A 50,401-nucleotide genomic window follows, 5' to 3' on the forward strand; every position below is an offset into this window, starting at 1 on the left:
GAGACTTGAACTCTCACACCTTGCGGCGCCAGAACCTAAATCTGGTGCGTCTACCAATTCCGCCACTTCCGCAACTTATTCTGTAGTTATCAAGGTAATTGGTAAAAACCTAAATAACGTTGTTCATGGTGGCTACGACGGGATTCGAACCTGTGACCCCATCATTATGAGTGATGTGCTCTAACCAGCTGAGCTACGTAGCCAAAACCATATTTTTTGTTCTCAACGCTTTGTTGCCTTGTCGTTGGGAACGGCGCGCATTATGCGAAGTTGAGTGAGATCCGTCAACAGTTTTTTTTAATAAATTTCGGAAAAAACCTCGTTCGCTTCCTTTTTAAACAAAGAGGCGTGTTTATGATCTAAAACTGGAAATAAATTAGCTTGCAGTTGCGTAATTTATTTTTGTTCATTTACTTAAGGTATTAAAAAAGCCAGCTTAACAGCTGGCTTTTAGTGTAAATGAAGTGTTTAGAATTCATTCATTTAATTAAACATTGAAGCGGAAGTGTACAACATCGCCATCTTTTACGATGTAGTCTTTACCTTCTAGACGCCATTTACCTGCGTCTTTTGCGCCATTTTCACCATTGAATTGGATGAAATCGTCGTAACCAACTACTTCTGCACGAATAAAGCCTTTCTCGAAGTCAGTGTGGATCTTACCTGCCGCCTGAGGCGCAGTTGCACCAACAGGGATTGTCCAAGCACGTACTTCTTTAACACCTGCTGTGAAGTAGGTGTGTAGAGTCAGTAGTTCGTAACCAGAGCGAATTACACGGTTCAGGCCCGGCTCTTCGATCCCCATATCTGCTAGGAATTCTTCGCGATCTTCATCTTCTAGTTCAGATAGTTCAGATTCGATAGCTGCACATACAGGTACAACGACATTGTTTTCTTTTTCTGCGAACTCACGAACCGCATCTAGATATGGGTTATTTTCGAAGCCATCTTCGTTTACGTTTGCAATGTACATAGTTGGCTTCAGTGTTAGGAAGTTTAGGTAGCCGATTGCTGCTAACTCTTCTTTAGATAGCTCAACTGTGCGTGCCATGCCGCCTTCAGTTAGTACTGGTAACAGTTTTTCTAGTACGGTTAGTTCAAATTTTGCGTCTTTATCGCCGCCTTTTGCCTTCTTCGCGTTACGTTGAATCGCTCGCTCACAAGAATCAAGGTCAGCCATTGCAAGTTCAAGGTTGATCACTTCGATATCTTCGATAGGTGAAACTTTACCTGAAACGTGAACAATGTTTTCGTTTTCAAAACAGCGTACAACGTGGCCAATCGCGTCTGTTTCACGGATGTTAGCTAGGAATTTGTTACCTAAACCTTCACCACGTGATGCACCAGCAACAAGACCAGCGATGTCCACGAACTCCATCGTCGTTGGAAGAACTCTCTGTGGGTTAACGATCTTAGCTAGTGCGTCTAGACGTAGATCTGGCACAGGAACCACACCAGTGTTTGGTTCAATGGTACAGAACGGGAAGTTTGCTGCTTCGATACCCGCTTTAGTTAGTGCGTTGAACAGAGTTGATTTACCTACGTTAGGTAGACCAACGATGCCACATTTAAAACCCATGATAGTAACCTTATTCAGCTTTGAACGTGTGGAGGCGATTTTGTGCTTTAGATAGGCCATCCTTAATCAGGATATCTAGACAACGAACAGCCTCATCAGCTGCTGCATCTAAAAGCTCTTGCTCTTTAGCTGGCGCTTTACCTAATACAAAACCCGCCACTTTATCTTTGTGTCCCGGATGACCAATGCCAATACGAAGACGATAAAAATCTTTGTTATTGCCCAGTTTGCTAATGGTGTCACGCAGACCGTTGTGTCCACCGTGACCCCCACCTTTTTTAAACTTAGCGACACCTGGCGGTAAGTCTAGCTCGTCATGAGCAACCATGATCTCTTCAGGTTTAATTTGATAAAATTTCGCAAGCGCTGCGATCGATTTACCTGATAGATTCATGAAGGTGGTTGGGATAAGCAAACGGAGATCCTGGCCATTGACCATAATGCGTCCTGTTAGACCAAAAAACTTTGGTTCGTTCTTCAGTGTAACGTTGTGAACGCGTGCTAATTCTTCTACAACCCAAGCGCCCGCATTGTGACGAGTTCTGGCGTATTCTGGTCCTGGATTAGCAAGACCAACAAGAAGTTTGATTTGTTGACTCAAGGTTAGGATCTCTCTGGAATCTCAAAAAGCGCAGTATGATAGCACAGAAAACTCACGGTGGGCGACCAAGGGATTTTCTAGTTATCAGTACAAATAAAAAAACACCCCAAAGAGGGGTGCTTTTGAAATCAGTGTAACTGAAATGTTCGTATTAGTTGAACATTGCAGAGATTGACTCTTCGTTGCTGATACGACGAATCGCTTCAGCCAGCATGCGAGATAGGCTTAGTGTTGTCACTTTACCTGTTGCAGCCATCTCTTTAGACAGAGAGATAGAGTCAGTCACGATAACTTGGTCAAGAACTGAGTTCTTGATGTTATCCGCAGCGTTGCCTGAGAATACTGCGTGAGTAGCGTAAGCGAATACACGCTTAGCACCGCGCTCTTTTAGTGCTTCAGCTGCTTTACATAGTGTGCCACCTGTGTCGATCATGTCATCAACGATCACACAGTCACGACCTTCAACATCACCGATTAGGTTCATTACTTCAGAAACGTTTGCACGTGGACGACGCTTATCTACGATTGCGATGTCGATGTCGCCTAGTGCTTTTGCTGTTGCACGAGCACGAACAACGCCACCTAGGTCAGGAGATACCACTACAGGGTTATCTAGACCGCGAGCCTGCATATCTTCAAGTAGCACTGGCGTGCCGAAGATGTTGTCTACAGGTACATCGAAGAAGCCTTGAATTTGCTCTGCGTGTAGGTCGATAGTTAGAACGCGGTCAACACCAACGTTAGATAGGAAATCAGCAACAACTTTTGCAGTAATTGGCACACGCGCAGAACGTACACGACGGTCTTGGCGAGCGTAGCCGAAGTAAGGGATAACTGCAGTGATACGGCCTGCTGAAGCACGGCGCATTGCATCAATCATAACAACCAATTCCATTAGGTTGTCGTTAGTCGGTGCACAAGTGGATTGAATGATGAAAACATCGCTACCACGAACATTCTCATTGATTTGAACTGCAACTTCGCCATCAGAAAAGCGAGAAACAGATGCATCACCAAGAGAGATGTAAAGACGATCAGCAATACGTTGGGCTAGTTCAGGTGTTGCGTTACCAGCAAATAGCTTCATATCAGGCACGGTGGAAACCTCGGGTTTGCGTCCAGTTTAAATAGGTCGGTGTGAGGCTGATTGGTATTCAGCCAAAGTCTCTTTTAATGGCGAAATATTGCGCCCTTGAGCGACAAATGCCGAGACTTTATCAGAGAGTTGTGCAAGGATAGTTTCTGCTTCAGATTTGCTCGAAAATTCAGCAAAAACGCAAGATCCTGTCCCCGTCAATCTTGACGGCGCGTATTGTAGCAGCCAAGAAAGTTGCTTATCAACCTCTGGGTAGAGCATTCGTACAATTTTTTCGCAATCGTTTACGCTTGGCGTATTTAAAAGTGTTTCTAGATCTCGTTTTGGGGTGTTTCGCGTCAGATCTGGATGACAAAAAACGTCGACGGTTGCGATAGATACATTCGGTCTGACGACTAAATACCATTTTTCTTCGGGATAAGCAGGAGAGAGTTTTTCACCAACACCTTCAGCAAAAGCTGCAAATCCGCGCACAAATACGGGCACGTCTGCGCCTAGTTTTAAACCTATTTCAGCCAGTTCGTCGTCAGTTAGATTCAGTTGCCATAAGTAATTCAGTGCCACTAATGCTGTAGCTGCATTCGATGAGCCCCCACCAATGCCTCCACCCATAGGCAGCACTTTCTGTAGCTCAATATGCGCGCCAAAAGGGCAGTTTGAGTAAGTTTGAAGCGCGGTTGCTGCTTTCCAAATTAAATTGTCTTGAAGAGGCACACCTTCTATCTCTGGAGAAATCGTAATATCACCAGAATGGTTCGCTTGAATGGTGAGCTCATCGCCGTGATCGACGAATTGGAATAACGTTTGTAACTCGTGGTAGCCATTCTCTGTACGGCCGTTGATATATAGAAAGAGATTCAATTTCGCTGGTGATGGCCAGCGTGTTGAAAGTTCAATCATTGGGTGATGTTCCATTTTGTGATCACTAGATTTATTTTGACATCAGCTGTGGTGAGTTTCAGCTTATTTGGCAGAGGGAGAGACTGTTCATGCCATTGAACGTCGCCATATCGTTGATATGCAATGCTCCAATCATTTAAACCAATTTGTTTGTTTAACGCTTGCAGTGTATTGGTTGGAGACAGTTGGAATTTGTCGGCATCGGTCGGTAGACCTAATAGCCAGTCAGGCATGTGATCGACGGGCATCATCAACCCTGTAAGACGGTAAATCAGCTGGTTAGCACTGCGAGAAGAAAGGACCTGATCGTCGTAAGTTTCTACTGTGGCGCCTTGTGGGGTGATGGTGAGCTTTAATGCCGTTTGTCCGAGAATCGTTGTTAAACGCAACTGGCTTAGTGCTGAAGAATGTTTCCAGTAGAAGTTTAAATTTTGTCTTTGGTCTGGGCCAATATAACCAAGTTTCCCCGTTGCTTGAAAATCTTGGATGGTTTCGAGTCGATGCTCATGAGCTTGCCATTCAACGCTGGTAACACTTTCAGGAACGGACGAACAACCAGCGAGCAGTAAGCTCGACAAGAAAAAAAGAATAAAGGAGCGTAACGTCATGTTTGATGGCTTATTAATCAGTTTCATCGGGAATCGCTCACAACTATAGCATTGAAAAGTCGCACTTAGGAAAACAAATCCGGCTTACCCTTTCAATAAATGCGTGCTTACAGTAAAATTCTGGACCTATTTTATAACCTATCCCAGAGATACCACGTTAGATGTCCTTGCTTGCTATTGGAATTAATCACAATACAGCGTCTGTCGACTTGCGAGAGAAGGTGGCGTTTGGTCCGGATAAACTCGGCCCTGCACTCGAGCAACTTAGAGAGCACGAAGCAGTTAACGGCAGTGTGATTGTTTCAACCTGTAACCGAACTGAGTTGTACTGCGATGTTAAGCAAGGAGCGCGAAACAAGTTGATCGATTGGCTTGCTCAATTTCATCAAGTGAGCCGCGAAGATTTAATGCCGAGTTTGTATGTTCATGAAGAGCAAGCAGCAATAAAGCATTTGATGCGCGTATCGTGCGGTCTTGACTCTCTGGTGTTGGGTGAGCCTCAAATTTTGGGGCAGGTAAAGCAAGCATTTTCTGACTCGCGAGATCATCAAGCCGTCGATGCCTCGATTGATAAACTGTTTCAAAAGACGTTCTCAGTCGCCAAACGGGTAAGAACAGAGACAGATATTGGTGGTAATGCCGTGTCCGTGGCTTATGCGGCATGTACACTGGCAAAACATATTTTTGAGTCGTTATCAGATTCAACCGTGCTTTTGGTTGGTGCGGGTGAGACGATTGAATTGGTCGCGAAGCATTTAGCGTCCAACGGTTGCACAAAAATGATTGTCGCGAACCGCACTAAAGAGCGCGCGCAAGGCTTAGCGGACCAATTTGGCGCAGAAGTGATCAGTTTGAACGAAATTCCTGAACATTTGGCGAAAGCGGATATTGTGATTAGCTCAACGGCGAGCCCATTGCCTATTATTGGCAAAGGTATGGTCGAAACGGCTCTAAAGCAGCGCCGGCATCAACCTATCTTGTTGGTCGATATTGCGGTGCCGCGAGATGTAGAGTCGGAAGTCGGTGAACTGAACGACGCATATCTGTATTCTGTTGATGACTTGCAATCTATCATCGACAGCAACATTGAGCAGCGTAAAGTCGAAGCGATTCAAGCTGAAGCGATTGTTAGTGAAGAAAGCGCTGCATTTATGACATGGTTGCGTTCACTGCAAGCCGTCGATAGTATTCGCGACTATCGCAAATCAGCCAACGAAATTCGTGAAGAGTTACTGAGCAAAAGTTTGCAATCTTTAGCGGCAGGCGCAGATCCGGAGAAAGTGCTGCGCGAGCTGAGTAATAAACTCACCAACAAACTGATTCACGCTCCAACTCGCGCATTGCAAAGTGCAGCAGAGCAAGGCGAACCAGCAAAATTAACGATTATCCGCCAAACACTTGGCTTGGATGATCTATAACTCACGCTTTTTATTAAGAAAACGACACTATGAAAGCCTCTATTCTGACTAAGCTAGAAACGCTAGTAGAACGTTACGAAGAAGTTCAACATCTTCTTGGTGATCCTGATGTAATTGGAAATCAGGACAAATTCCGTGCTCTATCAAGAGAGTACTCTCAGCTAGAAGAAGTAACCAAGTGCTTCCAAGCTTATCAACAAGCACAAGAAGATCTTGTCGCCGCTGAAGAGATGGCAAACGAAGACGACGAAGAAATGCGTGAAATGGCGCAAGAAGAAATCAAAGAAGCGAAAGCGACGATTGAGCGTCTTACTGATGAGTTACAGATTCTTCTTCTGCCAAAAGATCCGAACGATGATCGTAACTGTTTCCTAGAAATTCGTGCAGGTGCGGGTGGCGACGAAGCGGGTATCTTCGCGGGTGATCTATTCCGTATGTATAGCAAGTACGCAGAAAAGCGTGGTTGGCGTATCGAAGTGATGTCTTCTAACGAAGCAGAGCACGGTGGTTACAAAGAGATGATCGCGAAAGTAAGCGGCGACGGTGCATACGGCGTGTTGAAGTTTGAGTCAGGCGGTCACCGTGTACAGCGTGTTCCAGCAACAGAGTCTCAAGGTCGTGTGCATACTTCTGCTTGTACAGTAGCAGTAATGGCGGAAATCCCTGAAGCGGATCTGCCAGAAATCAAAGCAGCAGACCTGAAAATCGATACGTTCCGTGCATCTGGCGCGGGTGGTCAGCACGTTAACACCACGGATTCTGCAATCCGTATTACCCACTTACCAACGGGTACGGTAGTTGAGTGTCAGGATGAGCGTTCACAGCACAAGAACAAAGCGAAAGCAATGGCGGTTCTTGCTGCTCGTATCGTTCAAGCGGAAGAAGAGCGTCGTGCCGCAGAAGTGTCTGATACACGTCGTAACCTTCTAGGTTCTGGTGACCGTAGTGACCGTATTCGTACATACAACTACCCACAAGGTCGTGTGTCTGATCACCGTATCAACCTGACCATCTATCGTTTGAACGAAGTGATGGAAGGTGACCTACAGAGCTTGATTGATCCTGTGATTCAAGAGCACCAAGCAGACCAACTTGCGGCGCTCGCAGAGAACGGCTAATCGATGAGCCAAGTTCAATCGATTGAGCAAGCACTGAAAAGTGCGACGGCGAAACTGGCAGAAGGCGGCAAAGAGTCGCCTTCTCTCGATGCAGCTGTACTCCTTTGCCATGTCCTTGGCAAACCACGAACTTACCTGCTGACCTGGCCAGAAAAAGCGTTAGAAGCAGAGCAAAAATCTCAGTTTGATGCTCTACTTGAACGACGTTTAACTGGTGAACCCGTCGCTTATATTATTGGTGAGCGAGAGTTTTGGTCTTTACCGTTTAAAGTTTCTCCTTCTACCCTGATACCTAGACCGGATACAGAACGTTTGGTCGAAGTTGCACTCGATAAGACCTACGAGCAAACTGGGCCTATTTTAGATCTTGGAACGGGGACGGGAGCTATCGCCATCGCGCTTGCATCTGAAATGCCAAAGCGTCAAGTGATGGGCGTAGACCTTAAGCAAGAAGCGAAAGCACTTGCAGAGTACAATGCTGAGCAGCTAAACATCAAAAATGTGACCTTTGCTCAAGGCAGTTGGTTTGAGCCTATTACAGAAGGTACGAAGTTTGCTTTAATTGTCTCCAACCCGCCATATATTGATGAAAAAGATCCACATTTATCCCAAGGCGATGTGCGCTTTGAGCCAAAATCTGCATTAGTTGCTAAAGAGAATGGCTTAGCTGATATTCGTCATATCTCGGATCTTGCTCGTCAGTATCTTGAAGTGGGCGGTTGGCTGGCATTTGAACATGGTTATGATCAAGGTGAGGCGGTGCGTGAGATAATGCGTGGCTTTGGTTACCAACAGGTCGCTACGGAAAAAGATTATGGCGGTAACGATCGAGTAACACTTGGTTGTCTGGCCAGTTAATCATGGAAGTCAGCAAACACTAACTAAAAAGAGAAGAAAAATGTACGTAGCTCTAAAACACATACACTTAGTGACGATCGCTCTCAGCGCGACGCTACTATCGATCCGATTCGTGTTAATGATGATGAACTCACCGAAGCGAAATAATCGCTTTTTGAAAGTGTTTCCCCACATCGTTGATACTGCATTGCTAGTGTCAGGTATCGCGCTTATTTTCATTACGGGTTTCATCCCGTTTACCGATGCCGCACCGTGGTTAACAAACAAAATCACCTGCGTACTGGCGTACATTGCGCTTGGATTCTTCTCATTGAAACTTGCGAAAAACAACCTACTGAAGATATTTGGCTTTTTCGGCGCATTAGGTTGGTTGGTCATGGCTGCAAACATTGCTGTGTCTAAGAGCCCTACGTTATTTGGATAGACGTCATGTTAGAGTTTTTTGACGAAGATTTTGACAATATACCGTTGGTGGAAGGTGCGCTTGAGCTAAACAAAGCGATTAACCCAGAAACCAAAGTACATTGGGCGAAACAAGAGTTAGAGCGTCTTTACAAAGATGCAGAAGCCACGCTTGTTCATGAAACCGATGAAGAGCAACGATTTGATGCATTCCTACGACTGTTTTTCCACGAGTGGGGGTTCAAAGGCGACGAGCAGGAATACTTTATTTCGGACAACAGCTTCATCGATAAAGTGTTGGAGCGCAGAAAAGGTATTCCTGTGAGCTTAGGTTCGATTTTGTTATACCTAGGCAAAAAGCTGGGGTTCCCGTTGAAGGGAGTTACTTTCCCTACTCAGTTCCTGTTAAAAGTCGATTGGATGCATAAGAAGCCAGACTACATCAACCCATTTAATGGTGAGTATGTAGGTGAAAGGATTCTTCAAGCTTGGCTTATTGGCCAGGAAGGACCGTTAGCTCAGCTAAAGCCTGAACATTTTGAGGAAGCTGACAACCCAACAATTATTGGTCGCTGGTTGGCATTGATTAAAAGTGCGATGTTGCGTGAAGAGCATTATACGCTGGCATTACGTTGTACAAATCTTGCTCTAACGTTTGTGCCAGATGACCCATACGAAATTCGTGACCGTGGTTTTATTTTCCAACAGCTAGAGTGCCCTCAAGTAGCGGTATCAGATTTTCAGTACTTTATTGACCAATGCCCTGACGATCCGGCTTCCGAGCTACTAAAATCACAAGTTAATGTGATGAGTGAAACGCACGTCACACTTCACTAATTTTATCGATGTGCCGAACTGTGGCGTATCGTGGACAGAAAAAGAGAATCAAAATGGAACAGAAAATCGTTAATATCGGCGACATTCAGGTTGCTAACGACAAGCCATTCACCCTATTTGCAGGTATGAACGTTCTTGAGTCTCGTGATCTTGCGATGCAGATCTGTGAGCACTACGTAAAAGTAACGGAAAAACTTGGTATTCCTTACGTATTTAAGGCGTCGTTTGACAAAGCAAACCGCAGTTCTGTTCATTCATACCGTGGTCCAGGTCTGGAAGAAGGTATGAAAATCTTTCAGGAGCTGAAAGACACTTTTGGTGTAAAGATCATCACGGACGTTCACACTGAAGCGCAAGCTCAACCTGTCGCTGACGTGGTAGACGTTATTCAGCTTCCTGCATTCCTAGCTCGTCAAACTGACCTTGTTGAAGCTATGGCCAAAACAGGTGCGGTTATCAACGTGAAGAAACCTCAATTTATGAGCCCAGGTCAAGTGGGTAACATCGTTGAGAAGTTCGCAGAATGCGGTAACGACAAGATCATCCTATGTGAGCGCGGTTCTTGCCACGGCTACGACAACTTAGTGGTTGATATGCTTGGTTTTGGTGTGATGAAAAATGCTTCGAAAGGTAGCCCAATCATCTTTGACGTAACGCACTCACTACAAATGCGTGACCCATCAGGCGCAGCATCTGGCGGCCGTCGTGAGCAGACAGTTGAACTTGCAAAAGCGGGTCTAGCGACAGGCATCGCAGGTCTATTTATCGAAGCGCACCCAAACCCAGACCAAGCGCGTTGTGATGGCCCATCTGCACTGCCTCTAGACAAGTTAGAGCCATTCTTAGCACAAATGAAATCGCTTGATGATCTGATCAAGAGCTTTGCAGATATCGATATCAAGTAAACGCCAGATGACTGGTGGTAACAAATACTATAGCCAACCGAGTGTTGGCTATTTTTTTATCTGAAAAACTGTAAATTCTCAAACTTGTTACTGATGAATTTGTTATTGCTAAACAATGCATCATAATTATTAAATCAATGTGTTAGGGTGCACGTGGTTTTCAAATAGATCCAATGCTTAAAATGTGCATCAGTAATCCCAATAAGAAAAAGGTAAATAAATGAATCAGCGTCTGATGATCAAAACTGTTTTGAGTGCCGCTATCTTGGCCTCGTTAGCTGGGTGTGCTACGCAACCTGCACCAGAATGGAATGCCGATACAACCTATAAATTGACCGTATTGCACACTAACGATCATCATGGTCGCTTTTGGCAAAATCGATACGGTGAATATGGCATGGCGGCGCGTAAAACGTTAATAGATGATTTGCGCGAAGAAATACAGGCTGAGGGGGGCAGCGTGTTACTGCTTTCTGGTGGTGACATCAACACAGGAGTACCTGAGTCTGATTTACAAGATGCCGAGCCGGATTTTAAAGGCATGAGCAAAATTGGTTACGATGCGATGGCTCTAGGTAATCATGAGTTTGATAATCCATTGGACGTGCTATTCAAGCAGCAAGAGTGGGCAAACTTTCCGATGTTGTCTGCCAATATTTACGATAAAAATACTGGCAAGCGTTTATTCCAACCATACGCGATGTTTAAAAAGCAGGGCATTAAAATTGCGGTCATTGGCCTTACAACCGAAGACACAGCGAAACTTGGCAACCCTGAATTCATTGAACAAATTGACTTCCGTGACCCAAAAGAAGAAGCCAAGAAGTTGATTGCAGAACTGAAAGAGACAGAGTATCCAGATCTGATTTTTGCTGTCACGCATATGGGACACTATGAAAATGGTAATAGAGGCATCAATGCTCCTGGCGATGTGGCGTTAGCTCGTTATTTGAATGACGGCGATCTCGACATGATCGTTGGAGGACACTCACAAGAACCTGTATGCATGGAAGGTCCAAACGTTATCAAAAAGAACTTTAAACCAGGTGATGAATGTCAGCCCGATAAACAAAATGGTACCTTTATTGTTCAGGCACATGAGTGGGGGAAATATGTGGGACGCGCCGATTACGAGTTTCGTAATGGCGAACTCTCGATGGTGAGCTACGATCTGATCCCTGTAAACTTGAAAAAGAAAGTTAAAGTTGATGGTCAGTCACAACGAGTCTTTATCCAAGAAGAGATTAAACAAGACGAAATGATGCTTGAGTTTCTTCGTCCTTATCAAGAAAAAGGTCAGGGCAAGCTAAACGTGAAGATTGCAGAATCTAACGGTAAGCTTGAGGGTGACCGCAATGTGGTTCGTTACCAGCAAACAAACTTAGGTCGATTAATTGCAACGGCTCACATGGAACGTGCGAAAGCAGATTTCGCCGTAATGAATTCTGGTGGTGTTCGAGATTCGATTGCTGCGGGTGATATTACTTATAAAGACGTGCTCACTGTTCAGCCATTTGGCAATATGGTTTCTTACGTTGATATGACGGGTAAAGAGGTATTAGATTATCTAAATGTCGTTGCAACTAAGCCTGTTGACTCTGGTGCTTATGCACAGTTTGCCGGCATTGCGATGAGTATCAATAATGGTGAGGTAACCAATGTGTTTATTGGTAATAAGCAACTTCGCTTAGATGGTAATTACCGCTTTACCGTACCAAGCTACAATGCTGCTGGTGGTGATGGTTACCCTAAAATCGACGATCATCCAGGGTATGTAAATACAGGTTTTACCGATGCTGAAGTTTTGAAGGATTATTTAGAAACACACAGCCCTATTGATGTTAATGAGTATGCCCCTTCAGGTGAAATCACGTATTTAGTTGATACGGCGATTGACCAGTAACCCAACAGAGAAAAAGCGATTGACTCAAACTCGCTGATATCATTAACTAAAAGCGCAGATCCAATTCAGTCTGCGCTTTTTGTTTTTATGAGGAGAATCTTGATGACTCCGGCCATTAATCTTGCGAAAAAGAAAAAAATTCCACACACGATTCATCAGTATGAGCATGACCCTAGAGCCGATAGTTATGGCTTGGAGGCTGCTGAAGTACTGGGGCAGGATCCGAAAACAGTATTTAAAACCTTGCTGTTCTGCTTGAACGGGGAGCCAAAGAACCTTGCGGTTGCGATTATCCCTGTTGATCAAAAGCTGAACCTAAAACTGGCGGCGAAAGCAGCGAAGGGCAAAAAGGCCGATATGGCTGATCCGGAAATTGCCCAAAAGACCACAGGTTATGTCGTTGGTGGAATTAGCCCACTAGGGCAGAAGAAAGCCTTACCTACTTTTTTGCACGAAAGCGCAGCAGAGCAAGACAAAATCTGTGTGAGTGCTGGTAAACGTGGTTTAGAAATTGAGTTAGCCCCGAGAGATTTGCTGAGCTTAACTCGTGGTCAGTTTGCACCTCTTTGTTTGTAAACTCATGACAAATAAAAAGGACGCTCATGAGCGTCCTTTTTTGATCTTGCCTGTGTCAGTGAAGTGTTACTTCTTCAGACTCAATGTACCACCAGTGCGTTTAGCTGGTTTGCTTGGTTTCGCGGCATTTGGATTCATGTAATGCTGCTTAGGCTTACTCGGTGATTGAGGCTTGTTTGCTGAATGCGTATTGCTCGATGCATCTGGTTTACGGTGCGATTTACCATGCTCGCCTTGCGGTCTGCTGCGTTCACCTTGTGGTTTCGCTTTGTAATGTTCTTTAGCTGGACGTCCGCCTTCATCATCACGCTGACGACGCTTTTGTTGACCTTTTTTCGAGTTTGGTGCATGACGGAATTCATCAGCATTGTTACCACGGAAAGTTCGTGTCTTCTGGTTACGACGAGCAGTAGAATCTTGGTTTTCTTCACGGCTATCAAACAGCTTCGCGTCGGTCGCTTTACGAATGTTGCGACCTCTAGAGTCTGTTTTTGATGCTTCTTCTGTACCTACCGAGCCTTCACACATTGCTAGGATCTCTGCCACTTCTTCGTCACTTAGGTAACGCCATTTTCCATTCGGAATACCATCAAGAGAGATATTCATGATGCGTACGCGACGCAGCTTGAATACTTCATAGCCTAGCGCTTCACACATGCGACGGATCTGACGGTTAAGTCCTTGAGTGAGCACAATACGGAAAGAGAATTTAGTTTCTTTCGTTACCTTACAAGGTAGGGTGACTGTGTCGAGAATCTTAACGCCACTCGACATCTGTTTGAGAAACTCGCCTGTAATTGGCTTGTCCACGCGTACGACGTACTCTTTTTCGTGGCTGTTGCCTGCGCGAAGGATTTTGTTCACGATGTCGCCATCGTTGGTCAAAAAGATCAGACCATCAGAGGGTTTGTCTAAGCGGCCGATCGGAAAGATACGTTTTTGGTGGCCGATGAAATCAACGATGTTTCCAGGGACGTCTCTCTCAGTTGTACAGGTGATGCCTGTTGGTTTATTGAGAGCGATATAAATCGGCTTCTCTTTTGCTGCCACTGGCTTACCATCCACACAAACATCATCACCAGGTAGCACTTTTGTCCCCATTTCAGGTTTGTTGCCATTAATGGTGACACGGCCTTGCTCAATCAGTCTGTCTGCTTCACGGCGTGAGCAAAACCCCGTTTCACTGATGAATTTATTTAATCGTTTAGCGTTGTCTTGTGACATTTTTGTCTCCTAACGTTTCACAACGGCGAATGAAGCTCCCTTCCTTTAAGGGGAAGGAAGAATAAGGGCGGGCATTCTAGCATTAGGGTGAAATTTAGCCTAACCGTTTTTGGTGACGTTCGCGGGTTTCTAATTTCTTTTCCGCACTTTTTCTAAGTAGGACGTAAACGGCTCCAGTTCCACCGTGAAAGCGTTGCGCACTATGGACGCATTGGACTTCCTTTATTTGTCGTAGCCAACTGCTAACAAAGCTTTTCATCATTGCAGGTGGATTTGAGCGTTCTCCTCGACCATGGACGATAACGACCGTTCTAATGTCCATTGATAGGCATTGCTTTAAAAACGTCACGACTTCATCACGTGCTTCTTTCAATGTTTTACGGTGCAAATCCAAGCGAGCTTGGATTGGATACTTACCAAGGCGAAGTTTGCGGTAAACCCCGTCCTGTACACCATCACGTTTGAACTCAACAAAGTCCTCTGGCTTGAGCATTTCAGCGTGATCAAGTGATAGGTATTCTGGGTCATCTTCCGTTAACCAGATTGCTGCTTCGCGTTTTGCGAGCTGTGCTTCTGTTACTTGGTGTACTTTTTTGTGTTCGGTGGTGTCTTGAGTGATTGGCTTTACATCGCCCATCATCTGTTGAAATAGATCAAAATCGTCGTCGTGAGACATAGCAGTAATCTCATTAAGAACAGGGAAGAATAATAGGATTATATCAATGAGTGGTGCATTGAGATCAAATAAAAAACCGGAGTAGGCAAGTAACCGACTCCGGTGCAAAGCGTTTCTAGAGCTAAGCGAGATCTAGTGAGGAGATTTGTCGTTCATGATCTTGTATATGAAGAAACCGCCGTAAAATAACATCAGACCAATTGCCCCAAAAATTACTATCATTGACGATAGACCCACTGCATTACCAAATAGGAGATCAAGCCAAAAGTCCATATGTTTCCTCCAAGATGTTCCCGACAGGAATAAACTAAATGGCGGTGTCTTGTTGCACACTGATCTGGATCAATTATGTTGCTAAGGTTAATAAACTGTATTTTGTTGTGAGTTATCAGTCACATTTTACGTGCTAGTGTTCAGTTATTCATCAAACGAATTAAGACCTAAGGTTTTTTTGTAAAAAGCACTTGCGCCAAAGTTCAGAATCCGTAATATACGCATTCGTTGACGGGGACAATTCCTCAGTTAAACATCTCGGTGAATAGCGCAGCTTGGTAGCGCATCTGGTTTGGGACCAGAGGGTCGGGGGTTCGAATCCCTCTTCACCGACCACTTTTAGAAAGCCTGCTCAATGAGCAGGCTTTCGTCGTTTTTAGTGCTAGTAATTTTAGACTTCAATAGTATCGAACCAAATGGGGTTCGCTTGAAGTTAGAACATGGCTCTTCATCGACACATATTGAGAGGAAGGCTCTACAGAAATGTAGGGCCTTTTCATTTTTTAGAGCGAGTAAATTTATTACTTGATGTCACACGAGATAGTATTGATAGGAGTTTCAGAAGTAGTGAAACAGACATAAGCGGTCTTTGGGTGATTTGGCCCAATCTTGACGTAACCCGCTTTTAAATCGTCTTCATCAAACGTTACTGAGTGAGATTTGCTTGTATTTCCATCATAGTAAACCGCTTCAAAGCCTTGGTTCATCATATGTGCAACGCGATTTCGAGTGTGGGCTGTTGAAAACGTGATGTTCGCGCAACGCATCATTGGTTTTTCGGTAATAAGAAATTGACCACTCTCTTTATCTAAAACACCGCCTTTTACTTCCGGAGTTATATCAATAGCTTGAAAAGCTTCTACGTTGCATGGCGGTTTAGCATAAGACAGCGAAGAAGTGAGCATAATTCCAATCGTGTATAGGAATAAATATTTAAATTTCATATGAGTTGTTTTGTATCCACTTAGCTTAACGGCGTTTTATAAGAAAGTTTGAATGAATTTTAAATGGTTGTATTTAAATGGCATTTTTCAAACAATCACTAGATATCACAATTTGCTTGGCGCGTCTTACCCAGTGGTTTGATGTTAAATCCCCGATTTTTAAGCAGTTCAATCAGGTTATCTTTACCTACTAAATGCAAGCCACCAACAACAACGGTGTAACGACCCGATTGCTGAGGTAGAACACTGCCAGTGTCGAGTTTTTTAGCCCAATCTCGATTACGCTCGTATAAAAAGGCTTGGTTAAACTCTTCTGTTGTATGATCGGTCAAAGAGGCTTCGACCAACATGCTACCATCACCAGTCTTCCAACTCTCTATCAAGCATTGAACCAACTCTTCTCCGCCATCATATTCTTCAATTGACGAGAGGAGTATCTCTTTACCGCCTTCTGATTGACCTGCGATTAAATCGATTTGGAATTGCACGGACTCCAGTGGAATGACCGGAATTTGCTTTTTATCAGCGAGTCCTATTAAGTGCATGTCGACCCCTTTATCAGAGACATACCCCAGTTTGTTGACTAAAGCGAGTTGGATGGTGAATGCCGCCATCCAAGGTGGGGAATTTAGGAGTTGAGTTTCTGGCAAACCTAAATCTTGGGCAATTTCAATTAAGTGGCGACGTTGAGCTCTGTCTAAAACATCTTTAGAAAGAATGGTTGTTTGTGGGTAAACCAAGCCTTCAGAATTCCTGACGTCTGCTTCAATAATCAACCCTGCGCTTTGGCTTAAATGCTGGATGACCGTTCTAGGGAGTGGGTACATCGTTTTATCCCCCACATGTACCGAGCCAATAATCATAAGTTCGGTTTCCCCTTTTTTCGCTAACCAATGCTGTGGCTCTGCATAAGAGGAAAAAGGAGTCAAAGTAACAAGTAGGGATGATATGAGCGTCAAGAGACGAAACATAGAATGGTCCTCAGATAAGATACCTTTAAACTTTATACGCAAAATAGCGTGAGGTTAAGTGCAATTTCTCCAGTGGGGTATTCGACAAAATCGTCATTTCTAAAAATATTGACGAGTTTTGACGACGAATAAATGAGAGTCACTTCACGAAAGGTAAATAGGTAATTCGCTTACTAATGGTTCACAAAATAATTAGGCGTGATCCAAATCTTACAAAATCAGTCGTAACTCATGAATATAAGTGACCTAGATCGCAGCAAACTCGTCAAAACAAGTTGTTCGATTTTGACGTGTATTGTAACTCCATGAAAATTAGGTTTTTATTGTTTTTGCTGAGTGTCATTTTTTGAGCTGGATCACTTCCTATTTCTATTTATTTTACGCTTAGAAATAACAGGTTGTATGTTGAATGTAACGGTTAGGTACCTCGCATTTGAGGGGCCGAGATTTTTATCATTGTCGTTTTGAACCACTGACTTTTTTGGGGAAGTAAGATGTTTAAACCTAGTCTGATTGCTGTTTCTGTTATCACTACATTAGCAGGTTGCTCTGCGCTGCAAAGCTCTGAACAACAAGTTGTAAATTCGTTGGCTAATAATCTTGATATTCAATACCAAGTGTTGACTAACCACGGTGCAAACGAAGGTCTTGCTTGTCAGGACTTAGGGGCTGAGTGGGCGTCTTGTAACAAGGTAAACATGACGCTGGTTAACCAAGGTGAAGCGGTTGACTCAAGAGATTGGGCTATTTACTTCCATAGCATTCGTCTGATTCTGGATGTTGAAAACGAACAGTTTAAAATCTCTCGCGTAACGGGTGATCTACACAAACTAGAACCAACAGATAAGTTTGATGGTTTTGCTGCGGGTGAAGAGGTTGTGCTTCCTCTTGTTGCTGAATACTGGCAGCTATTTGAAACTGACTTCATGCCAGGCGCTTTCGTTGCTGCACCAAATGCAGAGCCTAAGATGATCGCTTCTCTTAACACAGAAGACGTTGCATCTTTCGTGACTGGCCTTGAGGGTAACAACCTAAAACGTACGCCAGATGACAACAACGTATTTGCGAGCGCTGTGTCTCGTTTCGAGAAGAACGAAGATCTAGCAAAACAAGACGTATCAACCACGTTACTACCAACGCCAATGTCTGTTGAAGCAGGTAAAGGTACGGTAGATATCGCGGCGGGTATTGCGCTGCCTAAAGACGCATTCGATGCGGCTCAATACGCAGCAATTCAAGGTCGTGCAGAAGTGGTAGGTGTGGATGTTCGTGGTGATCTTCCTGTAAGCATCACTGTTGTTCCTGCAGACTTCACCGGTGAATTGGCAAAATCTGGTGCTTACGAAATGAGCATCAAAGGCGACGGTATTGCGATTAAAGCGTTTGACCAAGCAGGTGCTTTCTACGCAGTACAATCTATCTTTGGCCTGGTAGATAGCCAAAATGCTGATTCTCTACCACAACTGTCTATTAAAGATGCGCCGCGTTTTGATTACCGTGGTGTGATGGTGGACGTGGCTCGTAACTTCCACTCTAAAGACGCGATTCTTGCAACGCTTGACCAAATGGCCGCGTACAAGATGAACAAACTACACCTTCACCTAACGGATGATGAAGGCTGGCGTTTAGAAATCCCGGGTCTGCCAGAGCTGACTGAAGTGGGTGCTAACCGTTGTTTCGATTTGGAAGAGAAAAGCTGTTTACTGCCTCAGCTTGGCTCAGGTGCAACGACAGACAACTTTGGTTCTGGCTTCTTCAGCAAAGCAGACTACGTGGACATCTTGAAGTACGCGAAAGCGCGTAACATCGAAGTGATTCCTGAAATCGATATGCCAGCACACGCTCGTGCAGCAGTGGTATCAATGGAAGCACGTTACGACCGTCTAATGGAAGAAGGTAAAGAAGCCGAAGCGAACGAGTACCGCCTGATGGATCCTCAAGATACATCGAACGTAACGACGGTTCAGTTCTACAACAAGCAAAGCTTCATCAACCCATGTATGGAATCTTCAACTCGCTTTGTTGATAAAGTGATTTCAGAAGTAGCAGCAATGCACCAAGAAGCGGGCACGCCGCTAACAACATGGCACTTTGGTGGTGACGAAGCGAAGAACATCAAGCTAGGCGCTGGTCTGCAAGACATCAACGCAGAAGACAAAGTAAGCTGGAAGGGTAACATTGATTTGTCTAAGCAAGACAAGCCATTCGCACAGTCACCACAATGTCAGACGCTAATTGCAGACGGTACGGTAAGCGATTTTGCTCATCTACCAAGCCACTTTGCAGAAGAAGTGTCGAAGATGGTGGCAGAGAAAGGCATTCCAAACTTCCAAGCTTGGCAAGATGGCCTTAAGCACAGTGAAGGTGAGAAAGCGTTCGCAACAGAAAACACACGTGTTAACTTCTGGGACGTTCTTTACTGGGGTGGCACATCATCAGTGTACGAATGGTCTAAGAAAGGTTACGACGTTATCGTTTCTAACCCAGACTACGTATACATGGACATGCCGTACGAAGTTGACCCGAAAGAGCGTGGTTACTACTGGGCGACGCGTGCAACAGATACTCGTAAGATGTTTGGTTTTGCACCAGAGAACATGCCTCAGAACGCAGAAACCTCTGTAGACCGCGATGGTAACGGCTTCACTGGTAAAGGTGAAATCGAAGCGAAACCTTTCTATGGTCTATCAGCACAGCTGTGGTCTGAGACAGTACGTAACGACGAGCAATACGAGTACATGGTATTCCCTCGCGTACTAGCAGCCGCTGAGCGTGCATGGCACCGTGCTGATTGGGAAAACGACTACAAAGTGGGTGTTGAATACTCGCAAAACTCTAACCTAGTAGACAAAGCTGCGCTAAACCAAGACTACAACCGCTTTGCGAACGTACTTGGCCAACGTGAACTGGCTAAGCTAGAAAAATCAGGTATCGACTACCGCCTGCCTGTACCAGGTGCGAAAGTAGAAGATGGCAAGCTAGCAATGAACGTTCAGTTCCCAGGGGTGAAGCTTCAATACTCTCTAGACGGCAAGAACTGGCTAACTTACGCAGATAATGCTCGTCCAAATGTGAAAGGTGAAGTGTTTATCCGTTCTGTGTCAGCAACCGGTGAGAAAGCAAGTCGAGTGACCAGCGTGAAATAACTCAATTCTTGTAAGTTAATTTTTTGGCAAAGCCTCAACCTCATGTTGGGGCTTTCTTTATTTTTTGAGGAAATTAAGCGTGATCGATGTCTAATTATTTTTCATTGATAAATAAGTTTTTGGTTGTAATGGTCAAGGTTATTGTGAACTGGATCGACTTAATCTGCTAAATATCAATAAATTATCTGTTTACGATCACACTTCTATTTTTTGAATAATTTTATAAAAATACGATAAGTGCCTGTATTTCCCATGTTTTTATCAGGGTTGTTGAGCTTCGGTTTGAACAAGATCACTTTTTAAAATGTTTTATTTTTCATCGCGAATTAATTGAAACAATATTGCGAACGCCAAGGAGGCACATTCCAAAGTTTGCGATAAAAGGGAAGAGATGCCCTCTAAAACTATCGCATAACGTGAATAAATAAAGGCAGTAATTATGAAAAACATTTTTGCACTGAGTGCTCTTTCTCTCGCTTTCGCTTCTAGCGCTTTTGCTGGTTCTTCTTACGTAACAGGTAATGTTCAATTCCACGATGATGGTCGAATTCATGGTTCGGACGTTACGTCTACACTGGAAGCTGGTCATACTTTTGATAACCAATTCGGCGGCTTTACGGTTTACACCGAATTTGATGGTATTCAGTTGGGTAAACTGGAAACAGAAAACGGTGGCGCAGGTAACACAACACCAGCAATCACTGTGGGTGGTGAGCAGTCATTTAATATTACCGATCATTTATGGGTTGCCGCGGGTTACCAACACCTGTTCTCTGCTGGCGAGAATGTACAGTACCGTCCATTGGTTAAGATCGGTTACAACTTCGATAACGGCATCTCCTTAAGTAACCGTACTCGTGCGCACATTGATGCGACAGACGCAGATGCGGATACAGATTACCGCATGGACAACCGCATCGGTTACGTGATGAATGAGGATGTGACGCTAAGCTACAACAACGTCTACATGATTGAAGCGGAAACCATGGACCACGAGCTTCGTGCAACGTGGACTCGTAAAGGTGTTCAACCTTACTTTGAGTTCCGTAGTCAAGCACACGGTGCAGAAAACGCGAGTGGTGACAGCCTAGTGAATAATGCTTTTGTATTTGGTGCCTCTTACGGCTTCTAATTTTATATTTGTCTTAACTGTCCATTAAGAAAAAGCCCAGCGGTTTATCTCGCTGGGCTTTGTTTTTATTGGTCGTTGCCTTCGTGGTGGCTATATTTGAACACTTGGCCTTTTTCGTTAAAGGCGTAAACGGTGTAGCTGTCTTTTTTGTCGCCATATTCCATACCAGGGGAGCCCATTGGCATGCCCGGTACTGATAGGCCTTTTGCGTTACGTGGTGGATTTTTCAAAAACGCTTTAATGTCTTCGGCTGGAATGTGACCTTCAAACAGATAGCCGTTGATCTCTGCCGTGTGGCAAGAGTAAAGCTGTTCATTCTTGATGCCTAGATCGCGTTTGATGGCGTTCATGTCATCGTGCAATTTTTCTTCGACCGTAAAGCCGTTCTCTTCCATGTGTTTTGTCCATTCTCCACAACAGCCACAGTATGGTGATTTATGGTTAATGACATCGGCTGCCAATACGTTGGCGGACACGGTCGCAAGCATTGCAAAGGTCAATAGTTTCAACTTCATAATACCCTCAAAAAGAAGTGGTTATTTTACTGAAAACAGTCGTAGTCGATTTGCATTACTAACGACAGTAATTGAAGACAGTGCCATTGCCGCTCCTGCGACAACAGGACTGAGCAAAAATCCAAACTCTGGGTAAAGCACACCAGCGGCAACTGGAATACCCAACGAGTTGTAAACAAAGGCACCAAATAGGTTTTGCTTCATGTTCTTAAGTGTAGCGCGAGAGAGTTCAATCGCATGTACTACCGCCATTGGTGATGTGTTCAGGATGGTCATTTGCGAACTTTCAATGGCGACATCACTGCCGCTACCCATGGCAATACCTAGGTTGGATAACGCGAGAGCAGGGGCGTCGTTAATGCCATCCCCCACCATTGCCACGACATGTCCTTGAGATTGAAGTTGCTCAATGTGCTGAGCTTTCTCATCTGGCATTACTTGGGCAATCACTTCATCAATACCAAGTTCTTGGCCGATAGCATTGGCAACGTGTTGGTTATCGCCCGTCAGCATTACCGTTTTGATGCCTTGCGATTTTAATGCAGAGAGCGCTTGCTTCGCATCTGATTTGATCGGGTCGGCAATGGCGATCAGACCGATCAGTTCGCCGTTCAATGCCACAGCTACCGGAGTCCACGCATTTTTTGCGCATTCATCGATGGCGGGTTTTAGTGCGCTGGTCTCGACGTTCTCTGCTTGCATAAATTGAAGCGAACCAATGAGCAGCGGTTTATCTTGATACGTCGCCCAAATGCCGCGCCCGCGAACGTTCTCAAACTTGTCTAATGAGACACCCTTTGCGTCGTGTCGTTTGGCGTAATCACATACCGCTTTTGCCAGTGGGTGCTCAGACTGACGCTCTGCCGCATACGCTAAAGCCAATAGATCTTCTTGGCTGGTGGCGTGAGTAAACACTTGCTGAACGCTAGGTTTACCTTGGGTAAGCGTGCCAGTTTTGTCGAATACAACCGTGTCGACTTTGCTTGCCAATTGAAGGGCGTCGGCGTCTTTGATCAGAATGCCGAGCTCTGCGGCTTTACCCACTCCCACCGTGACAGAAAGTGGGGTTGCTAAGCCTAGAGCGCAAGGGCAGGCGATGATCAGGACGGTTGTGGTGACCACCAGCATATAACTCGCTTTTGGCTCTGGGCCAACGGCAAACCAAACGAGCGCGGCCAGTATTGCTATGCCAACAACGACAGGGACAAACACCGATGAAATCTGGTCTGCCAGTTTCGCGATGGCTGGCTTACTGCTTTGCGCTGTGCGCACCATGCGGATGATACGAGCCAGCATGGTATTTGCGCCAATGCCCGTTGCCTCAATGACTAATCCACCATCGGTATTTAATGTCCCAGCAGACACTTGAGCCTCTTGCGCTTTTAACACTGGTACTGGTTCACCAGTGAGCATCGACTCATCAATGTATGATTCACCTTGAATCACAACACCATCAACAGGCACTTTCTCGCCTGGTTTGATACGCAGTTTCATGCCTAGCGTGATTTGCTCAACCGTTATTTGTTGATCGCCTTGTTCCGTGATTACCGTAGCTTGCTGAGGTTGCAGGTTAATCAGAGCTTGCAATGAGCGTGTTGTGTTTGCTTTGGCTTTTGCTTCTATATAGTGCCCAAGAGAAATTAAGCCGATGATCATTGCACTCGCTTCAAAGTACACGTGGCGTGAAGCAAGAGGGAACCAGTCTGGGAAAATCACCACAAGCATCGAATAGAACCACGCTGCGCCAGTACCGAGCGCGACTAACGTGTCCATGGTGGCGCGCTTGTGAGTAGCTGCTAACCAAGCGTTACTGAAGAAGTGTTTCCCTGCTGTGGCAAGAAGGAGTAAACATACGATACCGATCGCGCCCCAAGCTAATTGGTCGTTGGTGTTGCGAATCATCATATTGCCGCCAGCAACGCCCCAAATCATTAAAGGGGCACCGACGACAAGGCCAGCAATAGCATCCAGTTTAAAGCGTTTTTGTTGCTGACGTTGTTGCTGTGCTTGCTTTTCTTGCTGGGTTGCGGCGTCTTGTAGGATCTCTGCTTGGTAACCGGCTTGTTTTACCGATTCAACAATTGCGTTAAGGAGGTCATCAGAGTCTTGGCTTGCGAATACTAGTGCGCTTTGTTCTGCAAGGTTGACTTGTGCCTTCTCAACGCCTTCTACGTTAGTAAGTGCTTTCTCTACTGAAGATACGCAACTCGCACACGTCATGCCTTGAATCAGCATTTGCAATTGAATACTCGCTGGTGGCACCTGCGTATCTTTAATATTGCTTTGCTTTTCTACCTGTTCAGTCTCTGGTGAGCTTTCGTTCTCTACTTCAACAGAATCAAGGTTGGCGGTATAGCCGAGTGTTGCTATTAAGTCGATCACTTGTTGCTCGGAGAGGAGGGTACGAATCTCTAAGTGCGTTGTTGAAGCCTCAAAAGAAATAACGTCTTGATTAGATTCTAATAAAGATGAAAGTTTTTTGACGCAACCGCCACAGCTTAAGCCTGAAAGGTTTAGCTCGTAGTGATTTCCTGCTTGGTAACCAAGAGATTCAATCGACGAGACGAGCTCTTTAAGAGAAGACTCGGTTTTGACCTCTACTTGCGTCGGGGACAAATTGAGGATCTCCACATCGTGATTCGCATGTAAAGCATTCTCAACTTTTCTCGCACAGCCCATGCAGTTGAGCCCTGATAAAGGTATAACTAACTGATACATAATCTGCACCTCAATAGTAGTGATGCTATGAGCTTAAACCTTCCTGTAAGGGTAAGGTCAATACCCATTTGCTACTCACAACAATTTCGTCAAAATCTCTCGAATCCCACAAGTGCACGGTCATTTTACTTGCGAGTGATCTCAAGGTTTTTTCTCTTTGAATATAAAGTTCCGTTAAAACACCTAAAAGATGAATGAAGTCGCTCACGTTTTTTAGATGCTCTCAATGTCAGTTCAGTGTCAAAACGTACTTTTAACGTTTTTTATTTTTTATATTTGATGTTAAACAATTGTTTTTTATTGATTTATTTTATTTTTGATTTTCTCATTTTGAAGTCGCTCAGATTGCTGTAGAGAAAGTTTTTTAGTGCGAAAAAAGTTTGTCATATTTGCCCCGTCCAAACACTGTTTCAAGTTCCTGCCATGTCCTAGTTAGTGAATTTGAAAATGGAAAAAACTAAAAATATAGGGGTTTATAATGTCTTACCTAAAGAAAAGCCTACTTGCCACGGCAATTACCGGCATGATGTTCAGTGGTGCTGCATTTGCTGATGGTGCAAACAGTGACGCAGCAAAAGAGTTTCTAACCAAGGATTCATTTTCTTATGAAGTTTACGGGATCATCGCGATGCAGGCCGCGTACCGCGATTACGATTCTGGCAGCAAAGCAACGGACGATGATTTGGGTGGCATGCAGCTAAACAACGAATCTCGTATTGGTTTCCGTGGTAAAAAACAATTTGCTAACTTCGACCCTACTTTTATTTGGCAAATCGAAGGCGGTTATGTAGACCCTAGCTTTGGTGGCGAGGGCGCAGGTCTTGGTGAACGTGACACATTCGTCGGTTTTGAAAGTGCATCTTGGGGGCAAATTCGCCTGGGTCGCGTTTTGACACCTATGTACGAATTGGTTGACTGGCCAGCATCTAACCCTGGCCTGGGCGATGTATACGACTGGGGTGGTGCTATTGGTGGCGCCAAGTACCAAGACCGTCAATCAAACACTATCCGCTGGGACTCTCCAATGTTTGCTGACAAATTCTCCCTAGATATCGCAGCTGGTGCAGGTGATAAAGCAGGTCTAGGTGAAGGGGATGACTACTGGGGTGGTATCGCAGCACACTACAAAATTGGTCCTATCCAGTTAGATGCGGCATATGAAGGTAACCGTAATATCAAGATGGAAAGCCAAACGTGGGAAAACAACACGTACTTGGTAGGGGCACAAGGCTGGTTTGATAACGGGATCTCTTTCTTTGCGCAATACAAATACATGGAAGCGGACGCAAGCAATGGTGTGAGTGAAAAGCAAGATGCAATGTCTGCCGCTATCATGTACACCACGGGTGATTGGCAATACAAACTGGCTTATGCCGCTAACTTTGATCTAGAGCGTGATGGTAAGAAAATTAACGATACAGCGGACGATGTGTTATCAGCACAAGTTATGTATTTCGTAGACCCATCGGCAGTGCTGTACGTACGTGCTCGTACTCTAGACTTTGGCGACGGTGCGTCTCAATTAGATAAACCAACAGAAGCACGTTGGAAGTCTGCTGACTACGACGAGTTCTCTGTAGGTGTTGAATACTACTTCTAACTAAAGAAGCAGCTAAAAGGGCGGAAACGCCCTTTTTATCTTGATACTTATTCAAATAAGCCTTTGAAATGACTGGCCTGTAAGTTTTAGAGGCTTATCTAAATTGGTATAAAGTGAGAAACCATGATGAAAAAAACAACGACACTTCTCGGACTTTGCGCAATGCTTTCGGCGCCAGCTTTTGCTGCTCAACTCACTCTGCAATCTGAATTAGTCCCTCGCGTTCTCAACGGCGAGTTCGTCTACCCTGAGTGGATATCCAAGAATAACAGCATCGAGTTAAAAGATGGGGAAAACCAATTGGCGGTAACGGTTGGACAAATTGTATTTGAAGATGGAAAGCGCCGTAAATTCGATTCGCAGCCACTAGTATTAGAGTTTGATGCAGAAAAAGACACCGAGCTTTCTATGACTTATCAAACATTCCGTACTATTGAAGAGGCGAGAGCCTTCGAACTCGATCCTAAAGTGGTATTGAAAGACAAAAAAGGAAAAGAAGTGGCATTCTCTATGGTTCAACTTCGTAAAGGTGGTTTGCAAGGTTTTCGTGATTACGAACGAGAAGTTGCCGACTATAATAACGCAATGAATAAAGAATCGACTAAGGCAAGCATTGCGTCTTCTCCAGCGGAAACCAAAACAATCAAAGCATCGTTTAATGAATTGAGCCGTGAAGAGCAGCAAGAATTTATGCAATGGGCAATGCGTAACCTGAAGTAATTTCGTCTCGTGCTTTAACAGTAAATAGCAGGGCTGTGCCTTTTTGGTTCTGCCCTGTTTTTATTTCTGTTGTCAAACCGATTGTAGAATTGACTTACGGTGGTAAAATGTCGCCACTTTTATCCTTGACATTACAACGAGAGATCTCTCGTTGCTCATTACCCCTAAGGAACTCAAATGACGGTTAAAACTCGTTTTGCTCCTAGCCCAACTGGCTATCTACACGTTGGTGGTGCGCGTACTGCACTTTACTCTTGGCTATACGCTAAAAACCAAGGTGGTGAATTCGTTCTACGTATCGAAGATACAGACCTTGAGCGTAACTCTCAGGAAGCGGTTGATGCAATTCTTGAAGGCATGGAATGGCTAGGCTTGGAGTGGGATGAAGGTCCTTACTACCAAACTCAACGTTTTGACCGTTACAACGAAATGGTTGATAAGCTTCTTGCTGAAGACAAAGCTTACAAATGTTACGCGTCTAAAGAGCTGCTAGATGAAATCCGTGCAGAGCAAGAAGCAAATAAAGAAATGCCTCGCTACGATGCTAACCATCCAAAAATCAAAGCAGCAAACGAAGCGGCAAAAGATGGCGATCCATGTGTTATCCGTTTCCGTAACCCGAAAGAAGGCAGCGTAGTATTTGATGATCAAATCCGTGGTCGCATTGAAATCCGCAACGATCAAATGGATGACCTAATCATTCGTCGTACTGACGGTTCACCTACTTACAACTTCTGTGTAGTAGTGGATGACTGGGACATGGGTATCACTCACGTTGTTCGTGGCGAAGACCACATCAACAACACGCCTCGTCAAATCAACATCTACGAAGCACTAGGTGCGCCAGTACCAACATTTGCACACTGTGCAATGATCCTGGGTGATGACGGCGCGAAACTGTCTAAACGTCACGGCGCTGTATCAGTCATGCAATACCGCGATATGGGTTACCTGCCTGCGGCACTAAACAACTACCTAGTGCGCCTTGGTTGGTCTCATGGTGACCAAGAAATCTTCTCTCAAGAAGAGATGATCAATCTATTTAGCCTAAACGCAGTATCTAAGTCAGCGTCTGCTTTTAACACTGACAAACTGCAATGGTTGAACAACCACTACATCAAGAACTCAGATCCTGCGTACGTTGCTGAGCATCTACAATGGCATCTAGATCAACAAAAACTAGACGTAACGAATGGTCCTGCTATCACTGACGTGATCAAGCTAGTGGGTGAGCGTTGCAACACACTAGTTGAGCTAGCTGAGCAAATCCGTTACTTCTATGAAGATTTCTCTGAGTTTGAAGCGGGCGCAGCGAAGAAACACCTACGTGGCGTGGCTAAAGAGCCTCTAGAACTTGCATTAGCGAAAGTGGAAGCACTAACTGAGTGGACGACAGCGAACATCAAAGATGGCGTTATCGCAGCAGTATGTGAAGAGTTGGAAATCGGCATGGGCAAAATCGGTATGCCATTACGTGTTGCTGTAACAGGCGGCGGTCAGTCTCCTTCTGTCGATGCAGTAATGGAGCTGGTTGGAAAAGAGCGTTGTATTGCTCGCATTAAGATGGCGCTTGAGTTCATTGCTGAGCGTGAAGCAAACGCATAATTGCTTTGAACTGAACGTTCTTTTGAATAAATAGTCACAAAGCCGCGGTGAGCAACCGCGGCTTTTTTGTATCTTCAATTTAGATAACGAGAAACTTTCTCTCATATTGGTGAATGAAGAGATGGTTTCACCTGTAATTTACCTCAATATGGATAAGATTTTTTAATCCAAATATCGTTGGCATGAATAAAAAACGAGCGATTATATATCAAACATCTGATTGATTTTTATCCATGTTCCTTAAAGTTCCATTTTGTTTGTCTCATTTTTAAGAAAAACCTTTGCTTTAGCTATGTTGTTTCAAAAAATAAAGCAAACGTTTGCGTCGTGATTGCGTGGGGATTTTTTTGCTTAAGATCACATGTTGTCGAGATTTTTGATGACAATAAATTGACAGAATTGGGATTTTTCTCGCGATTTCTTAGCGTTATAGTTCATCCCGTCAGCGATACCGAGATGGCGATATGTATCACTGAACAGGAAATATACGTAAGTTGCTTCCATAAAAAAAATGCATGTGCATAAAAAGAAGCTGACTAAGTATCTCACTCAAGGAATGAATAAAAAGAATTGAAATACAACGTCAGTCAGACGGCGCATTTCGGCATCTAACAAAAGAACTTCTTTAGAGGAATCAATAATGAAAAAATTAGCAGCGGTAATTTCAGCGTCTCTACTTATGGCTTCAGCAGCACAAGCAGAAGTATACGTTGGTGGTAAGATGGGTAAGTCATGGATGGAAGACGCGTGTGTAGCGGGCCAGGCTTGTGACAAAGACGATTCTACTCTTGGCGCTTTTGTTGGTTACGAAATGAATAAATACTTCGCAGTAGAAGCGGGTTTCGACAACATCGGTGATTTTAACCAAACTTCTTTCGGTGGCCACGTAGAAGCGATCACTCTTGCTCCTAAATTTAGCCTACCAATCACTGAAGACATCGCACTTTACGGTAAAGTGGGTGGCGCTTACGTAATGTTTGATGGCAAAGATGATTACTCTTACCTAGGCGCAGCTGGTCTTGAATTCAACCTAAGCCAAAACGTAACAGCTCGTGCGGAATACCAAACACTGACTGACATCAGCAACGATGTAACTCGTGCGACAGGTAACACTGCAACACTAGGTGTTTCTTTCAAATTCGGCGGCAACGATGAGCCAGTAATCGTAGAAGAGCCAGTTGTTGTTGAAGAAGTGGTTGTAGAAGAAGTGGTAGAAGAGCCAGTTGTAGTTACGAAAACATTCGAAACTCAAACAATTGGTACAGGTAGCTTCGATCTAAACAGCACAACTCTAAAACCAGAGAGCGCTGCAAAACTTGATAACCTAGTTGCTTTCCTAAACGAGCACCCACAAGCGAACGTTGAAGTTGTAGGTTACACAGATACGTCTGGCCCAGCAGCTTACAACCTAAAAGTTTCTGAGAAACGCGCTGAGTCTGTTGCTAACGCACTCGTTGAAAAAGGTATTGATTCATCACGTATCCAAGCTCGTGGCGAAGGTGAAAACAACCCAATCGCTTCAAACGACACTCGTGAAGGTCGTCAACAAAACCGTCGCGTAGAAGTCGTTGTTCCAGAATTTGAATACCAAGTTCAGCAATAAGCTCCTATTCGACCGTAGTATAGAAGACTGAAGCAGAAAGCCCCAAAGAGTTCGCTCTTTGGGGCTTTTTATTTCTCTTTAAAAACTGACTGAAATGTTCAAAGTGGCCAGGTATTATTTAAGATCAATGCTGTTTAAACGCCCCATGAATGTCAGGATCTCCAAGTTATCTTTATGTGCTTCTAACAACGCTTTTTTGGTTTGCATGTAGGCGGCAAGTTTGCCGTACTTACTAATAGAGCGAACCACCGTTTTATATTTATACTCACCGTCATCATTGAACTCTCGCCACTTGGCGATGTAACACGTATCTCGGTTGTCAGGGTTTTCAAGAGTAGGGTTAGGCTTGTGAACGATTTTAGGCTCAACGCTATGTGGAAGCCTGGTCATTAGGTAAGGGTCTTTCAAAAGACGTCGCCAGAATTTGCCCCACATTTGCCGGCCTAACTCGTTTCTCAGCTTAATGGCTTTTTGTAAGCCTTTCTTTTCTCCAATACGAACAAATCCTACCGAGCGGTGTAGTACCGTATCCTCGGGGGTATGGATATGTATCTTAAAGGCTGTCTTGCCTTTAGAAATAAAGCGGTGTCCAGTGTTAGTTATTAAATTGCTCTTAGACATAGTGCTAACTAATAATTTTATTAATAGCTAAAAGGGTAAGCAAAACTCATAGATAATTAAAGTAATAAAATACAAAACTGTAAATAGGGCTTGTTGAAATGATTTCAAGGGGAAGAAGTCAGATCAGTAGAAGGTTTTATCTCGTAACCGAAACACCCGATCCGATCATATTGATTACTGGGAAGATTATCTAACACGATGTACTAGGGGGAGCAATGCGAGGCTTGAAATTGAAGATACAAAAAAGCCTTAGCTCAAGTGGGAGCTAAGGCTATGATATGGCGCCCCCAGCAGGATTCGAACCTACGACCTGTCCCTTAGGAGGGGACTGCGCTATCCAGCTGTGCCATGGGGGCGTAATACCAATAGTTGCAGTTCATTGCACTGTTTTACTGAGTTCAAATCTAGCAATCTACCAGATCTGTATCAGCATCACGTTGAACGATTCGCTACGGTCATTGGTATAATCAAATAAGATGCGCTGCCTATGATATTCAAAAGTGAGCATATCTCAAGACTTAATGTTTGCTTTTATAGGATCTTGTTCATTACGTCGCCAATTTGAACGCTAGATGCTAAATTTGGCTGATCAATCGTCAGCTCGGCTTCGTGTTCGTATATGCGTGATACCGTTAATGTAATTTCGCTTTGCGAGACTTTGTTTCTTGGCAATCCATTTTGGTCGATAAACGACGCGGTGTGCCAAAGCTGCAATTTGTCTCCCTCTTTTACGCCGTGCATACGGCCGAGATCCATCGTTACGGTATTACCGAAGACTGCCACAACCTCTGGCAATGTAATTTTGCAAGATAGCTCCGACTCCAGATCCAACATAATATTGCGACTAACGCGAAGCATCATCTCGCCATAGGTCGATGCCCAAAAACGTGCACTACGAGTGTCCACTTGACTCGTCTTAGCAAATGGCCAACGCGCGACCTCACGGTAGGCTTTGTTGAAGATTTCATGGCCAGTTTTACCATCAAATACTTTCATTTCTAACGCAAACTGACGATTGATGATGTCATCTTGCAATAGTTGAGATTCGACCGTTGCAGTGAGATCGGTGATGACCCCTCCAATGATGTATTGTGCGCCATTGTCTTGCGCGATCATTTGAGTGCGAGCAGGATAGTTGCTGCTTATTGAGTAGTCCGTTGTACCAACAGACACAAAGCTGCGTGAGGTTTGATCAAGTTGACGGTTCACTACGTGGCTAAAATCGTCACCAACTTGATAAATTTGTCCCATCACTGCTTGTTGTGGTGATGCGACCTCAATATTGCCGACCAGCATTGTCTTTTTGTATTGATCGGTGTGGCAACCCGTTGCCGATGGATAAATATCAACGCGGATTTTTACCTCGACTTTACCGCGACGTTTGCGTTCAGACTCGACCAAAATGTAACGGACTTCATGATTGGTAAACTGGTATTCGTTGCGGCTTTCTTCTAATAGCGGCATCAAGTTGCTAATACTGCCAATATCTGCGCCCGAAAAATTGACGGCTTTGAACAGCGCGTCTTCCAACGCATGGAGCCTTGCCGTCTCTTCTGAAGAAACGATGGTGGCAACGCCTGTGACTTCATACCAAGATGCCATTACCTTAAAAGGCACAAGCATCACTAAAGTGATTGAAAACAGACTGTTTAATATTTTTTTCATTGGTTACAACCGTTCGGGTATAAATATTGCTTTAACAAATTCAGTGAAGTTTGGTGGGTTTTTCTTCGTTAGGCAAACAAAGAAAAGCAAAGACTGTTCCAATATTCATTTTCTTGGAAAGGAATTAATAAAGAACGGTATCACCTAAGATTATCTGGAGAATCAAACCATGAAAAAGTGGCTTGTCGCCGCATCGATGATGACGCTTCTGACATCGTGCGCGTACTCACCGATTTACAATGGTAAAGAACCGTACTCGGGAAGCCAGTTCATGCTGATGGATAGTCCGCGTCATACGATGGACTTTTTCATTGAGAGCATGACAGAAGACCTGATGGTTTCTAATGTGGCAGTATCAGCGCGGACACCGATTGCGATTACCTCGTTTGTTGATCTACAAAATATGGATGCAACAAACTGGTTAGGTAACTCGGTCTCTGAAGGTTTTATCCATCAGTTTCAGCGCCGAGGGTTTAAAGTGGTTGATTTCAAAACTACGGGCTCTATTCAAGTGACGCAGCAGGGCGATTTTGCTTTAAGTCGTGATTGGCAAGATTTAGCTCAAGAGCAGCAAATTCAGTATGTACTGACCGGAACAATGCTGCGCCAAGAGGGAGGAGTGCTTGTCAATGCACGCGTGGTTGGCATGCAAAGCCGTGTAGTTGTAGCGACAGCGCAAGGTTTCCTTCCGGCTGACCGTATTGGGCGTGACTTAGATACGTTAAATAGCATCCGCACACAAGATGGTGTGTTGATTCGTTCTGACCCTACCATTCGTCAGCCGTACACTGTGATTCTCCGTCCATAGGATAGAAGCATGAAGAAGTTATTATTTATTGTTGCCACACTGATATTGGTGGGGTGTCAGCCATTACAACAGATGCGTCAAGATGAAATCTTAGTGGCGGTGGGTTACGCCAGCGTCAGTGAGCAAACAGGCCGCACAGTAGAAGAAAAGCGTGTACGAGCAATGCGCGCATCAAAAATTGATGCTTATCGTGAGCTAGCAGAGCAAGTTTATGGCATGCGTGTTAGTGGACGAGCAGAGCTGCAAGACCAACGTTTGGGTATTGAAAGCACCACTGGTGCCGTCGATGGTGTAATTCGTGGTGCAGAAGTTGTGCGTAGTTATCTTGTTGAAGACAGTTATGTGACTGAGCTGCGTCTGGATATCCGTAAGATGGATAAGCTACGTGATTATGGAGAAGTTCAGCAGGTGCCTGAGAAGCGTCAGCAAACCTTGTTTTAAACCATTTCACTAGACAGATAATCTTTTTGAGCGGCTGATTGGTAACAATGAGTCGCTTTTTTATATCTACGTGAGCGCGGAAATTGAGGGTAGGAGTGACGTTTAAGCTTTTATATTGGTGCCAAGCGTCGAGATGGTGTGGGTTTTTCCGCCCGCATTGTAGGTCATGCCAACTTTGCCATGAGTTCGCTGAAGCATGTTGTTGAGTTTATTGAAGCTCAGCTGTGCGCGACTAAGCGATTCGCCATTTACTTGGTTAACTTGTTGACAGTCGAGGACGATCGATTGGATCTGAGTAACAACCTGACTTAGGTGCTCATCTTCAGTAAGTTGATTGACGTGCGGGTGAGAGGCGATTCGCTGATCAGTTGTTCTGAGCTGATCAATGAGCGTCATCTTCTGTTTGGCAATGTTCTCAATCTCGGTAGAGACACGCACCGTTATTGCTTGTGTTTCTTGGCGTAAAACAGCGGAAAGTGCCTTAGCATTTTCTAGCTGGAAATTAACGAGATCGACTAATGCTGCCATAAAATACTTACCTTCGGCCTAAGTCAGTTAGCTTTTGCCTTGCAATTCGTTTTCAAACTTAATCATGTTGTCAGCCAATTTTTCAGGATCGACTTTGTATGAACCGTTAGTGATAGCTTCTTTGATTGCTGCAACTTTGGCGCTGTCATATGCCGGAGAAGCTGCCATATCCTTCTGGAGTTTACTGACGGCTTTACTTTGCTGGCTGAGTGACACTGCGTCTTGTTGCGCTGGCGCCTTTTTTGATTCTGTCGTGCTGGTAGCATTGGAATCGTTACGTGCAGGTGCGCGACTTGTTGTCGTCATCATTTGCCCTGAACGTATATTATCTATACCTGCCATGTTTAACCTTTGCCTTGTATCGTAATACTGGTATCCAGACTATCGACCAGCGCAAAAATAACTTTAGTCATTTTTTGCATTTTTATTGATCAGTTTAAACACGCTACCAGTGGGTATTAAAAATTAACAGTGATTTCCGCAATGTCAGTCACTATGCCTTCTATTATACGTTGTGACTTATCATTTTTCACTCTTACTTGATCGCCAGCTGAGCCATCCTGCAATGCTGTGCCTTGCGTTGTGATCGTCATGCCAGAATTCACCGCTTTGATAATGACCTTTTCATTTCGGCATACCACACAAACATCATTTCTCTCTACGACATCGCCTAAACGAACATTACGCTTTAGCTTTGCCCCAACCACTTGATCGTAGCTAGAAAATCCATCTTTACGAAAGCGCTGTAGCTCGATCATGGAAGTGGTAACATCCGATGCGCTGACGATTTCTCCTCTCCCTAATGTTCGTGTCGCGACGATCATTGGTACTGATACCGAGATCCTCACAGGGACATAGACTTTCCAGTCATCCGGTTGGCATTCCACTAACACATTGATGTTACTTCTCGTGCTGCTGGTGGAAGAGGCAGATGTATCTAACGGAACAGGGCAATCCGTTGCTTTTATTCTCGAGTCGATCTCTGCCGCATTAACAGATAGCTCGCCACCATCAGGCTGATCAACCGTAGCAAGAATATGTTGTTCTGCTGCTGTTTTTATTTGCTCGATCTGATTATCTGAAGCTGAATGAACAAAAAAGCTAAACATACTGAGCAAAATGCCGATAGACTTAGCGTACTTTGTAATTAGCGCTCTACATATTGTCATAGTCAATGGTGTCGAAGTGAAAGTGAAATACGCCATACTGTCTCCCTGGTATCGTGCTTGCCAGTGGTAGAGTATCATTTAAAAACAAAAAGTTTGAGATGGAGATGAGCATATGACGGGGATTCTTGACTCGGTGAATCAGCGTACGCAACTCGTCGGTCAGAACCGATTGGAATTATTGACCTTTCGACTGATGGGCCGACAGCGCTACGGCATTAACGTATTCAAAGTGAAAGAAGTACTACAGTGCCCTAAGCTGACTTCAATGCCAAATCTACACCCTCTGGTTAAAGGTATCGCTCATATCCGCGGCCATACCGTGTCCGTTATTGATTTGAGCCTGGCAATTGGTGGCCGCCCAACCACTGATTTAGATAAATGTTTTGTTGTTATTGCAGAATTTAACCGTACGATCCAAGCATTTTTGGTATCATCGGTTGAGCGTATTATCAATATGCATTGGGAAGCGATTTTGCCACCGCCAGACGGCGCAGGTAAAGCGCACTACTTGACTGCCGTGACAAACATTGACAATGAGCTGGTTGAAATCCTTGACGTTGAAAAAATCCTGGCAGAAATTGCGCCAGTTGATGAAACGATGGATTCCGCTATTGGCGAAGAAATCGCACAAGCAGAACAAGAAAAGCCTATTGTACGCCGCATACTGATTGCTGATGACTCGACGGTCGCGCGTAAACAGGTAGAGCGTGCGATTACATCCATCGGTTTTGAGGTCGTATCTGTCAAAGACGGCAAAGAAGCGTACAATAAGTTGATTGAAATGGCTCAAGAAGGCAATATCTACGATCAAATTTCGTTGGTTATTTCCGATATTGAAATGCCAGAAATGGACGGCTATACCTTAACGGCTGAAATTCGCAGACATGCCGATTTGAAAGACCTTTATGTTATCCTCCATTCTTCATTAAGTGGTGTATTCAACCAAGCTATGGTTGAGCGTGTAGGTGCCAACACCTTCATTGCGAAATTTAACCCAGATGAGTTGGGTAACGCGGTTAAATCTGCATTAACACAATAAAAGAGACATTAATGACTGCTATTACAATCAGTGATCAAGAGTATCGTGACTTTAGCCGTTTTCTAGAATCGCAATGTGGCATCGTGTTAGGTGATAGCAAGCAATACCTCGTGCGTAGCCGACTGAGTCCTTTAGTGACGAAGTTTAAGCTCGCATCGTTATCAGATTTGCTACGTGATGTTGTTACAGGGCGTAATCGAGAATTACGAGTCGCCGCTGTGGATGCGATGACGACTAACGAAACCTTGTGGTTTCGAGATACTTATCCGTTCACGGTTTTAGCTGACAAATTATTGCCAGAAGTAGCGGCAAGCAAGCGCCCAATTAAGATCTGGTCTGCTGCCAGTTCATCGGGCCAAGAACCGTATTCTATTGCAATGACGATCCTGGAAACGCAACAGCGCAAGCCGGGCTTGTTACCAAACGTGTCCATTACAGCCACAGATATTTCGGCAAGTATGCTCGAGATGTGTCGTGCAGGGGTGTACGACAACTTGGCTTTGGGTCGCGGGCTTTCACCAGAACGTCGTCGCACCTTCTTTGAAAATGCGGACGGTGGTCGCATGAAAGTCAAAGATAACGTCAAGCGTTTGGTGAACTTTCGTCCACAAAACTTGATGGACAGTTACGCACTGATGGGTAAGTTCGACATCATTTTCTGTCGTAACGTATTGATTTACTTTTCTCCAGAAATGAAGTCTAAAGTGCTTAACCAAATGGCGAGCAGTTTAAACCCTGGTGGCTACTTGCTGTTAGGGGCATCAGAGTCGCTAACTGGTCTGACTGATAAATTTGAAATGGTGCGCTGTAATCCGGGCATCATTTACAAGCTTAAATAGCGGTATCTCTTCATTGATAGAAAAGCCTGACTTCGTGTCAGGCTTTTTTGTTTGTTACCTTTCTGCGCCGAGCGTTTCATGTATCACTCAATTAGTTGAAGCGCGTTTTTGCCTTGTGCCCTCAACACGGTGTATCTTTATTAAGTGAACAAAGTGATACGACATGACATTCCAGTTACTTTGGCTCACTTATTGCTATTTCAATTCACGGTAACCACTAGGTTGGTGTAATGCTTTAGGTTTTGGCATGCTAATTGCTTTTTGGTTATCAATCACGGTCAGTTCTTAATTGTAGAGGCAAACATGGCTATATCTTTTGACAATGCACTAGGCATCCACCAGCACACGGTGGGCGTACGTGAGCGCAATGCAGAGGTGATTTCCACCAATATCGCACAAGCCAACACGCCTGGTTACAAAGCAAGAGGTTTAGACTTTGCGAAGGAATTGCAAGCGGCAACATCTGGGGCAAGCATTGGTCTTAGTCGCACAGATGGTCGGCATATTCCTGCCACTACAACGTTGGTTGGGGACAAGTTATATCGTCTTCCTACGCAACCAGATACGGGAGATGGCAACACGGTAGACTTGGATTTAGAGCGTAACTTGTTTATGCAAAACCAAATCAGACACCAAGCATCACTCGACTTTCTAGGCAGCAAATTCAAGAACTTAACCAAAGCAATCAAAGGGGAATAATTTAGATGAGCTTATTTAACGTTTTCAATGTGACAGGTTCCGCAATGAGCGCTGAATCCGTTCGTCTGAATACTACCTCAAGCAACTTGGCAAACGCCGACAGTGTCAGCAGCTCTGCGAAAGACACTTACAAAGCGCGTCATGCAGTGTTTGGTGCAGAGTTAAGTAACGCCATGCGTGGCGGTGATGCGGTGCCAGTGAAAGTGATGGGTATTGTAGAAAGTGATAAACCGCTGAGTGCGGAGTACAACCCAGACCATCCCCTTGCAAACGAAGAAGGCTACATTTACAAGCCTAACGTCAATGTAATGGAAGAAATGGCAAACATGATTTCAGCTTCTCGTGCATACCAAACTAATGTACAGGTCGCTGATTCTAGTAAACAAATGCTGCTGCGTACGCTGCAGATGGGTCAATAAGGATAAGGGGGTAGCGTATGGCCGGAATTAACAACGTTGGTCAAAGCGGCTTGTCCTATATCGACCAGCTTAAAAGTCTACAAGAGAGTAACAAGAAAGCGGAAGAGAGCACGGGTAAGCAGGACCTAAAACAGGAAGACTTCTTATCATTGCTCACGAAGCAACTGTCTCAGCAAGACCCTTTTAAGCCGGTAAGTAATGACCAGATGATTGCGCAAATGGCTTCATTTGCGACCGTTGATGGCATTGGCAAGATGAACACTCAGTTTGAGAGTTTGAATTCGTCAATGACATCAAATCAAGCGTTACAAGCTTCCTCTTTGGTAGGGCGTGACGTATTGGTCCCAGGAGCAGCAGGTGTGAAGCAGGACGACGCACCAATGGCGGCAATGGTTAAGCTTTCACAATCTATCGATAATCTGTTTGTTCGTGTAGAGGATGAAGCTGGCCAACTGGTTCGTACCTTTGAGGTAGGGGCGAAACCAGCCGGCGACACGCGTGTGCTTTGGGACGGTAAAGATGAAAGCGGAAATCCACTGCCAGCTGGCAAATACAAAGTGAAAGCGTCTGGCTTAGTTGAAGGGGAGTCGCAAGAGTTCCCAGTATCGACGTATGCCAACGTAAACAGCGTATTGCTTGGCAAAGGTGACGGAAACGTATTACTCAATCTGGCTGGTTTTGAATCGCCAGTTCGACTTGCAGAAGTATTGGAAGTCGGCAAAGCGTAGTCATAGCTCGCTAGATTAGGAGATTTTGGAATGTCATATGTATCTTTAAGCGGTTTGTCCGCCGCCCAACTGGATTTGAACACCACCAGTAACAACATTGCGAACGCCAACACTTACGGCTTTAAAGAGTCCCGTGCTGAGTTTGCTGATGTCTACTCTAACTCTTTATTTACTAACGCAAAAACCACACCGGGTGGTGGTGCGCAAGCAAGCCAAGTGGCACAGCAGTTCCATGAAGGCTCTAGCATTTACACCAACAACCCAATGGATTTGCGTGTTTCGGGGACAGGTTTTTTCGCTGTAGCGAAAGAGCGTCTAACTCCACAACAGAATGAACTGACACGTAATGGTGCATTTCACTTAAATAAAGAAAACTACATGGTGACCGCGAACGATGAGTTCTTATTAGGTTACCAAGTGGACCCAAGCTCTGGTGAGGTTTCTTCATACGAGCCACAACCCATCAATATTCCTGCTGAATTTGGTAAGCCAAAACAAACAGCAAACATTGAAGTGGGTGTGAACTTGCCAGCGAACGGCGATTTGAAAGATCCAACGCAGTTTGATTTTTCAGACCCAGATACATACAACCGTTCAACCTCTTCGACAATTTATGACTCGATGGGTCAGTCTTACAAGCTAACGACGTATTACTTGAAAGATCAGACTCAGCCAAATACATGGAACACTTACTACACCGTGACAGATAAAGAAGGTGAAAAGCCTTTAAATGTTGCGGCTGGTGATGCGCAAACGCCAACAGGTCATGTGGGGCATACCATGAAGTTCAACAACGATGGTACGTTGGCGAGCTTGAACAATGGTCAGCCAATCACTTCTGTGGCTCTGGGTGATCCGGCGACGAACACGACACCAGTCGATATGAATGGTGCCGATCCTGCGCAGACGCTTAACTTCGGCTTAGGCTCAGCAACACAGTTTGCGGCTCCGTTCGAACTGACTAAGTTTGACGAAGACGGTGCAACAACGGGCTTCCTAACCAAAGTTGACTTCGATGAAAACGGCAGCGTATTGGGAACTTACTCAAACGGTGAAAACGTTACATTGGGTCGTGTTGCTCTCGTACGTGTTCCAAACGAGCAAGGTCTGGATAAGAAAGGCGGCACTCAATGGGATTCAACGCAGTTCTCTGGTGACAAGATCTGGGGTGAATCAAATAAAGGCTCTTTCGGCACCATCAACAACGGTATGCTAGAGCAATCAAACATTGATATGACTCAGGAGTTGGTGGACCTGATCTCTGCTCAGCGTAACTTCCAAGCAAACTCACGTTCGCTAGAAGTACACAACCAACTACAACAGAATATCTTACAGATCCGCTAGAGCACTAGCTGGGTCATTCGATACTCTGCTTGAGTAAGCAATGGCGTGTGATTGCTTCTTAGTAATTACCGCTTTGTTCACTTTCATCATGACATTCATCTGATGCTTAGCCTGAATACACCTCACTCAGGCTAAGCATGCTTTGATCTACGATTTGCCGCTGTTGCCGCCGTATGGATCAAAACCTTGCCTCTCGTTACAGTTTTCTGCCTCTATTGACCTCTTTTAATAGTTTGTTATTAATTCAAGATATTGATTAGTAAGTCTATTTTTATTTTGGCATAACTATTGCTTTTACTCCGTGTACAGAGAGATTTTTTGGAGTAATTTATGGATCGCGCACTGTTTCTCGCAATGAGTGGCGCCAAGCAAAATATGCAGGCACTGCAATTGCGCGCTAATAACTTGGCTAACGTAAGCACGACCGGATTTCGGGCTGATTTAGCACAGGCTCGCTCAATGCAGGCTTATGGTGAAGGCCATCCTTCACGTGTGTTCAGCATGACAGAGCGTCCAGGGCATAACTTTGCTCAAGGTAGCGTGATTACAACAGGGCGTGATCTGGATGTGACGATTGAAGGCAGCGGCTGGATATCGGTACTCGATCACACAGGGAAAGAAGGGTTGACTCGTAACGGCAACCTAAAAGTCGATCAAAATGGCATGCTTACCAACGCAAGTGGTCATTTGGTGCTGGGTGAAAACGATGCGCCGATTACTTTGCCTATTCCTCTCTCCAAAATTGAAATCGGTCGGGATGGCACCATCTCTGTGCTTCCTCAAGGTGCCCCGGCAGAAGAATTCCAAGCGGTTGATCGCATTAAGCTTGTTAAGCCTAATGACCAAAGCTTGTTTAAAGACACCAATGGCTTATTTCGCCATAAAACTCCAAACCAACCTTACGAAGCAGACGCGACTGTTAGCCTCCAGACGGGAGCGATAGAAGGCAGTAACGTGAATGCCGTAGGTGAAATGACCGCATTGATTGACTTACAACGTCAGTTTGAAATGCAAGTCAAGATGATGAGCACAGCTGAAGAAATGGATAAATCTTCAGATTCACTGCTTCGTATGAGTTAACAGAGTTAGAGGTTCACTATGCATCCAGCACTATGGGTAAGTAAAACAGGTTTAGACGCCCAACAAACCAACATTGCCACAATTTCGAACAACTTGGCGAATGCCTCTACTGTCGGCTACAAAAAGAGCCGTGCAGTATTCGAAGATTTGTTCTATCAGAACATCAACCAGCCTGGCGGCCAGTCATCTCAGAACACGGAACTGCCAAGTGGCTTGATGTTAGGTGCGGGTTCTAAAGTGGTTGCGACGCAAAAAGTGCACACGCACGGCAATGCACAGACAACGACTAACGCACTGGACATGATGGTGGAAGGCGACGGTTTTTTCCAAGTGACATTGCCGGACGGCAACATCGGTTATACCCGTAACGGTCAGTTCACGCTCAATGGTGAAGGCACGTTAGTCACGTCGGGTTCTGGCTACCCTGTAGAGCCTGAAATTGTGATTCCAGAAGATGCGATTTCTATTACTGTTGGTACGGATGGTGAAGTGTCGGTTCGCGTCCGAGGTCAGCAAGACAACCAAGTCGTTGGTCAGCTAACCATTACAGATTTTGTTAACCCGGGTGGCCTAGAGCCAATTGGTCAGAACCTTTACTTACCAACGGGTGCCAGTGGCGATCCACAAGAGGGTGTTCCTGGTTTGGACGGTTTGGGGGAAATTCGTCAATCCATGCTGGAAGCGTCCAACGTGAATGTAACGGAAGAGTTGGTCAACATGATCGAAGCCCAGCGCGTTTACGAAATGAACTCAAAAGTGATCTCGTCAGTCGATAAAATGATGAGCTTCGTTAACCAGCAATTGTAACGATTAAGAGCAAGATTTGAGGAGCTCACGATGAAACGTATTTGCCTACTCGCTTTGATTGCTACGATGTCGGGCTGTGCCATGTTGGAACCGATTGAAACGGATGAAGTGACACAAGCAACCACTGTGGTCGACGCAGTAGAAGGCGATAAATCGAAAGAAGAGAGCAGCGGTATTGTAGATACTTTACGTGGTAGAAGTGATCCGGTTGCTGGCGACCCTGCTTGGGCTCCAATTCATCCGAAAAACAAGCCTGAGCATTACGCTGCTGCAACAGGTTCGTTGTTTAGCGCCGAGCACATTACCGATCTCTACGACGATTCTAAACCACGTGGTATTGGCGACATTATTACCGTAACACTGGATGAGACAACCAGTGCGACGAAAAGCGCAAATGCCGATTTATCGAAAACCAATGAAGCGCAAATGGACCCGCTTCAAGTGGGCGGAGAAGAGCTGCAAATTGGCGGAAAATATAATTTCTCTTATGACTTAAACAACTCCAACTCATTTGCAGGTGACTCTTCTGCAAAGCAGAGCAACAGCATCAGTGGTTACATCACTGTTGAGGTGATTGAAGTACTGGCAAACGGCAACCTCGTGATCCGCGGTGAGAAGTGGATGACGCTAAATACAGGTGATGAGTACATACGTTTAAGTGGCACTATTCGTCCGGATGATATTAATTTCGACAACACCATTGCATCAAATCGTGTTTCTAACGCAAGAATTCAATACTCAGGGACTGGTTTGCAACAAGATATGCAAGAGCCAGGCTTCTTGGCACGATTCTTTAATGTAGCGCTATAACACGCCGTGCTGACGGCAATTTGACTGCAAGAGATAAGTAAGCATGAAAAAACTCCTTTTAGTACTGATGAGCGTTGCTCTGTTTTCTACCGTAGCCCAAGCCGCACGTATCAAAGACGTCGCGCAAGTGGCAGGTGTACGAAGCAACCAACTCGTGGGTTATGGTTTGGTTTCAGGCTTACCTGGTACGGGTGAAGCGAACCCGTTTACAGAGCAAAGTTTCGCCGCCATGCTGCAAAACTTCGGCATTCAGATGCCGCCGGGCACAAAGCCAAAAATTAAAAACGTTGCCGCAGTCATGGTTACGGCAGAATTGCCGCCTTTCTCTAAACCGGGTCAGCAAGTGGACGTGACTGTCTCTTCCATCGGAAGTGCTAAAAGTTTGCGTGGTGGTACGCTACTACAAACGTTCCTCAAAGGTCTCGACGGTCAAGTTTACGCGGTTGCTCAAGGTAACTTAGTAGTGAGCGGCTTCAGTGCTGAAGGCGCTGACGGTTCTAAAATCGTAGGTAACAATCCAACCGTTGGTCTTATCTCTAGTGGTGCGACAGTAGAGCGAGAAATTCCAAACCCATTTGGTCGTGGTGATTACATCACGTTCAACTTGCTTGAGTCAGACTTCACAACGGCTCAACGTATGGCGGATGCTGTAAACAACTTCCTTGGCCCACAAATGGCGAGCGCTGTTGACGCGACATCAGTGCGCGTGCGTGCTCCTCGTGACGTCAGCCAGCGTGTTGCGTTCTTATCGGCAATCGAAAACCTAGAGTTCGATCCAGCAGATGGCGCAGCCAAAATCATCGTTAACTCTCGCACGGGTACCATCGTAGTTGGTAAACATGTGCGTCTTAAACCAGCAGCAGTAACGCACGGCGGCATGACGGTTGCGATCAAAGAAAACCTGAATGTTAGCCAACCTAACGGCTTTTCTGGTGGGCAAACCGTAGTCGTACCAGACTCGGATATCGAAGTCAGCGAAGAGCAAGGCAAAATGTTTAAGTTCGAACCAGGCTTAACGTTGGATGATTTGGTCCGTGCCGTGAACCAAGTCGGGGCTGCGCCTTCGGACTTGATGGCAATTTTACAAGCATTGAAGCAAGCTGGTGCCATTGAAGGCCAGTTGATCATCATTTAATGGTTAGGAGGTAGGTATAATGAACAATCCTAACGACATTGGTTTTATCCATGACATCAGTTCTCTGGACACTCTGCGTCAAAAAGCAGTGAAAGAGGGAAAAGATGGCGAGCAAGAAGCATTGCATGCGGCTGCTCGTCAGTTCGAATCGATCTTCACCTCCATGATGTTGAAATCCATGCGTGAAGCCAATGAGGGCTTTGAGTCCAACATGATGAACAGCCAAAACGAGAAGTTCTACCGACAAATGTTGGATGAACAGATGGCGAGTGAATTGAGTTCGTCTGGTTCAATGGGACTGGCCGATATGATTGTTAAGCAATTAACGGCTGGGCAAGGGAACGACAAAAAAGAAACGGCTATGCGTGATGCGGCAAACAATGCTGCGGAATATCGTCGTGTTGACCCGAAAAAAGCGCGCGAGATTGAACAGCGCTTGATTGAGTCTGGTCAGCTATCTCGACCAAGCAATGAACCCACTCGATTCGATTCACCAGAGTCCTTTGTTAACTCGATGAAGCCATACGCGGAGAAAGCTGCGAAAGCCCTAGGAGTCGAGCCATCTCTGCTACTTGCGCAAGCCGCTTTGGAAACGGGGTGGGGACAAAAGGTCGTGAAGAACGCGCGTGGCAGCAGCAACAACTTATTTAATATCAAAGCAGATCGAAGCTGGCAGGGTGACAAAGTGACGACTCAAACTTTAGAGTTCCACGATAACACGCCAGTGAAAGAGACGGCAGCGTTTCGCTCCTACTCAAGTTACGAAGACAGCTTTAATGACTTTGTACGATTTTTGAATGACAACCCACGTTACGAGACAGCATTGCAGAAACGCGGGAATTCAGAGTTGTTTATTCGCGGTATCCACAGTGCGGGTTACGCGACCGATCCGAATTACGCAGATAAAGTCCTGCAGGTGAAGGATAAAATCGAAAGTATGTAATGTCTCTGCGCCAATTTATGACGTTCTCGAAGGCTTGCCATAGTGCAAGCCTTCACTTTATCTAAATATCTACGCCTTTCTATCACTTGGCACATCTTTTGCTTTTTAATGTGTCTAGGTGATCGGTTTTGCCGATTTATATTTCGTTTTTGGGGGCATGTATGGCGTCAGATCTTCTGAATGTAGGTACTCAAAGTGTGCTTACTGCTCAGAGACAATTAAACACCACTGGTCATAACATTTCTAATGTTAATACAGAGGGTTATAGCCGTCAGTCTGTTATCCAAGGCACGAATGATCCGCGCATGTTCGGTGGTTCTACCTACGGCATGGGTGTGCATGTGGAAAATGTTCGCCGCTCGTGGGATCAGTTTGCCGTGAATGAACTGAACCTGTCGTCGACCAACAATGCCAACAAAACGGATACCCAAGACAATCTTGATATGCTCTCTAGCATGTTGAGCTCTGTGGCATCGAAGAAAATTCCTGAGAACCTGAATGAGTGGTTCGATGCGGTAAAAACCATGGCAGATACCCCGAACGATTTAGGGGCACGAAAAGTGGTATTGGAAAAGGCGAAAATCTTCTCTGATACATTAAATGATTTCCACGAAACCGTTCGACTGCAATCTGATGTCACCAATAAAAAATTGGATATGGGCATTGAGCGCGTTAACCAACTTGCGTTGGAAATTCGCGATATTCATCGATTGATGATGCGCACCCCCGGCCCACATAATGACCTGATGGATCAGCATGAAAAGCTGGTTACTGAGCTGTCAGAGTACACCAAAGTTACCGTAACCCCACGCAAAAATGCCGAAGGGTTTAATGTTCATATCGGTAATGGACACACTCTTGTTTCTGGCACGGAAGCAAGCCAGCTCAAAATGATCGATGGCTATCCGGATGTTCATCAAAGACGATTAGCAATGGTGGAAGGGAATGGTATTAAAGCGATCAAGTCTGATGATATGGATGGCAAAATCGGCGCTTTACTTGAAATGCGCGACAAACACATCCCACAACTTCAAGATGAAATGGGCCGTTTAGCGACGGGTTTCTCCCACAAAATTAATCAGCTGCAATCTCAAGGTCTGGATCTCAACGGCAAGATAGGTAAAGACGTATTTACCGACGTGAACTCTGAGCTGGTGGCAAAATCTCGAGTTTTTGCTGCGCCTGACTCTCAAGCTGATGTTGCGGTTTACATCGAGGACATTTCCGCGATCAAAGGTGGTGAATATTCGCTGCGTTATGATGGCGACCAATACAGCGTGACAACACCGAAAGGTGAGCAAATGTCGTTGAACATCGACCATTCGGATTCGTCGTTTGTTCTGGATGGTATGAAAGTGCAAATTGGTGAAGGCCTTGCCGCCGGTGAGCGCGTATTGCTACGCCCAACGAGAAGTGGTGCAGCCATCATAAAGATGGAAACCAATGACGCAAAAGCTATTGCCGCACAAAGTTATGAAGCCTCAACCACTTTTGCCCAAGGTAACGCCAAGTTTAAAATTCGTGAGGCGGGGGATGTTAAAGAGTTTGAGGTTACCGTACAACCAGCCGACGAGAAGCATGATAAGCCGTGGTTAAAGATCACGGATAACAAGGGTAATTTACTATCGGACAAATACTCATACCCGTTAGATAAAGATAACCCGATGATTGAAATCTCAGTGCCGAAAAGCCATCCGCTGTATAAAAACGGCGATGCAACCGTGTTTGAGTTGAGCGAAGGCGCACTGATGAATGATAAATTCACCGCAAACTTGGTGCCTTCTGAAGGTGGTAACGGCAACTTGAGAAAAATGCAGAAGATCCAAACAGACAAGATGATGGATGGAAAATCCAGTACCTTGATCGATGTTTATCATAACCTCAATACTGAAGTTGGACTGAAATCTTCTACAGCAAACCGTTTAGCCTCCGTCGCTCGTTTAGAGCATGAAGCGGCGCAAGAGCGCGTTGCTTCTATTTCTGGCGTTAACCTCGATGAAGAAGCGGCCAACATGATGAAGTTTCAACAAGCGTACATGGCTTCATCACGTGTGATGCAAGCGGCGAATGATACCTTCAATACCATTTTACAACTGAGGTAAGGAGAAGAGATAAGTGCTAACCCGAATTTCTAGTTTCCATAACTATCAGTCCGTACAAAATGATCTGCGTCGTCAAGAGAATAAGGTTCACCACAACCAAGAGCAACTTGCTTCAGGGAAAAAGTTACTGAAACCTAGTGACGACCCCCTCGCTGCGCATTACATCCAAAACATTAGTCAGCAACAAGAACAGCTACAACAATATCTTAGCTCGATAGTGTTGGTGCGTAATCGTCTAGAAAACCACGAAGTTAATATCGCCAATGCGGAGAATTTTGCCGACGAGTCGAAGCGCTTAACGATGGAGATGATTAACGGTGCCTTTTCTGCTGAAGACCGACAAGCAAAGAAGCGTGAGTTAGAAGAGATTGCGAACAACTTCCTTAACTTAGTGAACTCGCAAGATGAATCTGGTAACTACGTGTTTGCGGGTACTAAGCCAAAAAGCCAACCATTCTATCGCGATAAAGACGGTAGTGTTCAATACGCTGGGGACGATTATCAGCGCAAAATGAAAGTCTCCAGCATGCTTGAGATGCCAATGAACGATCCTGGCAGCAAGCTGTTTATGGAGATACCAAACCCATTTGGCGATTATCAGCCGAATTACGATCTACAAAACGGTTCTGAGTTGCTATTAAACAGAGCCACTAACGTTGATACGAAGGATGATGCGGCGTATCGCGTGACATTTGTCGATATGAATAACGGCAAATTTGGTTACCAATTAGAGCGTAACGGCAAAGTAGTGGATGCCGATGAGTTTTCTCCAGAGAAAGGGATTGAATACAAAGGCCTGAAAGTGCACGTAAAAGGCCAAATTACGCCTGGTGACAGCATTGAGATCGAAAAGCGGGCAGAGTTCAGCATTTTCGATACCTTCAAGGATGCAATGGCATGGTCAGACAAATCGGTTTCGGATACGTCGGCGACCGCCAAATTGCACCAAATGACAGAAGAATTCCACGCTGCTTTTATCCATTTGAATAAAGCGCGTACAGATGCCGGTGCTCGATTGAGTACGCTGGATATCCAAGAGCAAAATCATGAAGACTTTAATTTGTCTCTCGCAAAAGCGAAGAGCAACTTTGAGGACTTGGATTACTCTAAAGCCGTGATCGAGTTCAGTGAAAACTCGCGAGCGTTACAGGCATCGCAACAAGCATTCGGTAAGACCAAAGATCTAACGTTGTTTAACTACATCTAGTATGACACTCATACACATTGTCTGATTTTGATGCCTTATGTGCAAAGCCTTAAGCGCGATAAGTCGACGTAACCTGAGAGTCTGAGATGTCATGCGGCACGATTTTACCCAAAGCGGCAATGATGCGGGAGGCAAGTCGGGCGGCAACAGGGCAGCGTTCAATACTCTTGGGCTAAGATGAGTCTGACAAACCGGAAATAGCTTAATGATAAAGCTAACTTATTGTTTATTTGATTCTTTTAAAAGTGGTTAAATAATTTACGAAAGTTGGCACACAAATTGTATTGAAAATATCAGAACAGATTTAGAGATTCTAAACCCTGCGTTTAAGGCAGATTTAGCAAGTAACTTTTACGGTCAGTGCTTATCCAAATGAGAGTAAAGCTGGCCGCTTCGCAAAAGCTTGCGAACTCAACAGGAGAGCAAAATGGCTGTAACAGTTAGTACTAACGTCTCCGCGATGACCGCGCAGCGTTACCTAAACAAAGCGACTGATGAATTAAACACGTCGATGGAGCGCTTATCTTCAGGACATAAGATTAACAGTGCAAAAGATGATGCGGCAGGTCTACAGATCTCTAACCGCTTAACTGCACAGTCTCGTGGCCTAGATGTCGCAATGCGTAACGCGAACGATGGTATCTCGATTGCACAAACCGCTGAAGGTGCGATGAATGAGGCAACCTCTGTCATGCAACGAATGCGTGACCTTGCGATTCAATCATCGAACGGTACTAACTCTCCAGCTGAGCGTCAGGCGATCAACGAAGAGTCAATGGCATTGATTGACGAGCTAAACCGTATTGCAGAAACCACTTCATTTGGTGGTCGTCGTCTATTGAACGGCTCATTCGGTGAAGCAGCATTCCAGATTGGTGCGAGCTCAGGTGAAGCAATGATCATGGGACTCACCAGCATTCGTGCGGACGATACTCGCATGGGCGGTGTGACCTTCTTATCTGAAAATGGTAAAGATAAAAACTGGAGCGTTGACCCAGCTAAATCTGACTTGAAGATCACGCTACCAGGTATGGGTGAAGACGAAGACGGCAATGTTGATGATCTAGAAATCAACATTAATGCCAAAGCGGGCGACGACATCGAAGAGCTTGCCACTTACATTAATGGTCAGTCTGATATGATTAATGCGTCTGTAAGTGAAGATGGCAAGTTGCAAGTTTTTGTCGCGCATCCAAACGTTCAGGGTGAGATTTCTATTTCTGGTGGATTAGCATCTGAGCTTGGCCTGAGTGATGAACCTATCAGAACGTCAGTACAAGATATTGATATGACCACGGTACAAGGTTCTCAAAACGCGATTTCTGTGCTGGATTCGGCACTGAAATACGTTGACTCGCAACGTGCAGACTTAGGTGCGAAGCAAAACCGTTTGAGTCACAGCATCAACAACTTGGCGAATATCCAAGAAAACGTTGACGCATCGAACAGCCGAATTAAAGATACAGATTTTGCGAAAGAAACCACGCAAATGACCAAAGCACAAATTTTGCAACAAGCAGGTACATCGATTCTTGCTCAAGCGAAACAGTTGCCAAACTCTGCAATGTCACTATTGCAGTAGTTTACTTAGCCTGTACTCAATACATTCAGACGTGGATGGGAATGCAGGCTTTTGGCAAGCAACTTTACAATAGAATGAGCGGCTCTCTCATCTCTCACCTGCCAATCATTTTCAATGTAAAGTTGCACTCGGTATGCCGGAAATGTGTTCATTTCTCTTGATCTCCACATAGGCTCTGGCGACCAACCTAGCCCCAGTTCTCTCAAAGGAAAAGGGGCTTTTTCTTTTCTAATTCTTACGTCTATCGTCTGCGAACTTATCTTCAATTGTTTCCTTTCGCTGGTTTTCTATACAATTTGGCCCTCTCGGCTCGATTTGTGGAAACTTGAGCACTTTTTCTTACTTTTCTTCAATTTTATTAGCTAAATCTCGCAATGTTATTTTTTTAAACTTTTTTCTAAAGCTTCTGAATTTGGTGTCGTTAATAGAGGTAACTTTGAGAGAACTACTTGGTTTTCCGAGACGTCGGAAACCGCTACACCGGAAAATCAATTGGAGAAATCACCA

The 50,401-nt window shown here is 44.9% G+C and carries 47 protein-coding genes and 3 tRNA genes; 31 read left to right on the plus strand and 19 right to left on the minus strand.

Annotation, left to right across the window (positions count from 1 at the left end):
• Positions 1–126: 126 nt before the first annotated feature.
• The 6 genes from R7R78_RS09770 to lolB all read right to left on the minus strand — a co-directional run bounded on the left by R7R78_RS09770 (position 127) and on the right by lolB (position 4,811).
• Positions 127–203 (minus strand) — tRNA-Met (locus tag R7R78_RS09770).
• A gap of 284 nt (positions 204–487) precedes the next feature.
• Entirely contained in the window at positions 488–1,579 is a 1,092-nt protein-coding gene (gene ychF, locus R7R78_RS09775) for a redox-regulated ATPase YchF (RefSeq protein WP_005393178.1), read from the minus strand.
• Positions 1,580–1,589: 10 nt separating this feature from the next.
• Positions 1,590–2,180, minus strand: a complete 591-nt coding sequence (pth, locus tag R7R78_RS09780) for an aminoacyl-tRNA hydrolase (protein ID WP_005384112.1) — start codon at positions 2,178–2,180, stop codon at positions 1,590–1,592.
• A 151-nt stretch (positions 2,181–2,331) separates the two neighbouring features.
• Positions 2,332–3,276 carry a ribose-phosphate pyrophosphokinase gene (locus tag R7R78_RS09785; protein ID WP_005393176.1) on the minus strand — a complete coding sequence of 315 codons (945 nt, stop codon included), beginning with the start codon at positions 3,274–3,276 and terminating at the stop codon, positions 2,332–2,334.
• A gap of 27 nt (positions 3,277–3,303) precedes the next feature.
• The gene (gene ispE / locus R7R78_RS09790; RefSeq protein WP_213869001.1) at positions 3,304–4,176 is read right to left on the minus strand and encodes a 4-(cytidine 5'-diphospho)-2-C-methyl-D-erythritol kinase; all 873 of its coding nucleotides are present in this window, start codon (positions 4,174–4,176) and stop codon (positions 3,304–3,306) included.
• The gene (lolB, locus tag R7R78_RS09795) at positions 4,173–4,811 is read right to left on the minus strand and encodes a lipoprotein insertase outer membrane protein LolB (RefSeq protein WP_225473472.1); all 639 of its coding nucleotides are present in this window, start codon (positions 4,809–4,811) and stop codon (positions 4,173–4,175) included. Before lolB ends, ispE begins: the two co-directional genes overlap by 4 nt.
• A gap of 134 nt (positions 4,812–4,945) precedes the next feature.
• Here lolB and hemA point away from each other — a divergent pair, with 134 nt between their 5' ends.
• From hemA to ybaK, 8 genes are all read left to right on the plus strand, one after another.
• Positions 4,946–6,202 carry a glutamyl-tRNA reductase gene (gene hemA, locus R7R78_RS09800; protein ID WP_005384104.1) on the plus strand — a complete coding sequence of 419 codons (1,257 nt, stop codon included), beginning with the start codon at positions 4,946–4,948 and terminating at the stop codon, positions 6,200–6,202.
• A gap of 29 nt (positions 6,203–6,231) precedes the next feature.
• Positions 6,232–7,320, plus strand: coding sequence for a peptide chain release factor 1 (prfA, locus tag R7R78_RS09805; protein ID WP_005382222.1), 1,089 nt, complete (start codon positions 6,232–6,234; stop codon positions 7,318–7,320).
• A 3-nt stretch (positions 7,321–7,323) separates the two neighbouring features.
• Positions 7,324–8,178, plus strand: coding sequence for a peptide chain release factor N(5)-glutamine methyltransferase (prmC, locus tag R7R78_RS09810; protein ID WP_017634841.1), 855 nt, complete (start codon positions 7,324–7,326; stop codon positions 8,176–8,178).
• 40 nt (positions 8,179–8,218) lie between these two features.
• A complete protein-coding gene (locus R7R78_RS09815; RefSeq protein ID WP_005382225.1) occupies positions 8,219–8,602 on the plus strand; it encodes a SirB2 family protein in 384 nt (127 codons plus the stop codon).
• A gap of 5 nt (positions 8,603–8,607) precedes the next feature.
• Positions 8,608–9,417 (plus strand): SirB1 family protein, encoded by an 810-nt coding sequence (locus R7R78_RS09820; RefSeq protein ID WP_005384098.1) that lies wholly within the window; start codon positions 8,608–8,610, stop codon positions 9,415–9,417.
• A 53-nt stretch (positions 9,418–9,470) separates the two neighbouring features.
• Entirely contained in the window at positions 9,471–10,322 is an 852-nt protein-coding gene (gene kdsA / locus R7R78_RS09825) for a 3-deoxy-8-phosphooctulonate synthase (protein ID WP_005384095.1), read from the plus strand.
• A gap of 220 nt (positions 10,323–10,542) precedes the next feature.
• On the plus strand, positions 10,543–12,225 hold the full coding sequence (ushA, locus tag R7R78_RS09830) for a bifunctional UDP-sugar hydrolase/5'-nucleotidase UshA (RefSeq protein ID WP_213916237.1): 1,683 nt from the start codon (positions 10,543–10,545) through the stop codon (positions 12,223–12,225).
• A gap of 102 nt (positions 12,226–12,327) precedes the next feature.
• Positions 12,328–12,801 carry a Cys-tRNA(Pro) deacylase gene (gene ybaK, locus R7R78_RS09835; protein ID WP_005384092.1) on the plus strand — a complete coding sequence of 158 codons (474 nt, stop codon included), beginning with the start codon at positions 12,328–12,330 and terminating at the stop codon, positions 12,799–12,801.
• 66 nt (positions 12,802–12,867) lie between these two features.
• On the opposite strand, the gene rluF is transcribed toward ybaK, so the two are convergent.
• The 3 genes from rluF to R7R78_RS09850 all read right to left on the minus strand — a co-directional run bounded on the left by rluF (position 12,868) and on the right by R7R78_RS09850 (position 14,974).
• Positions 12,868–14,025, minus strand: a complete 1,158-nt coding sequence (gene rluF / locus R7R78_RS09840) for a 23S rRNA pseudouridine(2604) synthase RluF (RefSeq protein ID WP_064377052.1) — start codon at positions 14,023–14,025, stop codon at positions 12,868–12,870.
• A gap of 94 nt (positions 14,026–14,119) precedes the next feature.
• On the minus strand, positions 14,120–14,701 hold the full coding sequence (gene smrA / locus R7R78_RS09845; RefSeq protein WP_005382233.1) for a DNA endonuclease SmrA: 582 nt from the start codon (positions 14,699–14,701) through the stop codon (positions 14,120–14,122).
• Positions 14,702–14,833: 132 nt separating this feature from the next.
• Positions 14,834–14,974 (minus strand): DUF3149 domain-containing protein, encoded by a 141-nt coding sequence (locus R7R78_RS09850; RefSeq protein WP_005382236.1) that lies wholly within the window; start codon positions 14,972–14,974, stop codon positions 14,834–14,836.
• Positions 14,975–15,233: 259 nt separating this feature from the next.
• Here R7R78_RS09850 and R7R78_RS09855 point away from each other — a divergent pair.
• Positions 15,234–15,310 (plus strand) — tRNA-Pro (locus tag R7R78_RS09855).
• 185 nt (positions 15,311–15,495) lie between these two features.
• On the opposite strand, the gene R7R78_RS09860 is transcribed toward R7R78_RS09855, so the two are convergent.
• Both R7R78_RS09860 and R7R78_RS09865 read right to left on the minus strand, forming a co-directional pair.
• Positions 15,496–15,879, minus strand: a complete 384-nt coding sequence (locus R7R78_RS09860) for a hypothetical protein (protein WP_005384085.1) — start codon at positions 15,877–15,879, stop codon at positions 15,496–15,498.
• A 137-nt stretch (positions 15,880–16,016) separates the two neighbouring features.
• Entirely contained in the window at positions 16,017–16,889 is an 873-nt protein-coding gene (locus tag R7R78_RS09865; RefSeq protein ID WP_213912485.1) for a TraB/GumN family protein, read from the minus strand.
• 494 nt (positions 16,890–17,383) lie between these two features.
• Between R7R78_RS09865 and R7R78_RS09870 the strand changes: the two genes are divergently transcribed.
• On the plus strand, positions 17,384–20,035 hold the full coding sequence (locus tag R7R78_RS09870) for a beta-N-acetylhexosaminidase (RefSeq protein ID WP_225473474.1): 2,652 nt from the start codon (positions 17,384–17,386) through the stop codon (positions 20,033–20,035).
• A 439-nt stretch (positions 20,036–20,474) separates the two neighbouring features.
• Positions 20,475–21,167 (plus strand): oligogalacturonate-specific porin KdgM family protein, encoded by a 693-nt coding sequence (locus R7R78_RS09875; RefSeq protein WP_005382004.1) that lies wholly within the window; start codon positions 20,475–20,477, stop codon positions 21,165–21,167.
• 65 nt (positions 21,168–21,232) lie between these two features.
• On the opposite strand, the gene R7R78_RS09880 is transcribed toward R7R78_RS09875, so the two are convergent.
• Together R7R78_RS09880 and R7R78_RS09885 are read right to left on the minus strand one after the other, a co-directional pair.
• Entirely contained in the window at positions 21,233–21,682 is a 450-nt protein-coding gene (locus R7R78_RS09880) for a DUF411 domain-containing protein (protein WP_225473476.1), read from the minus strand.
• A gap of 21 nt (positions 21,683–21,703) precedes the next feature.
• Positions 21,704–24,400, minus strand: a complete 2,697-nt coding sequence (locus R7R78_RS09885) for a heavy metal translocating P-type ATPase (RefSeq protein WP_225473478.1) — start codon at positions 24,398–24,400, stop codon at positions 21,704–21,706.
• A 478-nt stretch (positions 24,401–24,878) separates the two neighbouring features.
• Between R7R78_RS09885 and chiP the strand changes: the two genes are divergently transcribed.
• From chiP to R7R78_RS09905, 4 genes are all read left to right on the plus strand, one after another.
• Positions 24,879–26,000, plus strand: a complete 1,122-nt coding sequence (gene chiP, locus R7R78_RS09890) for a chitoporin (protein WP_005382007.1) — start codon at positions 24,879–24,881, stop codon at positions 25,998–26,000.
• A 123-nt stretch (positions 26,001–26,123) separates the two neighbouring features.
• Positions 26,124–26,720, plus strand: a complete 597-nt coding sequence (locus tag R7R78_RS09895; RefSeq protein WP_195723113.1) for a DUF2057 domain-containing protein — start codon at positions 26,124–26,126, stop codon at positions 26,718–26,720.
• A gap of 177 nt (positions 26,721–26,897) precedes the next feature.
• Entirely contained in the window at positions 26,898–28,325 is a 1,428-nt protein-coding gene (gltX, locus tag R7R78_RS09900; RefSeq protein ID WP_005384075.1) for a glutamate--tRNA ligase, read from the plus strand.
• A 640-nt stretch (positions 28,326–28,965) separates the two neighbouring features.
• A complete protein-coding gene (locus tag R7R78_RS09905; RefSeq protein WP_005382010.1) occupies positions 28,966–29,928 on the plus strand; it encodes an OmpA family protein in 963 nt (320 codons plus the stop codon).
• A 114-nt stretch (positions 29,929–30,042) separates the two neighbouring features.
• On the opposite strand, the gene R7R78_RS09910 is transcribed toward R7R78_RS09905, so the two are convergent.
• The 3 genes from R7R78_RS09910 to R7R78_RS09920 form a co-directional block, all read right to left on the minus strand.
• Positions 30,043–30,549, minus strand: coding sequence for a hypothetical protein (locus R7R78_RS09910; protein WP_005382011.1), 507 nt, complete (start codon positions 30,547–30,549; stop codon positions 30,043–30,045).
• Positions 30,550–30,828: 279 nt separating this feature from the next.
• Positions 30,829–30,905: transfer RNA gene (locus R7R78_RS09915), tRNA-Arg, on the minus strand.
• A 175-nt stretch (positions 30,906–31,080) separates the two neighbouring features.
• Positions 31,081–32,214 (minus strand): flagellar assembly protein FlgT, encoded by a 1,134-nt coding sequence (locus R7R78_RS09920; RefSeq protein ID WP_005382012.1) that lies wholly within the window; start codon positions 32,212–32,214, stop codon positions 31,081–31,083.
• Positions 32,215–32,383: 169 nt separating this feature from the next.
• On the opposite strand from R7R78_RS09920, the gene R7R78_RS09925 reads away from it, so the two are divergent.
• Both R7R78_RS09925 and flgP read left to right on the plus strand, forming a co-directional pair.
• Entirely contained in the window at positions 32,384–33,022 is a 639-nt protein-coding gene (locus R7R78_RS09925) for a FlgO family outer membrane protein (protein WP_005382013.1), read from the plus strand.
• Positions 33,023–33,031: 9 nt separating this feature from the next.
• Entirely contained in the window at positions 33,032–33,463 is a 432-nt protein-coding gene (gene flgP / locus R7R78_RS09930; protein WP_005382014.1) for a flagellar assembly lipoprotein FlgP, read from the plus strand.
• Positions 33,464–33,565: 102 nt separating this feature from the next.
• On the opposite strand, the gene R7R78_RS09935 is transcribed toward flgP, so the two are convergent.
• The 3 genes from R7R78_RS09935 to flgA all read right to left on the minus strand — a co-directional run bounded on the left by R7R78_RS09935 (position 33,566) and on the right by flgA (position 35,196).
• Positions 33,566–33,991, minus strand: coding sequence for a flagella synthesis protein FlgN (locus tag R7R78_RS09935; RefSeq protein ID WP_154204781.1), 426 nt, complete (start codon positions 33,989–33,991; stop codon positions 33,566–33,568).
• Between the two features lie 27 nt (positions 33,992–34,018).
• Positions 34,019–34,333: a flagellar biosynthesis anti-sigma factor FlgM gene (gene flgM / locus R7R78_RS09940; RefSeq protein ID WP_005382018.1), complete on the minus strand. Its 315-nt coding sequence runs from the start codon at positions 34,331–34,333 to the stop codon at positions 34,019–34,021.
• A gap of 116 nt (positions 34,334–34,449) precedes the next feature.
• Positions 34,450–35,196, minus strand: a complete 747-nt coding sequence (gene flgA, locus R7R78_RS09945; RefSeq protein ID WP_005382020.1) for a flagellar basal body P-ring formation chaperone FlgA — start codon at positions 35,194–35,196, stop codon at positions 34,450–34,452.
• A gap of 76 nt (positions 35,197–35,272) precedes the next feature.
• Here flgA and R7R78_RS09950 point away from each other — a divergent pair, with 76 nt between their 5' ends.
• From R7R78_RS09950 to R7R78_RS10015, 14 genes are all read left to right on the plus strand, one after another.
• Positions 35,273–36,199 (plus strand): chemotaxis protein CheV, encoded by a 927-nt coding sequence (locus tag R7R78_RS09950; RefSeq protein ID WP_005382022.1) that lies wholly within the window; start codon positions 35,273–35,275, stop codon positions 36,197–36,199.
• 11 nt (positions 36,200–36,210) lie between these two features.
• Entirely contained in the window at positions 36,211–37,038 is an 828-nt protein-coding gene (locus R7R78_RS09955) for a CheR family methyltransferase (protein ID WP_005382024.1), read from the plus strand.
• Positions 37,039–37,341: 303 nt separating this feature from the next.
• The gene (flgB, locus tag R7R78_RS09960; protein WP_005382026.1) at positions 37,342–37,737 is read left to right on the plus strand and encodes a flagellar basal body rod protein FlgB; all 396 of its coding nucleotides are present in this window, start codon (positions 37,342–37,344) and stop codon (positions 37,735–37,737) included.
• Between the two features lie 5 nt (positions 37,738–37,742).
• Positions 37,743–38,156 (plus strand): flagellar basal body rod protein FlgC, encoded by a 414-nt coding sequence (flgC, locus tag R7R78_RS09965; protein WP_154204780.1) that lies wholly within the window; start codon positions 37,743–37,745, stop codon positions 38,154–38,156.
• A gap of 17 nt (positions 38,157–38,173) precedes the next feature.
• Positions 38,174–38,884 carry a flagellar hook assembly protein FlgD gene (gene flgD, locus R7R78_RS09970; RefSeq protein ID WP_005382029.1) on the plus strand — a complete coding sequence of 237 codons (711 nt, stop codon included), beginning with the start codon at positions 38,174–38,176 and terminating at the stop codon, positions 38,882–38,884.
• Positions 38,885–38,914: 30 nt separating this feature from the next.
• A complete protein-coding gene (flgE, locus tag R7R78_RS09975; protein WP_005382030.1) occupies positions 38,915–40,228 on the plus strand; it encodes a flagellar hook protein FlgE in 1,314 nt (437 codons plus the stop codon).
• Between the two features lie 330 nt (positions 40,229–40,558).
• Entirely contained in the window at positions 40,559–41,308 is a 750-nt protein-coding gene (flgF, locus tag R7R78_RS09980) for a flagellar basal-body rod protein FlgF (RefSeq protein WP_005382031.1), read from the plus strand.
• Positions 41,309–41,326: 18 nt separating this feature from the next.
• Entirely contained in the window at positions 41,327–42,115 is a 789-nt protein-coding gene (gene flgG / locus R7R78_RS09985) for a flagellar basal-body rod protein FlgG (RefSeq protein WP_005382032.1), read from the plus strand.
• 30 nt (positions 42,116–42,145) lie between these two features.
• Entirely contained in the window at positions 42,146–42,925 is a 780-nt protein-coding gene (flgH, locus tag R7R78_RS09990; protein WP_005382033.1) for a flagellar basal body L-ring protein FlgH, read from the plus strand.
• Between the two features lie 43 nt (positions 42,926–42,968).
• Positions 42,969–44,060 carry a flagellar basal body P-ring protein FlgI gene (locus R7R78_RS09995; RefSeq protein WP_005393118.1) on the plus strand — a complete coding sequence of 364 codons (1,092 nt, stop codon included), beginning with the start codon at positions 42,969–42,971 and terminating at the stop codon, positions 44,058–44,060.
• A gap of 16 nt (positions 44,061–44,076) precedes the next feature.
• Entirely contained in the window at positions 44,077–45,003 is a 927-nt protein-coding gene (gene flgJ / locus R7R78_RS10000; protein WP_042522768.1) for a flagellar assembly peptidoglycan hydrolase FlgJ, read from the plus strand.
• Positions 45,004–45,164: 161 nt separating this feature from the next.
• On the plus strand, positions 45,165–47,105 hold the full coding sequence (gene flgK, locus R7R78_RS10005; RefSeq protein ID WP_225473480.1) for a flagellar hook-associated protein FlgK: 1,941 nt from the start codon (positions 45,165–45,167) through the stop codon (positions 47,103–47,105).
• 13 nt (positions 47,106–47,118) lie between these two features.
• Positions 47,119–48,312, plus strand: coding sequence for a flagellar hook-associated protein FlgL (gene flgL / locus R7R78_RS10010; RefSeq protein WP_047102907.1), 1,194 nt, complete (start codon positions 47,119–47,121; stop codon positions 48,310–48,312).
• A 427-nt stretch (positions 48,313–48,739) separates the two neighbouring features.
• Positions 48,740–49,894: a flagellin gene (locus tag R7R78_RS10015; RefSeq protein WP_005382038.1), complete on the plus strand. Its 1,155-nt coding sequence runs from the start codon at positions 48,740–48,742 to the stop codon at positions 49,892–49,894.
• Positions 49,895–50,401 lie beyond the last annotated feature (507 nt).

Source organism: Vibrio sp. 2134-1, from assembly GCF_033339495.1.

What these genes read in the sequence shown, in the direction of transcription:
- flgH (WP_005382033.1), top strand. Translation starts at nt 42,146, where the DNA reads ATGAAACGTATTTGCCTACTCGCTTTGATTGCTACGATGTCGGGCTGT.
- flgE (WP_005382030.1), top strand. Translation starts at nt 38,915, where the DNA reads ATGTCATATGTATCTTTAAGCGGTTTGTCCGCCGCCCAACTGGATTTG.
- flgA (WP_005382020.1), bottom strand. Translation starts at nt 35,196, where the DNA reads ATGGCGTATTTCACTTTCACTTCGACACCATTGACTATGACAATATGT.
- ispE (WP_213869001.1), bottom strand. Translation starts at nt 4,176, where the DNA reads ATGATTGAACTTTCAACACGCTGGCCATCACCAGCGAAATTGAATCTC.
- flgD (WP_005382029.1), top strand. Translation starts at nt 38,174, where the DNA reads ATGGCCGGAATTAACAACGTTGGTCAAAGCGGCTTGTCCTATATCGAC.
- R7R78_RS09870 (WP_225473474.1), top strand. Translation starts at nt 17,384, where the DNA reads ATGTTTAAACCTAGTCTGATTGCTGTTTCTGTTATCACTACATTAGCA.
- R7R78_RS09920 (WP_005382012.1), bottom strand. Translation starts at nt 32,214, where the DNA reads ATGAAAAAAATATTAAACAGTCTGTTTTCAATCACTTTAGTGATGCTT.
- R7R78_RS09880 (WP_225473476.1), bottom strand. Translation starts at nt 21,682, where the DNA reads ATGAAGTTGAAACTATTGACCTTTGCAATGCTTGCGACCGTGTCCGCC.
- R7R78_RS09935 (WP_154204781.1), bottom strand. Translation starts at nt 33,991, where the DNA reads ATGGCAGCATTAGTCGATCTCGTTAATTTCCAGCTAGAAAATGCTAAG.
- flgM (WP_005382018.1), bottom strand. Translation starts at nt 34,333, where the DNA reads ATGGCAGGTATAGATAATATACGTTCAGGGCAAATGATGACGACAACA.
- smrA (WP_005382233.1), bottom strand. Translation starts at nt 14,701, where the DNA reads ATGTCTCACGACGACGATTTTGATCTATTTCAACAGATGATGGGCGAT.
- R7R78_RS09995 (WP_005393118.1), top strand. Translation starts at nt 42,969, where the DNA reads ATGAAAAAACTCCTTTTAGTACTGATGAGCGTTGCTCTGTTTTCTACC.
- R7R78_RS09815 (WP_005382225.1), top strand. Translation starts at nt 8,219, where the DNA reads ATGTACGTAGCTCTAAAACACATACACTTAGTGACGATCGCTCTCAGC.
- prfA (WP_005382222.1), top strand. Translation starts at nt 6,232, where the DNA reads ATGAAAGCCTCTATTCTGACTAAGCTAGAAACGCTAGTAGAACGTTAC.
- kdsA (WP_005384095.1), top strand. Translation starts at nt 9,471, where the DNA reads ATGGAACAGAAAATCGTTAATATCGGCGACATTCAGGTTGCTAACGAC.
- R7R78_RS09865 (WP_213912485.1), bottom strand. Translation starts at nt 16,889, where the DNA reads ATGTTTCGTCTCTTGACGCTCATATCATCCCTACTTGTTACTTTGACT.
- ychF (WP_005393178.1), bottom strand. Translation starts at nt 1,579, where the DNA reads ATGGGTTTTAAATGTGGCATCGTTGGTCTACCTAACGTAGGTAAATCA.
- flgP (WP_005382014.1), top strand. Translation starts at nt 33,032, where the DNA reads ATGAAGAAGTTATTATTTATTGTTGCCACACTGATATTGGTGGGGTGT.
- flgC (WP_154204780.1), top strand. Translation starts at nt 37,743, where the DNA reads ATGAGCTTATTTAACGTTTTCAATGTGACAGGTTCCGCAATGAGCGCT.
- R7R78_RS09925 (WP_005382013.1), top strand. Translation starts at nt 32,384, where the DNA reads ATGAAAAAGTGGCTTGTCGCCGCATCGATGATGACGCTTCTGACATCG.
- R7R78_RS09820 (WP_005384098.1), top strand. Translation starts at nt 8,608, where the DNA reads ATGTTAGAGTTTTTTGACGAAGATTTTGACAATATACCGTTGGTGGAA.
- R7R78_RS09885 (WP_225473478.1), bottom strand. Translation starts at nt 24,400, where the DNA reads ATGTATCAGTTAGTTATACCTTTATCAGGGCTCAACTGCATGGGCTGT.
- R7R78_RS09860 (WP_005384085.1), bottom strand. Translation starts at nt 15,879, where the DNA reads ATGCTCACTTCTTCGCTGTCTTATGCTAAACCGCCATGCAACGTAGAA.
- prmC (WP_017634841.1), top strand. Translation starts at nt 7,324, where the DNA reads ATGAGCCAAGTTCAATCGATTGAGCAAGCACTGAAAAGTGCGACGGCG.
- R7R78_RS09850 (WP_005382236.1), bottom strand. Translation starts at nt 14,974, where the DNA reads ATGGACTTTTGGCTTGATCTCCTATTTGGTAATGCAGTGGGTCTATCG.
- hemA (WP_005384104.1), top strand. Translation starts at nt 4,946, where the DNA reads ATGTCCTTGCTTGCTATTGGAATTAATCACAATACAGCGTCTGTCGAC.
- R7R78_RS10015 (WP_005382038.1), top strand. Translation starts at nt 48,740, where the DNA reads ATGGCTGTAACAGTTAGTACTAACGTCTCCGCGATGACCGCGCAGCGT.
- R7R78_RS09875 (WP_005382004.1), top strand. Translation starts at nt 20,475, where the DNA reads ATGAAAAACATTTTTGCACTGAGTGCTCTTTCTCTCGCTTTCGCTTCT.
- lolB (WP_225473472.1), bottom strand. Translation starts at nt 4,811, where the DNA reads ATGAAACTGATTAATAAGCCATCAAACATGACGTTACGCTCCTTTATT.
- ybaK (WP_005384092.1), top strand. Translation starts at nt 12,328, where the DNA reads ATGACTCCGGCCATTAATCTTGCGAAAAAGAAAAAAATTCCACACACG.
- flgK (WP_225473480.1), top strand. Translation starts at nt 45,165, where the DNA reads ATGGCGTCAGATCTTCTGAATGTAGGTACTCAAAGTGTGCTTACTGCT.
- chiP (WP_005382007.1), top strand. Translation starts at nt 24,879, where the DNA reads ATGTCTTACCTAAAGAAAAGCCTACTTGCCACGGCAATTACCGGCATG.
- gltX (WP_005384075.1), top strand. Translation starts at nt 26,898, where the DNA reads ATGACGGTTAAAACTCGTTTTGCTCCTAGCCCAACTGGCTATCTACAC.
- R7R78_RS09895 (WP_195723113.1), top strand. Translation starts at nt 26,124, where the DNA reads ATGATGAAAAAAACAACGACACTTCTCGGACTTTGCGCAATGCTTTCG.
- R7R78_RS09905 (WP_005382010.1), top strand. Translation starts at nt 28,966, where the DNA reads ATGAAAAAATTAGCAGCGGTAATTTCAGCGTCTCTACTTATGGCTTCA.
- flgF (WP_005382031.1), top strand. Translation starts at nt 40,559, where the DNA reads ATGGATCGCGCACTGTTTCTCGCAATGAGTGGCGCCAAGCAAAATATG.
- flgB (WP_005382026.1), top strand. Translation starts at nt 37,342, where the DNA reads ATGGCTATATCTTTTGACAATGCACTAGGCATCCACCAGCACACGGTG.
- R7R78_RS09950 (WP_005382022.1), top strand. Translation starts at nt 35,273, where the DNA reads ATGACGGGGATTCTTGACTCGGTGAATCAGCGTACGCAACTCGTCGGT.
- ushA (WP_213916237.1), top strand. Translation starts at nt 10,543, where the DNA reads ATGAATCAGCGTCTGATGATCAAAACTGTTTTGAGTGCCGCTATCTTG.
- rluF (WP_064377052.1), bottom strand. Translation starts at nt 14,025, where the DNA reads ATGTCACAAGACAACGCTAAACGATTAAATAAATTCATCAGTGAAACG.
- R7R78_RS09910 (WP_005382011.1), bottom strand. Translation starts at nt 30,549, where the DNA reads ATGTCTAAGAGCAATTTAATAACTAACACTGGACACCGCTTTATTTCT.
- R7R78_RS09955 (WP_005382024.1), top strand. Translation starts at nt 36,211, where the DNA reads ATGACTGCTATTACAATCAGTGATCAAGAGTATCGTGACTTTAGCCGT.
- flgG (WP_005382032.1), top strand. Translation starts at nt 41,327, where the DNA reads ATGCATCCAGCACTATGGGTAAGTAAAACAGGTTTAGACGCCCAACAA.